The organism is Ruegeria sp. HKCCD7628 (genome assembly GCF_057221005.1).
The window spans coordinates 1,179,417-1,233,779 of the sequence record NZ_JBWVBA010000001.1 but is presented as its reverse complement, the minus strand read 5'-3'; the positions used below and the strand labels follow the sequence as shown (position 1 = coordinate 1,233,779).

At 58.8% G+C, this 54,363-nt stretch carries 61 protein-coding genes (2 of these 61 running past the window's edge); 42 read left to right on the top strand and 19 right to left on the bottom strand.

Translation table 11 applies throughout. The annotated features are described in order from the left end of the window. The 3 genes from AC2TAD_RS06150 to AC2TAD_RS06140 form a co-directional block, all read left to right on the top strand. Positions 1–493, top strand: the final stretch of a protein-coding gene (locus AC2TAD_RS06150; RefSeq protein ID WP_480866577.1) for a phosphoserine transaminase. 662 nt of this gene lie to the left of the window's left edge; only the last 493 of its 1,155 coding nucleotides appear in the window; its start codon lies off the left edge, out of view; the stop codon is at positions 491–493. A gap of 71 nt (positions 494–564) precedes the next feature. After that, positions 565–2,160, top strand: a complete 1,596-nt coding sequence (gene serA, locus AC2TAD_RS06145; protein ID WP_480866575.1) for a phosphoglycerate dehydrogenase — start codon at positions 565–567, stop codon at positions 2,158–2,160. Between the two features lie 121 nt (positions 2,161–2,281). Further along, positions 2,282–3,007 carry a metallophosphoesterase family protein gene (locus tag AC2TAD_RS06140; RefSeq protein ID WP_480866573.1) on the top strand — a complete coding sequence of 242 codons (726 nt, stop codon included), beginning with the start codon at positions 2,282–2,284 and terminating at the stop codon, positions 3,005–3,007. On the opposite strand, the gene AC2TAD_RS06135 is transcribed toward AC2TAD_RS06140, so the two are convergent. The 3 genes from AC2TAD_RS06135 to AC2TAD_RS06125 form a co-directional block, all read right to left on the bottom strand. After that, complete coding sequence (locus tag AC2TAD_RS06135; protein WP_480866572.1) at positions 3,000–4,511, bottom strand: malonate--CoA ligase; 1,512 nt, start codon at positions 4,509–4,511, stop codon at positions 3,000–3,002. The two genes, AC2TAD_RS06140 and AC2TAD_RS06135, sit on opposite strands and share 8 nt — an antisense overlap. An 81-nt stretch (positions 4,512–4,592) precedes the next feature. Continuing rightward, entirely contained in the window at positions 4,593–5,297 is a 705-nt protein-coding gene (locus tag AC2TAD_RS06130; RefSeq protein WP_480866570.1) for a histidine utilization transcriptional repressor HutC, read from the bottom strand. Between the two features lie 26 nt (positions 5,298–5,323). Further along, entirely contained in the window at positions 5,324–6,676 is a 1,353-nt protein-coding gene (locus tag AC2TAD_RS06125; protein WP_480866569.1) for a formimidoylglutamate deiminase, read from the bottom strand. A gap of 81 nt (positions 6,677–6,757) precedes the next feature. Here AC2TAD_RS06125 and hutI point away from each other — a divergent pair, with 81 nt between their 5' ends. The 8 genes from hutI to AC2TAD_RS06085 all read left to right on the top strand — a co-directional run bounded on the left by hutI (position 6,758) and on the right by AC2TAD_RS06085 (position 14,063). Further along, a complete protein-coding gene (gene hutI / locus AC2TAD_RS06120; protein ID WP_480866567.1) occupies positions 6,758–7,963 on the top strand; it encodes an imidazolonepropionase in 1,206 nt (401 codons plus the stop codon). After that, complete coding sequence (hutH, locus tag AC2TAD_RS06115) at positions 7,963–9,492, top strand: histidine ammonia-lyase (RefSeq protein WP_480866565.1); 1,530 nt, start codon at positions 7,963–7,965, stop codon at positions 9,490–9,492. The genes hutI and hutH overlap by 1 nt, the downstream gene beginning before the upstream one ends. Further along, positions 9,492–10,289 (top strand): N-formylglutamate deformylase, encoded by a 798-nt coding sequence (gene hutG, locus AC2TAD_RS06110; protein ID WP_480866563.1) that lies wholly within the window; start codon positions 9,492–9,494, stop codon positions 10,287–10,289. Before hutH ends, hutG begins: the two co-directional genes overlap by 1 nt. Continuing rightward, on the top strand, positions 10,286–11,968 hold the full coding sequence (gene hutU / locus AC2TAD_RS06105; RefSeq protein WP_480866562.1) for a urocanate hydratase: 1,683 nt from the start codon (positions 10,286–10,288) through the stop codon (positions 11,966–11,968). The genes hutG and hutU overlap by 4 nt, the downstream gene beginning before the upstream one ends. 70 nt (positions 11,969–12,038) lie before the next feature. Next, positions 12,039–12,917 (top strand): phosphoserine phosphatase SerB, encoded by an 879-nt coding sequence (gene serB / locus AC2TAD_RS06100; protein WP_480866561.1) that lies wholly within the window; start codon positions 12,039–12,041, stop codon positions 12,915–12,917. Positions 12,918–12,963: 46 nt separating this feature from the next. Beyond that, entirely contained in the window at positions 12,964–13,293 is a 330-nt protein-coding gene (locus tag AC2TAD_RS06095; protein ID WP_480866559.1) for an ArsR/SmtB family transcription factor, read from the top strand. Beyond that, a complete protein-coding gene (locus AC2TAD_RS06090) occupies positions 13,281–13,709 on the top strand; it encodes an SRPBCC family protein (RefSeq protein ID WP_170774929.1) in 429 nt (142 codons plus the stop codon). Before AC2TAD_RS06095 ends, AC2TAD_RS06090 begins: the two co-directional genes overlap by 13 nt. Positions 13,710–13,742: 33 nt before the next feature. After that, a complete protein-coding gene (locus AC2TAD_RS06085; protein WP_480505175.1) occupies positions 13,743–14,063 on the top strand; it encodes a YciI family protein in 321 nt (106 codons plus the stop codon). 3 nt (positions 14,064–14,066) lie between these two features. Here AC2TAD_RS06085 and AC2TAD_RS06080 read toward each other — a convergent pair whose 3' ends face one another. Next, the gene (locus AC2TAD_RS06080; protein ID WP_480866557.1) at positions 14,067–15,065 is read right to left on the bottom strand and encodes an asparaginase; all 999 of its coding nucleotides are present in this window, start codon (positions 15,063–15,065) and stop codon (positions 14,067–14,069) included. A gap of 177 nt (positions 15,066–15,242) precedes the next feature. On the opposite strand from AC2TAD_RS06080, the gene AC2TAD_RS06075 reads away from it, so the two are divergent. The 5 genes from AC2TAD_RS06075 (at position 15,243) to AC2TAD_RS06055 (ending at position 18,729) form a co-directional block, all read left to right on the top strand. Next, a complete protein-coding gene (locus AC2TAD_RS06075; RefSeq protein ID WP_170754671.1) occupies positions 15,243–15,776 on the top strand; it encodes an invasion associated locus B family protein in 534 nt (177 codons plus the stop codon). Between the two features lie 172 nt (positions 15,777–15,948). After that, a complete protein-coding gene (locus AC2TAD_RS06070) occupies positions 15,949–16,116 on the top strand; it encodes a hypothetical protein (RefSeq protein WP_480866555.1) in 168 nt (55 codons plus the stop codon). A gap of 110 nt (positions 16,117–16,226) precedes the next feature. Beyond that, a complete protein-coding gene (locus AC2TAD_RS06065; protein WP_170355449.1) occupies positions 16,227–16,604 on the top strand; it encodes a lysozyme inhibitor LprI family protein in 378 nt (125 codons plus the stop codon). Positions 16,605–16,683: 79 nt separating this feature from the next. Beyond that, on the top strand, positions 16,684–17,874 hold the full coding sequence (gene rlmN, locus AC2TAD_RS06060; RefSeq protein WP_480866553.1) for a dual-specificity RNA methyltransferase RlmN: 1,191 nt from the start codon (positions 16,684–16,686) through the stop codon (positions 17,872–17,874). Between the two features lie 228 nt (positions 17,875–18,102). Further along, positions 18,103–18,729, top strand: a complete 627-nt coding sequence (locus AC2TAD_RS06055) for a cytochrome P460 family protein (protein ID WP_480866551.1) — start codon at positions 18,103–18,105, stop codon at positions 18,727–18,729. Positions 18,730–18,732: 3 nt separating this feature from the next. Here AC2TAD_RS06055 and AC2TAD_RS06050 read toward each other — a convergent pair whose 3' ends face one another. Then, positions 18,733–19,077, bottom strand: coding sequence for a hypothetical protein (locus AC2TAD_RS06050; protein ID WP_170754661.1), 345 nt, complete (start codon positions 19,075–19,077; stop codon positions 18,733–18,735). Next, a complete protein-coding gene (locus tag AC2TAD_RS06045) occupies positions 19,074–19,991 on the bottom strand; it encodes a DnaJ C-terminal domain-containing protein (RefSeq protein WP_480866549.1) in 918 nt (305 codons plus the stop codon). Before AC2TAD_RS06045 ends, AC2TAD_RS06050 begins: the two co-directional genes overlap by 4 nt. Before the next feature lie 142 nt (positions 19,992–20,133). Between AC2TAD_RS06045 and AC2TAD_RS06040 the strand changes: the two genes are divergently transcribed. Then, on the top strand, positions 20,134–20,517 hold the full coding sequence (locus AC2TAD_RS06040) for a hypothetical protein (RefSeq protein ID WP_170355445.1): 384 nt from the start codon (positions 20,134–20,136) through the stop codon (positions 20,515–20,517). Here AC2TAD_RS06040 and AC2TAD_RS06035 read toward each other — a convergent pair whose 3' ends face one another. Beyond that, complete coding sequence (locus tag AC2TAD_RS06035) at positions 20,518–21,615, bottom strand: cystathionine gamma-lyase (RefSeq protein WP_480866547.1); 1,098 nt, start codon at positions 21,613–21,615, stop codon at positions 20,518–20,520. It abuts the gene before it with no gap. Between the two features lie 3 nt (positions 21,616–21,618). Then, on the bottom strand, positions 21,619–22,461 hold the full coding sequence (locus AC2TAD_RS06030; RefSeq protein ID WP_480866545.1) for an LOG family protein: 843 nt from the start codon (positions 22,459–22,461) through the stop codon (positions 21,619–21,621). A gap of 79 nt (positions 22,462–22,540) precedes the next feature. Between AC2TAD_RS06030 and AC2TAD_RS06025 the strand changes: the two genes are divergently transcribed. The 5 genes from AC2TAD_RS06025 (at position 22,541) to AC2TAD_RS06005 (ending at position 26,173) form a co-directional block, all read left to right on the top strand. Then, a complete protein-coding gene (locus AC2TAD_RS06025; protein WP_480866543.1) occupies positions 22,541–23,458 on the top strand; it encodes a threonine/serine dehydratase in 918 nt (305 codons plus the stop codon). A gap of 44 nt (positions 23,459–23,502) precedes the next feature. Further along, positions 23,503–24,102 (top strand): GntR family transcriptional regulator, encoded by a 600-nt coding sequence (locus tag AC2TAD_RS06020; protein WP_170754653.1) that lies wholly within the window; start codon positions 23,503–23,505, stop codon positions 24,100–24,102. 126 nt (positions 24,103–24,228) lie between these two features. Next, positions 24,229–25,056 (top strand): 2,3,4,5-tetrahydropyridine-2,6-dicarboxylate N-succinyltransferase, encoded by an 828-nt coding sequence (gene dapD / locus AC2TAD_RS06015; RefSeq protein ID WP_170355440.1) that lies wholly within the window; start codon positions 24,229–24,231, stop codon positions 25,054–25,056. A 99-nt stretch (positions 25,057–25,155) separates the two neighbouring features. Then, positions 25,156–25,782, top strand: coding sequence for a LysE family translocator (locus tag AC2TAD_RS06010; RefSeq protein ID WP_353394145.1), 627 nt, complete (start codon positions 25,156–25,158; stop codon positions 25,780–25,782). 46 nt (positions 25,783–25,828) lie between these two features. Continuing rightward, the gene (locus AC2TAD_RS06005) at positions 25,829–26,173 is read left to right on the top strand and encodes a hypothetical protein (protein WP_480866662.1); all 345 of its coding nucleotides are present in this window, start codon (positions 25,829–25,831) and stop codon (positions 26,171–26,173) included. Here the strand turns inward: AC2TAD_RS06005 and AC2TAD_RS06000 are convergent. Continuing rightward, complete coding sequence (locus AC2TAD_RS06000) at positions 26,170–27,228, bottom strand: transporter substrate-binding domain-containing protein (protein ID WP_170754647.1); 1,059 nt, start codon at positions 27,226–27,228, stop codon at positions 26,170–26,172. The genes AC2TAD_RS06005 and AC2TAD_RS06000 overlap by 4 nt on opposite strands. Positions 27,229–27,436: 208 nt before the next feature. Here AC2TAD_RS06000 and dapE point away from each other — a divergent pair, with 208 nt between their 5' ends. The 3 genes from dapE to rnr are packed head-to-tail and all read left to right on the top strand — an operon-like array spanning position 27,437 to position 31,460. Next, positions 27,437–28,576 carry a succinyl-diaminopimelate desuccinylase gene (gene dapE / locus AC2TAD_RS05995; RefSeq protein WP_480866541.1) on the top strand — a complete coding sequence of 380 codons (1,140 nt, stop codon included), beginning with the start codon at positions 27,437–27,439 and terminating at the stop codon, positions 28,574–28,576. A 1-nt stretch (position 28,577) separates the two neighbouring features. Continuing rightward, positions 28,578–29,153, top strand: coding sequence for a TIGR04282 family arsenosugar biosynthesis glycosyltransferase (locus tag AC2TAD_RS05990; RefSeq protein WP_480866539.1), 576 nt, complete (start codon positions 28,578–28,580; stop codon positions 29,151–29,153). Between the two features lie 48 nt (positions 29,154–29,201). Beyond that, positions 29,202–31,460, top strand: a complete 2,259-nt coding sequence (rnr, locus tag AC2TAD_RS05985) for a ribonuclease R (protein ID WP_480866537.1) — start codon at positions 29,202–29,204, stop codon at positions 31,458–31,460. On the opposite strand, the gene AC2TAD_RS05980 is transcribed toward rnr, so the two are convergent. Both AC2TAD_RS05980 and AC2TAD_RS05975 read right to left on the bottom strand, forming a co-directional pair. Further along, positions 31,451–31,837 (bottom strand): DUF1801 domain-containing protein, encoded by a 387-nt coding sequence (locus AC2TAD_RS05980; protein WP_480866535.1) that lies wholly within the window; start codon positions 31,835–31,837, stop codon positions 31,451–31,453. The genes rnr and AC2TAD_RS05980 overlap by 10 nt on opposite strands. Next, the gene (locus tag AC2TAD_RS05975) at positions 31,834–32,529 is read right to left on the bottom strand and encodes a glutathione S-transferase family protein (protein ID WP_480866533.1); all 696 of its coding nucleotides are present in this window, start codon (positions 32,527–32,529) and stop codon (positions 31,834–31,836) included. Before AC2TAD_RS05975 ends, AC2TAD_RS05980 begins: the two co-directional genes overlap by 4 nt. 85 nt (positions 32,530–32,614) lie before the next feature. Between AC2TAD_RS05975 and AC2TAD_RS05970 the strand changes: the two genes are divergently transcribed. After that, positions 32,615–33,340 (top strand): helix-turn-helix transcriptional regulator, encoded by a 726-nt coding sequence (locus tag AC2TAD_RS05970; protein WP_480866531.1) that lies wholly within the window; start codon positions 32,615–32,617, stop codon positions 33,338–33,340. A gap of 51 nt (positions 33,341–33,391) precedes the next feature. Next, positions 33,392–34,690, top strand: a complete 1,299-nt coding sequence (locus AC2TAD_RS05965; protein ID WP_480866529.1) for a lytic murein transglycosylase — start codon at positions 33,392–33,394, stop codon at positions 34,688–34,690. Positions 34,691–34,765: 75 nt separating this feature from the next. On the opposite strand, the gene AC2TAD_RS05960 is transcribed toward AC2TAD_RS05965, so the two are convergent. Both AC2TAD_RS05960 and AC2TAD_RS05955 read right to left on the bottom strand, forming a co-directional pair. After that, a complete protein-coding gene (locus AC2TAD_RS05960) occupies positions 34,766–36,163 on the bottom strand; it encodes an aspartate aminotransferase family protein (RefSeq protein ID WP_170754629.1) in 1,398 nt (465 codons plus the stop codon). Positions 36,164–36,238: 75 nt separating this feature from the next. Then, on the bottom strand, positions 36,239–36,922 hold the full coding sequence (locus tag AC2TAD_RS05955) for a GntR family transcriptional regulator (protein ID WP_170355430.1): 684 nt from the start codon (positions 36,920–36,922) through the stop codon (positions 36,239–36,241). Between the two features lie 140 nt (positions 36,923–37,062). Between AC2TAD_RS05955 and AC2TAD_RS05950 the strand changes: the two genes are divergently transcribed. The 5 genes from AC2TAD_RS05950 (at position 37,063) to AC2TAD_RS05930 (ending at position 42,349) form a co-directional block, all read left to right on the top strand. Next, positions 37,063–38,148, top strand: a complete 1,086-nt coding sequence (locus AC2TAD_RS05950) for a polyamine ABC transporter substrate-binding protein (protein WP_170355429.1) — start codon at positions 37,063–37,065, stop codon at positions 38,146–38,148. Positions 38,149–38,218: 70 nt separating this feature from the next. Continuing rightward, a complete protein-coding gene (locus tag AC2TAD_RS05945) occupies positions 38,219–39,346 on the top strand; it encodes an ABC transporter ATP-binding protein (protein WP_480866527.1) in 1,128 nt (375 codons plus the stop codon). Next, on the top strand, positions 39,346–40,236 hold the full coding sequence (locus AC2TAD_RS05940; protein WP_353394120.1) for an ABC transporter permease subunit: 891 nt from the start codon (positions 39,346–39,348) through the stop codon (positions 40,234–40,236). The genes AC2TAD_RS05945 and AC2TAD_RS05940 overlap by 1 nt, the downstream gene beginning before the upstream one ends. Then, complete coding sequence (locus AC2TAD_RS05935; protein WP_170724572.1) at positions 40,233–41,051, top strand: ABC transporter permease; 819 nt, start codon at positions 40,233–40,235, stop codon at positions 41,049–41,051. Before AC2TAD_RS05940 ends, AC2TAD_RS05935 begins: the two co-directional genes overlap by 4 nt. Then, positions 41,048–42,349, top strand: a complete 1,302-nt coding sequence (locus tag AC2TAD_RS05930; protein ID WP_480866524.1) for an NAD(P)/FAD-dependent oxidoreductase — start codon at positions 41,048–41,050, stop codon at positions 42,347–42,349. Before AC2TAD_RS05935 ends, AC2TAD_RS05930 begins: the two co-directional genes overlap by 4 nt. A gap of 5 nt (positions 42,350–42,354) precedes the next feature. Here AC2TAD_RS05930 and AC2TAD_RS05925 read toward each other — a convergent pair whose 3' ends face one another. From AC2TAD_RS05925 to AC2TAD_RS05915, 3 genes are read right to left on the bottom strand one after another with little or no spacing between them, the layout of a single operon-like run. Next, positions 42,355–43,221 carry a phosphotransferase family protein gene (locus AC2TAD_RS05925; RefSeq protein WP_480866523.1) on the bottom strand — a complete coding sequence of 289 codons (867 nt, stop codon included), beginning with the start codon at positions 43,219–43,221 and terminating at the stop codon, positions 42,355–42,357. 54 nt (positions 43,222–43,275) lie between these two features. Further along, positions 43,276–43,941: a flagellar hook capping FlgD N-terminal domain-containing protein gene (locus AC2TAD_RS05920; RefSeq protein WP_480866522.1), complete on the bottom strand. Its 666-nt coding sequence runs from the start codon at positions 43,939–43,941 to the stop codon at positions 43,276–43,278. Positions 43,942–43,943: 2 nt separating this feature from the next. After that, positions 43,944–45,128: a flagellar hook-length control protein FliK gene (locus tag AC2TAD_RS05915; RefSeq protein ID WP_480866520.1), complete on the bottom strand. Its 1,185-nt coding sequence runs from the start codon at positions 45,126–45,128 to the stop codon at positions 43,944–43,946. 111 nt (positions 45,129–45,239) lie between these two features. Here AC2TAD_RS05915 and AC2TAD_RS05910 point away from each other — a divergent pair, with 111 nt between their 5' ends. The 6 genes from AC2TAD_RS05910 to AC2TAD_RS05885 all read left to right on the top strand — a co-directional run bounded on the left by AC2TAD_RS05910 (position 45,240) and on the right by AC2TAD_RS05885 (position 48,926). Continuing rightward, complete coding sequence (locus AC2TAD_RS05910; RefSeq protein WP_480866518.1) at positions 45,240–45,521, top strand: rod-binding protein; 282 nt, start codon at positions 45,240–45,242, stop codon at positions 45,519–45,521. Next, positions 45,505–45,864 (top strand): flagellar export chaperone FlgN, encoded by a 360-nt coding sequence (locus tag AC2TAD_RS05905; protein WP_170355421.1) that lies wholly within the window; start codon positions 45,505–45,507, stop codon positions 45,862–45,864. Before AC2TAD_RS05910 ends, AC2TAD_RS05905 begins: the two co-directional genes overlap by 17 nt. A 209-nt stretch (positions 45,865–46,073) precedes the next feature. Next, positions 46,074–47,285 (top strand): flagellin N-terminal helical domain-containing protein, encoded by a 1,212-nt coding sequence (locus tag AC2TAD_RS05900; RefSeq protein WP_480866516.1) that lies wholly within the window; start codon positions 46,074–46,076, stop codon positions 47,283–47,285. 77 nt (positions 47,286–47,362) lie between these two features. Then, complete coding sequence (flaF, locus tag AC2TAD_RS05895) at positions 47,363–47,737, top strand: flagellar biosynthesis regulator FlaF (RefSeq protein ID WP_170754618.1); 375 nt, start codon at positions 47,363–47,365, stop codon at positions 47,735–47,737. Then, positions 47,737–48,138, top strand: a complete 402-nt coding sequence (flbT, locus tag AC2TAD_RS05890; RefSeq protein WP_170754617.1) for a flagellar biosynthesis repressor FlbT — start codon at positions 47,737–47,739, stop codon at positions 48,136–48,138. The genes flaF and flbT overlap by 1 nt, the downstream gene beginning before the upstream one ends. Beyond that, a complete protein-coding gene (locus AC2TAD_RS05885) occupies positions 48,135–48,926 on the top strand; it encodes a DUF1217 domain-containing protein (RefSeq protein ID WP_170355417.1) in 792 nt (263 codons plus the stop codon). The genes flbT and AC2TAD_RS05885 overlap by 4 nt, the downstream gene beginning before the upstream one ends. 57 nt (positions 48,927–48,983) lie before the next feature. Here the strand turns inward: AC2TAD_RS05885 and AC2TAD_RS05880 are convergent, their stop codons facing one another. The 3 genes from AC2TAD_RS05880 to AC2TAD_RS05870 all read right to left on the bottom strand — a co-directional run bounded on the left by AC2TAD_RS05880 (position 48,984) and on the right by AC2TAD_RS05870 (position 51,611). Then, entirely contained in the window at positions 48,984–50,555 is a 1,572-nt protein-coding gene (locus AC2TAD_RS05880; protein WP_480866513.1) for a DUF427 domain-containing protein, read from the bottom strand. A gap of 95 nt (positions 50,556–50,650) precedes the next feature. Continuing rightward, entirely contained in the window at positions 50,651–51,352 is a 702-nt protein-coding gene (locus tag AC2TAD_RS05875) for a winged helix-turn-helix domain-containing protein (RefSeq protein WP_170355415.1), read from the bottom strand. Beyond that, on the bottom strand, positions 51,324–51,611 hold the full coding sequence (locus tag AC2TAD_RS05870) for a hypothetical protein (RefSeq protein ID WP_170355414.1): 288 nt from the start codon (positions 51,609–51,611) through the stop codon (positions 51,324–51,326). The genes AC2TAD_RS05875 and AC2TAD_RS05870 overlap by 29 nt, the downstream gene beginning before the upstream one ends. A gap of 174 nt (positions 51,612–51,785) precedes the next feature. On the opposite strand from AC2TAD_RS05870, the gene AC2TAD_RS05865 reads away from it, so the two are divergent. The 4 genes from AC2TAD_RS05865 to AC2TAD_RS05850 all read left to right on the top strand — a co-directional run. Further along, on the top strand, positions 51,786–52,253 hold the full coding sequence (locus AC2TAD_RS05865; RefSeq protein ID WP_170355413.1) for a hypothetical protein: 468 nt from the start codon (positions 51,786–51,788) through the stop codon (positions 52,251–52,253). 110 nt (positions 52,254–52,363) lie between these two features. Continuing rightward, positions 52,364–52,981 (top strand): ribonuclease HII, encoded by a 618-nt coding sequence (locus AC2TAD_RS05860; protein WP_480866511.1) that lies wholly within the window; start codon positions 52,364–52,366, stop codon positions 52,979–52,981. Positions 52,982–53,088: 107 nt separating this feature from the next. Then, positions 53,089–54,192 (top strand): site-specific DNA-methyltransferase, encoded by a 1,104-nt coding sequence (locus AC2TAD_RS05855; protein WP_170355411.1) that lies wholly within the window; start codon positions 53,089–53,091, stop codon positions 54,190–54,192. Between the two features lie 137 nt (positions 54,193–54,329). Then, on the top strand, positions 54,330–54,363 hold the 5' portion of the coding sequence (locus tag AC2TAD_RS05850; RefSeq protein ID WP_480866509.1) for an adenylate/guanylate cyclase domain-containing protein. The gene runs 1,349 nt beyond the window's last position; 34 of the gene's 1,383 nt are visible here — the first part of the coding sequence; its start codon is at positions 54,330–54,332; the stop codon falls past the right edge of the window.

The window sequence follows — 54,363 nt, the reverse complement described above, 5'->3', positions numbered from 1 at the left end:
GCTGCCCAAGATTTTCCGCCTGACCAAAAGCGGCAAGCTGATTGATGGCATTTTCACCGGGGCCACGATCAACACGCCCTCGATGCTGGCGGTCGAGGATTACCTGTTCGCGCTGGACTGGGCGCGTTCGGTGGGTGGCTTGCAGGGCCTGATCGCCCGCGCCGATGCCAATGCCGGTGCGGTGCATGCGTTTTGTGACCAGAACGACTGGATCGCCAATCTGGCCGAGGATGTGGCGACGCAATCGAACACGTCCGTCTGCCTGAAATTCACCGATCCTCGCATTCAGGATGGCGCGACCTTTGCCAAGGCCGTGGCCAAACGGCTGGAAGCCGAGAATATTGCGCTGGACATAGGTGCCTATCGCGATGCCCCTGCGGGCCTGCGCATCTGGTGCGGCGGCACGGTTGAGACCGCGGATATTCAGGCCATGCTGCCCTGGCTGGCCTGGGCCTTTGAGGCCGAGATCGCTACGCAATCGGCAGCCGCCTGACAAGATTTTTCTACGAAAAATCTGGGCCCGCCTGTGGCCCGGACATCTCCCTATATTCAAGGACCAGAGAAATGGCCCCCAAAGTACTCGTATCTGACAAGCTCAGCGAAACCGCCGTGCAGATTTTCCGCGATCGCGGCATTGATGTGGATTTCATGCCCGATCTGGGCAAGGACAAAGACAAGCTGGCCGAGGTGATCGGTCAGTATGACGGCCTTGCCATCCGCTCGGCCACCAAGGTCACGCCGACCCTGTTGGAGAAAGCCGACAATCTTAAAGTGATCGGTCGCGCCGGGATTGGCACAGACAATGTCGACAAGGAAGCGGCCTCGAAAAAAGGCGTGATCGTGATGAACACGCCGTTCGGCAACATGATCACCACCGCCGAACACGCTATTGCGATGATGTTCGCCGTGGCGCGGCAAATCCCCGAAGCCAGCGCCTCGACCCACGCCGGCAAGTGGGAAAAGTCCAAATTCATGGGGATTGAGCTGACCAACAAGACCCTCGGTGTCGTTGGTGCAGGCAACATTGGCGGCATCGTTTGTGAGCGCGCGCTGGGCCTGAAGATGAAGGTCGTCGCGTATGACCCGTTCCTGGGCGAAGAGAAAGCCGCAAAGATGGGCGTCGAAAAGGTCGAGCTGGACGAATTGCTGGCACGTGCCGATTTCATCACCCTGCACGTGCCGCTGACCGATCAGACGCGCAACATCCTGAGCCGCGAGAATCTGGCGAAAACCAAGCCGGGCGTGCGCATCGTCAACTGTGCCCGTGGTGGTCTGGTCGATGAAGACGCGCTGGCCGAGATGCTGCAATCGGGCCATGTGGCCGGTGCGGCCTTTGACGTGTTCAGCGAGGAACCGGCCAAGGAAAACGCTCTGTTCAACCTGCCCAACGTCGTCTGCACACCACATCTGGGTGCTGCCACGACCGAGGCGCAGGAAAACGTGGCGCTGCAGGTGGCCGAGCAGATCTCGAACTACCTACTGACCGGGGCTGTTGAGAACGCGCTGAACATGCCCAGCGTGACTGCTGAGGAAGCCAAAGTCATGGGGCCGTGGATCAAGCTGGCCGGTCATCTGGGCAGCTTCATCGGCCAGATGACCGATGAACCGATAAAAGCGATCAACATTCTTTATGATGGGGTCGCAGCCGAGATGAACCTTGCAGCGCTTAATTGTGCCGCCGTTGCGGGGATCATGAAAAAGGTCAATCCTGATGTGAACATGGTGTCTGCCCCCGTGATCGCGAAAGAGCGTGGTATCAATATCTCGACCACCAATCAGGACAAATCCGGCGCGTTCGAAGGCTATATCAAGGTCACTGTTGTTACTGATAAGCGGGAGCGTTCGATCGGTGGCACGGTGTTCAGCGATGGCAAGCCGCGTTTCATCCAGATTAAGGGCATCAATATCGACGCCGAGGTCGGGGCGCATATGCTCTATACCACCAACGAAGACGTGCCGGGCATCATCGGTGCGCTGGGTCAGACGATGGGCGAGAACGATGTCAATATCGCGAACTTTACCCTTGGTCGGTCTGAGGCCGGGGGCGAGGCGATCGCGCTGCTATATGTGGATGAACCCGTTCCGGTAGAGGCTCGAGCCAAACTGGCTGAGACAGGGCTGTTCACGCAAATCAAACCGCTAGAATTCGACGTCTCCTGACCGTCTGTGTTGAAATTCTGAGACAATCCCAGCCCGCGCCGTCCAAGGCGCGGGAATTTTCTTTGCCATGGGCGGTTTTCCCGTCACAAGCAAAGTGAATTTTGGACCCGAGGTTTTTTTTATGACGTCCCCCATCTACGCCATTGGCGATATTCACGGTCAGCTTGAGATGCTGCAAACCGCCCTGCGCCGGATCGAACAGGATGGAGGTCCGGATGCGCGGGTCGTGTTTCTGGGCGATTACGTGGATCGCGGGCCGAGCAGTCGCGGCGTTCTTGACCTGTTGATCGAAGGTCAGCGTGCGGGGCGTAACTGGGTCATGGTCCGGGGCAATCACGACCGGATGATGGCGCGGTTCGTGCAGGATTGCGAGGTCGCGGACAGCCACTTGCCGGTCACGCTCAGTTGGTTGCATCCGCGTTTGGGCGGGCGCGAGACATTGGCCTCTTACGGTGTGGATGTCACCGACAATGACCGCATCATCCATGTCCATCAACGCGCGGTCGAGACTGTTCCACCGCAGCATCTGGATTTCCTCAATGCTCTGCCGAACTATCACCAAGAGGGCGAAATGCTGTTCGTTCACGCGGGTATCCGACCGAGCCTTCCGCTGGAGCAGCAATCCGAGAATGACCTGATCTGGATCCGCAACGAATTCCTGATCGAAGCCGCGCCGCATCCGTGGCTGATTGTCCATGGCCACACGCTTGTCGATCAGGCCGAGCATTGCGGCAACCGGGTCAATTTGGATGCGGGCGCAGGCTATGGCCGTCCCTTGGCCACGGCGGTGTTCGAGGGGCGTAAGTGCTGGCTTTTGACCCCAACCGGACGCGTGCCGCTTAGGTAAACAGCTCGGCGAAACGCTCGCGCAGGGCGTTTTTCTGCACCTTTCCCATCGTGTTACGCGGCAGCCCGTCCAGAACGATCAGCTTGCGAGGATGTTTGAAACGGGCCAGTTCGGCCTGCGCACGGGCCATGATCGCGTCCAGATCAAGAGTCGCGCCTGGTTCCGCCACCAGCAGGCCCACGGGGGTTTCGCCGAAATCCGGGTGCGGCACGCCGATCACGGCGCTTTCCAGAACACGGGGCTGGTCGTCCAGTAGCATCTCAAGTTCCTTGGGATAGATGTTGAACCCGCCCGAGATGATCAGATCTTTGCCGCGCCCGACGATATGGACATAGCCATCCTCGTCCACGCGCCCCAGATCGCCGGTGATGAAAAACCCATCCTCGCGCAGTTCGGCGGCGGTTTTCTCGGGCATTTGCCAATAGCCCTGAAACACGTTTGGGCCGCGCACTTCGATCATGCCGATCTCACCCAGCGGCAGGGTCTCGCCGCTGTCGGGGTCGGTCACTTTCAATTCGACATCGGGCAGGGGGAAACCGACAGTACCGGCGCGGCGCTCACCGTCATAGGGGTTTGAGGTGTTCATGTTGGTCTCGGTCATGCCGTATCGTTCAAGAATGCGGTGGCCGGTACGGGTTTCGAACCGCTCATGGGTTTCCGCCAGCAACGGGGCTGAGCCCGAGATGAACAGCCGCATATGCCGGGCCAGATCACCGGTGAACCGATCATCCCCCAACAGGCGGGTGTAGAAGGTCGGCACCCCCATCATTGACGTCGCCTGCGGCATCAGGCGCATCATGTCATCCAGATCGAACTTGGGCAGAAAGATCATCGACCCGCCCGAAGCCAGCACAACATTCGTCGCCACAAACAGCCCGTGCGTGTGGAAAGTCGGCAAGGCGTGCAGCAGCACATCATCTGCGCTGAACCGCCATTCCCGCACCAGCGTTTCCGCGTTCGACAGCAGGTTGGCCTGCGACAGCATCGCTCCCTTGGAGCGCCCGGTTGTCCCTGAGGTATACAGTAAGGCGGCCAGATCTTCCTCGGACCGGCGCACGGGTTCAAACGCGGGCAGCATCCCAAGCGCGCGTCGCATGAAACTGCCCGATCCATCGGCGTTCAGTGTTTCCAGCCGGGCGTTTTGGGCAGTGGCAATGGGGGCCAGACCCTTGGATTTCGCGTCATCGCAAACCACTAGCGCGGCTTCGCTGTTTTCGATGAAATATTGCAGCTCAGCCGTGGTGTAGCCGGTATTGAGAGGCAAAAAGATCAGTCCGGCCTGCGCGCAGGCGGCGTACAGCGCCAGCGCCTCGGGGGATTTTTCGACCTGAACAGCCACACGGTCGCCGGGCTCAAGCTCATACCCGATCAGCGCATTGGCCAGCCGGGCTGACATGTCCAGAAAATCGGCATGAGTCACAGTCTGACCGTTCGGAAGATGCAGGAACGGTGTGTCTTTGCCCGCGTGAATGCCGAACAAGCGATCGTAAAGCGGGTTGCTCATGACAGATGTTCCTTTCGCCAGATCAATTTCGTGGAAATCTGGCGCGGATCGGCAGGACGGTAAAGCCAATTCGTGACGAAATCAGAACTGCGTCGTCATGCGGTAGCCGGCCGCGAAATACATCTTGGCGAAAGTTACAGGCTGGCCTTCCAGCCAAGTGATGCGCTCACCGGTGAAAACGGGCTCGCTTTCAGGAACGTCCAGAAATCCGGCAACCATTGCGTCGGCACGGCTGGCCAGGAACGTCAGTTCGACATTTGTGAAAGGTACTGTCTGGATCAGCCATTCATTCGGTCCGATCTGCGAGAAATCCGCTTGCATCACTTGCGGAACGCTATCGACGACGATCCAACGGTCTTCGTATTGAAATGGCGTGTTGCCCGAAAAGTGCATGCACCTGACATGCATCACCGGTTGCCCCGTACGCAATGCCAGCCGGGCCGCCAGCCAGTCGGGCGCGTTTTCCCGAGCCGAAGAGACCAACGCATAGCGATAGGTCCCGCCAAGGGCCTCAACCTCGTCTCGGACCATCGGAATGGTAAATCTGGCTTGCCTCTGAGGGGCGCTCAGAACCCGTGTGCCTGCTTTGCGACGACGCTCAAGATATCCTTCGTCGGCCAGTTCGCGCAGGGCGCGGTTCACTGTGGTGCGGGTGCATGAAAACTCGGCGGCCAGATCCTGTTCGTTGGGCAGCAGAGAATCCGGCCCCCAATCCCCGGACCGAATACGAGACAGGACCGTTCTCTTGATGTCCTTGTAGCTGGTGGTCTCGGATGTCTGGGTCATGTGCGTCCTGCTTTCAGGGATTCGTTTTAGACGTCAGTCAGCAGCTCGGCAATCGCAGCGCGGTAGGTATCTACAATGCGGTCGCGTGCGACATGGCGGCCTTCGCGCACCATGTGCCGCCCGGCGGACCAAAGATCCGTGACCAACCCATCGGGGCCCGCAAAACACAGCCCGTCCAGTACCTGATCATCCGTCAGCGGCCATAAGGACGGATGGGAGCGATCGAAGGCCACAAGATCGGCCAACTTACCAATGGCTATCGAACCAGAATCCCGATCCAACGCCTGCGCTGCTCCGCTGGTGGCGCCTGTATAAAGCGCATGGCCCACGGACCCTTCTCCGCGAACCAGAACAGCGCGTTCGCGGTCGCGCAAGCGTTGCGAATACTCCAACGTTCGCAGTTCTGCGGGCAGTGAAATTCTGATGTTAGAGTCGGAACCAACACCAAACCGACCCCCTTCGTTGATAAAGGCGGAGCCGTTGAAAATACCGTCGCCAAGGTTCGCCTCGGTTATCGGACACAGCCCTGCTACAGCCCCGGATCGCGCCAGCATGCGGGTTTCGGCATCGGTCATATGGGTGGCGTGGATCAGACACCATCTTTGGTCGACATCCATATTGTCCAACAGCCAAGCCACAGGGCGTTGGCCTAATGCGGCCTCGACATCGGTAACCTCTTGTACCTGTTCAGCGATGTGGATGTGGACCGGGCCAGTTGGGTCCAGTTGCATCAGCTGTTTCAGGTCACCGGGCGAGGTCGCCCTCAGCGAATGAGGCGCAACACCGATCCTGCTGTCTGCATGCGGCAGGATCGTGCGGCACTCTTCGGTCAGGTCACAATAGCGGTCCAAGCTGTTCCCAAATCGCAACTGCCCGCCCTCTAAAGCCTGTTGCTGTACGCCCCCGTAGGAATAAAGGACCGGCAGGTGTGTCAAGCCGATCCCGGTTTGATCCGCTGCGGCAAAGATTCGTTGGCTCAGTTCGGACAGCGTGTCATAGGGCTGCCCGCCGGGCTGGTGATGGACATAGTGGAACTCACCAACTGCGGCAAAGCCGGCCTCTTGCATCTCCACATACGTCAGCGCAGCTATGGCCTGGATTTGATCGGGCGTCAGCCTGTCGAGAAATCGATACATCAAGGTGCGCCAGGTCCAAAAGCTTTCACGCCCTGCCGCTCGGGTTTCGGTCATGCCGGCCATGGCGCGTTGAAACGCATGGCTATGCAGGTTTCCCGGCGCCGGCAGCAAAAGGTCGACGCAGGTATCCCCAGAGACTGCCGCGCTGGTTTCAAGTCCGGATATCCGGCGATTCCGAACGTGGACTCGTATGTTCTTAGCCCATCCCGTTCCCAACAAGGCTGTCTTCGCGTGGATCGTCATGGCATATCCAATTTGTATAGACTTTAAATTTTTATAAGTATACTTAAAAATAAACAACCACGGAAACCGAAAAGAGCTTCGATGATGACAAATATGGTCATTTTTGCGGGAAATGTCGCAACCATGGAGTGCGACCGGGAGCCCTACGGTTTGTGCGTGGACGCAGCGATCGCGATCGAGGGTGGTCGAATTGTCTGGGTCGGATCGAAAAAAGAGTTGCCTGAGCGATTCTCGGGTTGGGAGGCCACGGATTATGGTGAAAGGCTGGTGACCCCGGCCTTGATCGACGCGCATACGCATCTGGTGTTCGGGGGCAACAGGGCGGCTGAATTCGAGATGCGGTTGAACGGTGCATCGTATGAACAGATCGCACGCGCCGGAGGGGGCATTCTGTCGACCGTCAGCGCCACCCGCGCGGCATCCGAAGAGGCGCTGTTGTCCGACGCTTTGACCCGTGCTGATGCTTTGGTGTCTGAAGGTGTCAGCTGTGTCGAGGTGAAATCGGGATACGGGTTGGACGTAGAAACCGAACTGAAAATGCTTCGGGTTGCACAAAAAATAGAAAAACTGCGCCCGATGCGCGTGAAGACCACCTTTCTTGGCGCGCATGCTGTTCCGCCCGAGTACAAGTCCCGCCCCAAAGACTATTTGACCGAGGTTTGTATCCCGACCCTGCACGCAGCCCACGCCGAAGGGCTCGTGGATGCGGTTGACGGTTTCTGTGAGGGCATTGCCTTCACCCCCGCCCAGATGGCGCTTGTCTTTGATGAGGCGCAATCTCTTGGTCTGCCGGTTAAGCTGCATGCTGAACAACTGTCCAATCTTGGCGGGGCCAGATTAGCTGCCAGTTACGGAGCACTGTCGGCTGATCATGTGGAATATCTGGATGAGGACGGTGTCGCGGCCATGGCGGAGGCGGGCACGGTAGCCGTGCTTTTGCCGGGCGCGTTTTACACGCTACGCGAAACTCAGGTTCCGCCCGTGAACAGACTGCGAGACAAATCCGTGCCGATGGCATTGGCGACAGATTGCAATCCGGGGTCGTCTCCGCTGACGTCTTTGTTGCTGACGATGAATATGGGGTGCACCATGTTCCGCCTGACGCCCGAAGAGGCGCTGGCTGGTGTGACCCGGAATGCGGCGCGTGCGCTTGGCTTGCAGGACACGGGCGAAATCACTGTGGGCAAACGGGCGGATCTGGCTGTCTGGGATGTGCGGCACCCGGCTGAACTGGCGTATCGGATCGGGTTCAATCCCCTCCACCAGCGAATCTTCGGAGGGATGTGATGGCGCACCTCACCGTAACACCCGGAGGCGTAACCCTTTCGGAATTGGCCAAGATCTACTGGAATCAGCCATCTGTGCGACTGGACCCTGCCTGCGAAACTGCCGTGCAGCGCGCATCACAGCGCGTTCAGCACGCCGCCAAGGGCGACGTGGCCGTCTATGGCGTCAACACCGGGTTCGGGAAGCTGGCCAGCCACAAGATCGCCCCCAAGGATACTGCGGTTTTGCAGCGCAACCTGATCCTCAGCCATTGTTGCGGTGTTGGGCCGTCTGTCCCGCGCCGTATCGTTCGGCTTATGATGTCGCTGAAACTGCTGTCCTTCGGCCGCGGCGCGTCGGGCGTTCGATGGCAACTGATTGCGCTGTTGCAAGACATGCTGGCACACGATGTTATCCCGGTCGTTCCGGCGCAGGGGTCGGTCGGCGCGTCTGGTGATCTGGCACCCTTGGCCCATATGGCGGCAGTCCTGATTGGCGAGGGTGAGGCCGACTGGAACGGCAAGATGATGCCGGGGCGTGACGCGTTGAAAGCGGCAGGGTTAGAACCTGTTGCGCTGGGCCCAAAAGAGGGGTTGGCCTTGATCAACGGCACTCAGTTTTCGACAGCCTACGCTTTGGCGGGCATGTTCGAAGCCTGGCAAGCGGCGCAAACTGCGCTCGTCATTTCGGCTTTGTCCACTGATGCGATCATGGGATCTACGGCCCCTTTGCGGCCCGAAATCCACTCCCTGCGCGGACATCGCGGCCAGACCGAAGCCGCCAGCGCCATGCGCGCTGTGCTGGCCGGGTCAGAGATTCGCGAAAGTCATCGCGACGGAGACAGTCGTGTGCAGGATCCCTATTGCATCAGATGCCAGCCACAGGTCACGGGGGCGGCGATGGACGTCATACGTCAGGCCGCCGCGACTTTGGAAATCGAGGCAAATGCCGCCACTGACAACCCGTTGGTTCTTGAAGATGCGATAGTCTCGGGCGGGAATTTCCACGCTGAACCCGTTGGATTTGCCGCTGACATGATCGCGTTGGCGCTGTCCGAGATCGGCGCGATCGCGCAGCGCAGGATCGCCCTCATGGTGGACCCTGCGCTGAGCTTTGATCTGCCACCCTTCCTGACACCCGATCCGGGCTTGAACTCGGGCCTTATGATCGCCGAAGTCACCACTGCCGCATTGATGAGCGAGAACAAGCATCTTGCCAACCCATGCGTCACCGACAGCACGCCGACCTCTGCAAATCAGGAAGATCACGTTTCGATGGCTGCGCATGGGGCGCGGCGGTTGGGACGGATGGTCGAAAACCTGACCAACATCCTTGGGGTAGAATTGTTGTGCGCCGCGCAGGGCGTCGAGTTTCGCGCGCCGTTGGCGACCAGCGCCCCGCTGCAGCAAGTCATCAACCGACTACGCCGCGAGGTGCCTACATTGGATCAGGATCGCTATATGGCGCCAGACCTTGAGACAGCGAAAGCACTGGTAGCGCGCGGTGACATTCTGAAGGCGGCTGGCAACCCGATGCCAGAGTTGCGCTGATGCAGGTCGTTGGTGTCCAACAAGGTGACAGCCCGGTTGTGCTAGGCCAACCGCACGGCGGGACGTTTGTTCCGAACGAAATAGCTGGGCGATTGAACGCAGCAGGCGCTGTGCTGACGGATACGGATTGGCACATCAACAGGCTCTATGATGGGCTATTGCCGGCCGCGACCGTGGTGCAATCTCATATTCACCGCTATGTCGTTGATGCAAATCGCGATCCCGAAGGTGCCTCGCTTTATCCTGGGCAGAATACGACAACGCTCGTGCCCGAGACGGGTTTTGACGGTCAGCCGATCTGGCAAGCCGGTCAGGTGCCCTCAGCCGATGAGGTCCAGAAAAGGTGCAGCGCATATCACGCGCCGTACCACGTGGCGCTTGCAGCAGAGCTGGATCGCGTCAGGGCTAAACATGGCGTGGCGGTCTTGTTTGATTGCCATTCGATCCGCAGTCGCATTCCGTTCCTGTTTGACGGTGTTCTGCCAGACTTGAACATTGGAACAGACGGCGGAACGACCTGCGCGCCGGAAATCGAGGCTGTTGCGTACGAATTTGCGGATTCGTCGCCGTATAGCACCGTTTTGAACGGACGTTTTCGCGGCGGGTGGACCACTCGGCACTACGGTCGACCGAGCGAATGTGTACACGCCATTCAAATGGAAATTGCGCAGTCCGCGTACCTAACCGCCGAGCGCGCGCCGTGGCGCTATGACACTGCGAAGGCCGACCGTCTGCGCCCGTGGTTGCGCGATATTCTGGATGCCATCCAAGACACAGTATTGGAGCTTACGCCATGAACGATCCCCGTAAGAACACGCGAGATATCTATCCGCCGACTGGGCCAGAGCTGAACGCCAAAAGCTGGATGACCGAAGCGCCTTTGCGGATGCTGATGAACAACCTGCACCCGGACGTAGCCGAGAACCCGCATGAGTTGGTGGTTTATGGCGGGATTGGTCGCGCCGCACGTACATGGCAGGATTTCGACACTATTGTAGAGGGTTTGAAGGATCTGGAAGAGGACGAGACTCTGATTGTCCAGTCTGGCAAGCCCGTGGCCATCATCCGCACCCACAAGGATGCACCGCGCGTTCTGATCGCCAATTCCAACATCGTGCCGCATTGGGCCAACTGGGATCACTTCAACGAACTCGATAAGAAGGGCCTGATGATGTACGGCCAGATGACGGCCGGTTCGTGGATCTATATCGGCACGCAGGGCATCGTTCAGGGCACCTATGAGACCTTTGCTGAGGCCGGGCGTCAGCACTATGGCGGCGACCTGACCGGCAAATGGATTCTAACCGGCGGCTTGGGTGGTATGGGCGGTGCGCAGCCTCTGGCGGCCGTCTTTGCCGGGGTCTGCTGTCTGGCGGTGGAATGCAACCCCGACAGCATCGACTTCCGCCTGCGCACCAAATACCTGGATGAAAAGGCCGAGACGCTGGACGAAGCGCTTGAGATGATCGACCGCTGGACCACAGCCGGCGAGGCGAAGTCCGTAGGACTGCTGGGCAATGCCGCCGAGGTTTTCCCCGAGATCTACCGTCGCATGGCCGAGGGGGGCATGCGCCCCGATATCGTTACCGATCAGACCAGCGCCCATGACCCGATCAATGGATACCTGCCTATCGGCTGGTCCATGGCACAGTGGCGGGAAAAGCGCGAAACAGAGCCTAAGTCGGTGGAAAAAGCCGCACGTGCGTCGATGAAACAGCATGTGGCGGCCATGGTTGATTTCTGGAATGCAGGCGTGCCGACACTGGATTACGGCAACAACATCCGCCAGGTGGCGCAGGATGAAGGGCTGGAAAACGCCTTTGCTTTCCCCGGTTTTGTCCCTGCCTACATACGCCCGCTGTTCTGCAAAGGGATCGGCCCGTTCCGCTGGTGCGCCCTGTCCGGCGACCCGGAAGATATCTACAAAACCGACGCCAAGATGAAAGAGCTGTTCCCCGAGAACGAGCACCTGCATCGCTGGCTCGACATGGCGCAGGACCGCATCGCGTTTCAGGGTTTGCCCGCGCGCATCTGCTGGATCGGGCTTGGGGATCGGCATCGTGCTGGGCTGGCCTTCAATGAGATGGTGGCCAATGGTGAACTAAGGGCCCCTATAGTGATCGGGCGGGATCACTTGGACAGCGGCTCGGTCGCCAGCCCGAACCGCGAGACCGAGGCGATGCTGGATGGCTCGGATGCGGTCAGTGACTGGCCTTTGCTGAATGCGTTGATCAATACGGCCAGCGGGGCGACATGGGTGTCGCTGCATCATGGCGGCGGCGTTGGCATGGGCTTCAGTCAGCACGCGGGTGTGGTGATCTGCGCTGACGGGACCGAGGACGCCGCGCGGCGGTTAGAGCGGGTGTTGTGGAACGATCCGGCCTCGGGCGTGTGGCGTCATGCGGATGCCGGGTATGAGGCGGCGAAGGATTGCGCCCGTGCGCATGGGCTGCGGTTGCCGGGTATTCTGGGCTAGGGCGCATCTGTCCTCTGGCGAAAATGCTGCACCTGCGATATCTCGCAGGTGAGCTTGCCGGAGATTGAAGATGTACGTTGCCACCCTTTTGACCTACCCTGAGAAGAACACGTTTGATCAGGCGTTGGTCGACTCCCTGCGCAATGCTTGGGGCGGCGGAGATGTGCAGTGGTTGAGCCCGGATGAAGCCGCAGAGTTTTCGCTGGCGGCCTTGCCGGATAATCAGTGGGACGTGTGGGCTGATTTGCAGAACATGGGTGTCGATCTGGTGGTCCAACCCGCCGACGGTCGCCGCAAGAAGATGCTGCTGGCCGATATGGACAGCACCATGATTCAGCAGGAATGCATCGACGAACTGGCCGATGAGGCGGGCGTTGGCGAGCGCGTCAAGGACATCACCGCGCGGGCCATGAACGGCGAGCTGGATTTCGAGGGCGCTCTGACCGAGCGTGTCGGGTTGCTGAAAGGTTTGGACGAGGCCGTGATCGACAAGGTGCTGGCCGAGCGAATTACCCTGATGCCCGGTGGCAAGGAACTTGTTGGGACCATGCGGGCGAATGGGGGTTATGCCGCATTAGTGTCGGGCGGGTTCACGGCCTTTACGTCCAAGGTTGGGGCCGAACTGGGCTTTGATGAGAACCGCGCCAACACGCTGCTTGCCGAGGGCGGCAAGCTGACCGGTGATGTCGGGCGTCCCATCCTGGGTCGTCAGGCCAAGGTGGATGCTTTGGAACAGATCACTGCGCGGTTGGGTCTGTCCGAATCGGATGTGATCGCCGTGGGCGATGGCGCGAATGATCTGGGTATGCTGGGCCGGGCTGGAACCGGGGTGGCGCTGCACGCCAAGCCCTCGGTCGCGGGACAGTGTCAGGTGCGGGTAAACCACGGAGATCTTTCGGCTTTGTTGTTCCTGCAGGGCTATGCACGATCTGAGTTTGCGGCCGGTTAACACAGCGCGGCTTTCTTTTATTTAACAAAAATGTTAAACAATGGTCATGAACACTCTTCTGACCACATTTTCCGCGTTGTCTGACGCAACGCGATTTTCCATCGTCGAGCAGCTTATGCAGGATGGAGAATTACCTGCCGGAGACCTGATCGAAGGACGCGGCATGTCCGGCGCCGCGATCTCGCGCCATTTGAAACTGCTGCGCGAGGCGGGGCTGATAAATCAGCGCGTGCAGGGCAGCCAGCGGATGTATTCGATCCGCCCCGAGGGGCTGCGCGCGATTGCGGAGTGGACCATCTCGAAACGTCAATTCTGGGAAGGCAGCCTGGACCGTCTGGGTGATGCAATCGAAAAGGAGACCTCATGGCCGATTTGAAACTGGAGCGCGCTTACCCGCTTGCACCGGACGATCTGTATGCGTGGATCAGCACCCCCGACAAGCTTCTGCAGTGGTGGGGACCCGAAGGGATGCATGTGCCCGAGCACAACCTGGATTTCTCTCGCACGGGTCCGTGGTATTCGGTGATGCAAAATGGCGAAGGGCAGCGGTTTAAGGTTTCGGGTCATGTGACGCATGTCGATCCGCCCAAATCGGTTGGGTTCACATGGGGCTGGCATGACGATCAGGACCAGCGCGGAGCCGAAAGCCATGTGATGTTGGTGGTCGAGGCAGCAGAAGAGGGTGCAAAGTTGATCATCGACCACCGCGAGTTGGGCGATGACGAAATCGCAGCGAACCACACCAAAGGCTGGACGTCGACGCTGAACAAGCTGGCCGCACAGCTGGCCTAGTTTTTCATCACGAAGGCATAAGGGAGGAAATAAATGCCACAGTTTCTATTTGTCTATCACGGTGGTCATACCCCGACCGACCCCGCTGAAATCGAAGCGACCATGGCCGCCTGGGGCGCTTGGTTTGGCGGAATGGGCGAGGCACTGGACATCCCCGGAAACCCGGTTGGCCAGTCTTACACCGTCAGCAGCAGCGGTGTTGTTGACAATGGCGGCGCCAATCCGGCCTCGGGCTTTACAGTTGTCAAAGCCGAAAGCATGGATGCTGCGACCGAGATGGCCAAGGGTTGCCCGATGGTTGTCAACGGGTCCGGCTCGGTCGAAGTGGCCGAGATTCACGAGATTGAGATGTAGCCTTTAGCTGGGGAACCCCGGCGCGGGTTTGATCACGCCGCATTCCAGCCCTCGACGGCTGTATTGCGTGGCGTTCAGAAATTTGCGGGTGGCCGGGTGGTCGGCCTCCAGCACGCCCAAGCTGACCAGAATCGCGGCAATGGCGCATTCGCTGGCGCGGGTGGTGCCGTCGGTGATCTTCAATGCCACGCCCATGCGTTTTTCGGGTAGGATTGCGATGAACACAGCCTCGGCACCGGTTTTGATGGCAACGCGACCACCCATGGCGCGCATCAGTTCGGTGCAGGCGCGGGTTTCACCGGCGACCAGCTCGGGGTGTTTCATCATTGCGGCCGTCAGCTGTTGCGCCGCGTCGCTGGCCCGATCTGACCGATCCGAGGCGCTGGCAAACCACGCCATCGAACGCGCCAACCCGACCAGCGAGGTCGCAAAGTTCGGGGCCGAGCAGCCGTCGATCCCATAGGCAGGGCTGGTCTCGCCCGTTGTTTCCTCAAGAGCGGATAGGCAGGCCTGTTGTACGGGGTGGTCGATTTCCAGATATTCCGGTCCGGCGCCCATATGCTGAGCAACGGTCAGAAACCCGCAATGCTTGCCTGAGCAGTTGTTGTGAATCTGACAGGGCGTGTCGTCGGCCAAAATTAACCCGTCGCGCGCAGCCATGTCCTGTGGCTCTTGCGGGCCGCAGCGAAGATCGGGTTCCGCCAGACCCAGATGGTCCAACCAGGCCGAGACGCGATCCGTGTGGATATGTGCACCGCTATGCGAGGCGCAGGCCAGCGCCAAGTGTTCCGAATTCAGCCCGTATTTTGCCGCAGCACCCGAGGTGATCAGCGGCAGCCCCTGAATCATCTTGGCCGAGGATCGCGGATAGATCACAGCGTTCGGGTCCCCCCAACTTTGAACGATCTGGCCGGTATCGTCGCAGATCACCGCATGCCCAAGATGTAGGCTTTCCAACAGGGGTCCACGCCACAGTTCTGTCATTGGTACGGCTTGTGTCATGCGAACCCTCCTAAACATGCGCAAAATTCTGCCAATCGCCCTTTCGCCTGTGGCGAAACCTGCGTTACAGTGTGTATGTCGGCAAACACCAGAAGACGCAACTTACAGACGAACCAGGCAGGGTTCGCACGCGACGATGGTGGGTATGAGGTAATAGTCGAGCTAGGAGGCTGGACGATGGGATCAAAGCTTGTCCGCGTGATCGCGGGCCTTTGCGTGGCGGGGCTGGCCACAACTGCAACCGCTCAACAGGCAACAAGCACCAACAGGGTGGCTGCCAAAACCGATTGGAGCGTTTTCGTCGAAGACGACCCAACCGAGTGCTGGAGCGTTTCTGCACCTAAAGAGACAGTGAATACCCGTGGCGGTCGCGTAGTCTCGGTGCGCCGCAGTGATATTTTGCTGTTCGTGTTCTACCGCCCCAACGCCGAGGTTAAAGGTCAGGTTACCTTTACGGGTGGCTATCCCTTCGCGGCAGGGTCAACCGTGAGTCTTGATGTCGATGGCACCAAGTTCGAGCTGATCACCGAAGGCGAATGGGCGTGGCCTGCGACCGAAGGCGAAGACCTGAAGGTTGTTGCCGCGATGAAACGCGGGACCGAGGCTGTACTGACTGCGCGCTCTGAGCGTGGCACGCAGACCAAGGACACGTTCTCATTGCTGGGGTTCACTGCGGCGATTGAAGACGCGGAAAAGCGCTGCACTAGCTAAACTGGGCATTTGCCTGACCGCTGCCCCGCCAGTTCGGCGGGGTTTTTGCTTTGTGACAAGGCATTGTGCAGCGTTCTGGAGGCGGCACCCGTATTCAGAACTTGATTCCGGTCAAAGAAATGAATGCAAATATCTGCATGTATAAGGCTCTGAACTAGTGAAGGAGCCCGAAATGCCAACGAAATCACTCACCACCGTCTTGATGATGGCCGCCCTTATCCTGAGTGCCTGCGAGAAAGAGGCCGATACATATCCGGTCACGGGCGAGCAATGCGGGCCGGATGATCCGGTTCAAACGCTGGACGCAACGGATTGCAATATCCTGCCACCGGGCATTTGACGCATGCGGGTCCCATCGTGGCACGGCCATGTCGTCGTGCCTGGGGCTTCGTAGCTTTGGGATGAACCCGGGCCTGTGCTAGTATTGGGCAACCAACAGGGAGCTGCCTGATGCGCTTTGCATTTTTGATTTTGTTTCTGTCCTCCGCTGCCAGTGCCGATCCAGCACTAGAATGTCTGGATGCTGGGTCTCAGGTAGAGATCGGCGCATGCGTGGGCGCGATGGAGGACCGCGTCAATCAGGCGATAGATGCAAGTTACGACATCGCCATGCAGTCGGCCAAAGAACTGGATGATGTTACCGGACGTGTTGTGGCAGTGCCCGCGTTGGACAGCGCTCAGACCGCGTGGCTGGCTTACCGCGATGCTCAATGCGAGGCTGTTGGCGCGTCGTTCGGCGGTGGGTCAGGTACCGGCATTGGCATTACCGCCTGTCGGGTAGAGTTGGGCCGGGCACGTGTGGACGAATTGCTGCGCTACGCGAATTAAACGCGACGATTTCTTTTGATCTTTGCGCTAGGTCCTATATAGAGGCGCATCCCAAGCCAGAATCTGCCGAGATAGCCCCATGTCGCCCAAAGCGCCGATCACTCAAGACGTCCTGACCCTCCCTCGCAAACTGCCCGAGGGAAAGGTGAACCTTGTCGGCTTGACCCGCGACCAGATGCGTGCGGCTTTGATCGAACATGGCACGCCGGAAAAGCAGGCCAAGATGCGCACCGGTCAGATCTGGCAGTGGATCTATCAATGGGGCAAGCGCGACTTTGCGGATATGACGAACCTTGCCAAAGCCTATCGTGCCCAACTGGCCGAGAATTTCGTCATCGAAATCCCCGAGGTCGTGACGCGGCAAGTGTCCGAGGACGGCACCCGAAAATACCTGTGCCGCATCGCCGGCGGGCATGAGGTCGAGGTGGTCTATATCCCCGAGGAGGATCGCGGCACGCTGTGTATTTCCTCGCAAGTGGGCTGCACGCTGACCTGTTCTTTCTGCCATACAGGCACACAGAAACTAGTGCGCAACCTGACCGCGGCCGAGATCGTGGGTCAGGTAATGATGGCCCGCGATGATCTGGACGAATGGCCCACCCCCGGTGCGCCCAAGGATGAAACCCGTTTGCTGTCGAACATCGTTCTGATGGGCATGGGCGAGCCGCTCTATAACTTTGAAAACGTCCGCGACGCGATGAAGACCGCCATGGACCCCGAAGGGATTTCTCTGTCGCGCCGCCGGATCACCCTGTCCACGTCCGGCGTTGTCCCTGAAATCGCCCGCACCGCCGAGGAAATCGGCTGCCTGCTGGCAATCTCCTTCCATGCGACAACGGATGAGACCCGCGATGTGCTGGTCCCCATCAACAAGCGTTGGAACATTGAGGAACTGCTTCAGGCGCTGGCCAGCTATCCTAAAGTCTCGAATTCCGAACGGATCACGTTTGAATACGTGATGCTGGATGGTGTGAATGACAGCGACGCTGACGCGCACCGGTTGATCGACCATATCAAGCGCCACAAGATCCCGGCCAAGATCAACCTGATCCCGTTCAACGAATGGCCCGGCGCGCCGTACAAGCGCAGCTCGAACAACCGAATCCGGGCTTTTGCGAATATCATCTATCAGGCGGGCTATGCTTCACCCATCCGCAAGACTCGGGGCGAGGACATTATGGCGGCCTGCGGCCAGCTGAAGTCAGCTACGGAACGCGCGCGCAAATCTCGCAAGCAAATCGCAGCCGAAGCGGGGTTGGACAGGCAGTAAGCGCAATATTTCAGCGATATGTGAACAGATTTAATGCGCCGTCCGCTGTCTATTGTATGCGGAATTTGGTATGTTTGTCTGGCCTGAGTGGTTGAAGCACTGACATTCCAGCGCCTGACCAAGCGCAAGCTTTACCCATTTTGGCAAGATTAAGCGTGGCCGCTATCCACTTGCCACTCACATGACGTGCTGCGTTCCTGTGAAACGAATTACCGGTTGGGCCATAGAATGCTATTGGAATTGATACGACGAATCCCCGGCATATTTCCGGGGCTATGTGTCGGCTGTTTGGTTGCAGTTTCTGCTGCAGCCCAGTCCGAGAGTGAAAGCGCACATCTTGCCATCGAAAATCCTGCTGAACTGTCCAAGGAAGAAGCGTCCGGCATCTATAGCTCGCTGCAAAAGCGCATGGCGCGGGGATATGCCGCCGCGCAAATGGAAATCATCAGAAACTACCAGAGCTGGCCGCTGTTCAATGATGCGCCCTACATCTCTGAGACACATGGCCGGCGGTTCGTGAACAGCTATGCGAACCGGATGGCACACAACTATGGCGCTCTGACTGAGGGCGAAAAACTGCCCATGGGGTCTGTGTTGGCGAAGGACAGCATGACTGTCACGGATACCGGCAATACGCATCCCGGCGCATTGTTCGTAATGGAAAAGCTGGCCGAAGGCGTAAGCCCCGATACGGCGGATTGGCGGTACATCATGGTGATGCCGGACGGGTCGGTGTTCGGTGACACGATGGGAGATCGCGCAAGCGCCGTAGCCTATTGCCACGATTGCCACGAGGCTGTGGCTGATCGGGATTATACTTTTTACGTACCCGAAGAATATTTGGTGCAGAACTGAACCTTACTTTGACCCGAACCGGGCGATTCCGATCACATCGATCAGGTTTTGCCTGACTGGTTCCGGCTGCGCTTCGACGGCGCTCAGCACCTCACGCAGTTCGGCGCGCAAACCGTGCATCTGGTCGATAAGTGAGATCATCATCGACAGCGCGTCGGTCTCCATGTCGTATTGTTCATGCAATTCACAGGCCAACTCCAGCCGGGCCACGTCGAGGCTGTGGTAGACCAGCCCTTGTTCAGTGTTCTCAGGGATCACGATTTCGGCGGCCAGATACTCGGTCAACCGGGCCGAGGTCAGGCGGGTCACGGATGCGATCACTTCGGATTCGGTCAAGGTGCGGTTCATGACGGCATTCCTTTGCGAGGATCATAGCTGTGCGTGTCGCGCCAATTTTCCATGAAAGCCCTTAGGTCATCGTCGATCTGGTCGGGCATGGCGACGGTCAATTCGATCAGTTGGTCGCCCCGGTCGGCCGAACCCCGTTTTTTGACCCCTTTGCCCCGCAACCGCAAGGTTTTGCCGCTGCTGGTGCCAGGCGGCACGCTGACGTTGACGCCGCCGTCAATAGTTGGCGCGGGGATTTTGCCGCCCAGAACAGCCTCGTCAATGGTGATGGGCAGGGTAATGTGGATGTCATCACCCTGACGTTCAAACACCGGATGAGGTGCGACTGTCACGGTGACCAGGGCATCACCTGCAGGCCCGTCGCCAAACCCGGGATCCCCCTTGCCGCGAAGTCGGATGGTTTGGCCGTCTGTAATGCCTGCCGGGATCTTAACCTCGATCCGGTCGCCGTCAGGCAATGTCAGTTTCTGGCTGGCGCCAAACACAGCATCTAGAAAGCTGAGCTGCAGGCTGTAGCTGCGGTTATGCCCCGGCGCGTGGAAGCCTTGGCTGCTCTGGCCATAGCCGCCACGCCCGCGCATGAATTCGGCGAAGATGTCTGACATATCGTCCGAGTCTGCGGCGCGCCCACGATAAGGGTTTCCGGCGGCTTCGGCATAGTCGCGATAGTATTGCTGCTGGGCGCGTTCCTGACCCGAAGCGTCAATCTCGCCCCGATCAAACTGCGCGCGCTTTTCGGGGTCTTTCAGCAGGTCATAAGCGGCAGCTGCGGCTTTAAACTTGGCCTCGGCCTCGGCATCGCCGGGCTTTAGGTCGGGGTGGCAGTCTTTGGCGATGCGCCGATAGGCTTTTTTGATCTCGGCATCGCTGGCGTCTTTGGTGACGCCAAGGGCGGAATAGGGATCGTCGCTCATCTCACCTCTCGCGGCTCGGAGGAACAGGGTGGTTTTATCATGCGTTTTCAACGACCCAAAAGGAAGAGGCTTTTGAAACCGCTCGCAAATCCCTATAGGTCTGCTAACATACGCATGTTTTTATAGATTGACCGGAGGCCCCATGACGCGCCGATTGAAATCCATTCTGGCCCTGCTGGCCGGGAACGCCATCGGGCTGCTGCTGGCAGCGATCCTATTGCCCGAGTTCGCGATCCGACCGATCTCGTTCATTGTGGTGGTGATCGTTTTCACGCTTATTCAATGGATCGCCGAGCCGCTGATCCTGAAACTGGGGGCAAAGCGCGCGCCTGCGATCAAAGGTGGCATCGCGCTGATCGTGACCTTTGTCGGCTTGTTGCTGACCGATCTGATCACAAACGGCCTGACTGTAGGCGGGATTTCCAACCTGCTGGCCTCAACCCTGCTGGTCTGGCTGGGGGCGTTGATCGCCAGCATCGTGCTGCCGATCTATGTGTTCACCGAGTTGCGCGAGCCCAAGAAGTAATCACAGCGCGTTAAGGCTGGCGTTTATCGCCTGCCACAACTCCTCGACCGGTTCACAGCCGACCGAAAGTCGGATGAAGGCTGGGTCCACATCGTCGCCCCAGCGCGCGCGGCGTTCAGCCGAACTGTGGACGCCCCCAAAGGACGTGGCAGGACGCAGCATCGGACAGGCGTTGATGAAGGTTTCGGCTTTGTCTTCACTGTCCAGCGTGATCGACAACAGAAACCCGAACCGCGTTGTCTGCGCTTTGGCCAGCGCGTGCGCGGGGTCAGAGGGCAGACCGGGATAGCGGATGGCTTTCACCGCAGGGTGATCCGCTAGCCGCTCGGCCAGTACCTGCGCCGAGGCGCACATTCGGTCGAACCGCACATCCAGCGTTTCCAATCCGCGATGCAGCAGCCATGCCTCATGCGGGCCGGGGATCGCGCCCGAGACTTTGCGCCATTCCTCGACCCTCTCCATGATCTGCGGATTGCGGCTGGAGACATGGCCCATCAGCAGGTCGGAATGCCCGCCCATCGCCTTAGTGTCTGAGGCCACAACCACATCCACGCCCAGATCCAGCGGGCGCTGGCCCAGCGGGGTCATGGTGGTGTTGTCGGCAATCGTGATCCCGCCAGCAGCGCGCACTGCCTGTGCAATCGCGGGCAGGTCCATCATATCCAGACCGGGGTTCGAGGGGCTTTCGACAAACACCACATCGAACCCGTCAAATCCGCCTTCGGTAAACGCGGTCGTGGGGCGTTCGGTGACCGACACGCCCAGACCCGACAGAAATCGATCCGCCAGCACGCGGGTGACGTAGTAGCCGTCGGATGGGATCAGGATACGCGACCCGGCCTTGATGGCGGCAAACAAAGCGGCCGAGATCGCCCCCATGCCCGAGGGGAACACGAGGCAAGGCGCGCCCTCCAGATGGGCCAGAACATGTTCCAGATGCACCCATGTGGGGTTGTCGACGCGGCCATAGGTCGGCAGGCCATCCGGCGCGCCTGGCAGGTGGTACATGCTGCTTTGGGTCAAAGGCAGCGCTACAGGGTCGCCTGCATTCAGGGCATTGCCGCGCAGGTGCAGCATCTCTCCGGGTTTGGGGGCCATCTCTCAGCGCCCCGGAATGTCGTCGCGGGGCGGGGCGGGTTCCCAATTCTCGATGATGTCGACAGCCTCTTGCGCGGTGTCGACAAAGCGGAACAGGTCCAGATCTTCGTCCGAGATGGTGCCCGCATCTGCCAGCGCTTCCCAGTTGATGACTTTCTCCCAGAATTCACGGCCAAACAGCAGGAAGGGCACGCGGTCCATCCGGCCGGTCTGGATCAGGGTTAGCGACTCGAACAGCTCATCCATCGTGCCGAAGCCGCCGGGGAAGATGGTGATGGCGCGGGCGCGCATCAGGAAGTGCATCTTTCGGATGGCGAAATAGTGGAAGTTGAAGCTTAGCTCGGGCGTCACGTACTCATTCGGCGCCTGCTCGTGCGGCAACACGATGTTCAATCCGATGGAACAACCGCCTGCATCTTGCGCGCCGCGATTGCCAGCCTCCATCACGCCAGGGCCGCCACCGGTGACGATCACGTTCTCGCGGCAGCCGGTCTGGTTCGACTTCTTGGTCATCAGCCGGGCGAATTCGCGCGCCTCGTCATAATACTCCGACAAATCAGCCAGCGTTTTCGTGCGGGCGGTGTGTTTCTGCGACGGTTCCGGGATGCGTGCACCGCCGAACATGACGATGGTCGAGGTGATCTGACGTTCGCTCATGATCATCTCAGGCTTCAGCAGTTCCAGCTGCAGGCGCACCGGACGCAGCTCATCGCGGCACAGGAACTCGTCATCGGCAAAGGCAAGGCGATAGGCGGGGGAGCGCGTCTGCGGCGTATCCGGCACCTCGCTCGCGGTCGAACGGTCGGTCTGCGCGTCGCGAAACGGGCTGTGGCGGTCTTCTCTCATAGGTGATCGATCCCTGCTTGCGTGTTTCCAAAACAGCTATAGGGTTCGCGGGCAGAGTGCCAGTCACGGAAGTACAAGAATGAATTGGAAGAACGAAATTTCAGCGGCCGCAGACCGGATCGCCGGATATGCACAGGTTACACCCGTAATGGAAAGCCATGCGCTGGGGCTGGACTATCCGGTCGAGTTGAAGCTGGAGCAGATGCAGCACACTGGCAGCTTCAAAGCGCGCGGGGCGTTTAACACGTTGCTCAGCATGGATGTCCCCGAGGCCGGTGTGGTGGCCGCATCGGGTGGCAATCACGGGGCAGCGGCGGCCTATGCGGCGCAGACGCTGGGCTATCCGGCCAAGATTTTCGTACCCGAACTGGCGGGTCCGTCCAAAATCGCATTGATCGAACAAACGGGAGCGGACCTGAGTGTGGTCTCTGGCGAATACGCGAACGCGCTTACGGCGGCGCAAGATCATGAAGCGCAGACCGGCGCGATGCAGATCCACGCCTATGACGCGCCGGGCACCGTCGCCGGGCAAGGCACGTGTTTCGCCGAATGGGAGGCGCAAGGCCTGCAAGCCGACACAGTTCTGGTCGCTGTCGGTGGCGGAGGGCTGATCGCCGGGGCGCTGGCGTGGTTGCAGGGTGCGCGCAAGGTCGTGGCGGTCGAGCCCGAGACCTCATGCGCATTGAACGCCGCGTTGCAGGCGGGGGAGCCGGTCGATGTCTCGGTCTCGGGTATTGCGGCCAATGCGCTGGGCGCGCGGCGGATCGGGTCGATCTGTTTTGGTCTGGCGCAGGGCATGACCTCGGTCCTGGTCAGCGACGCGGCCATTGCCGATGCGCAAAAGCGGCTTTGGCAAGCTCATCGGATTCTGGTCGAACCGGCAGGTGCTGCGGCTTTGGCGGCGTTGACCTCTGGCGCATATAAGCCCGCGCCGGGGGAAAAAGTGGCTGTGCTGGTGTGCGGGGGCAATATCTCACCCGACCCGCTGATGGGCTGAGAATGCGGCTTGTGATCTGTGGGGTCGGATTTTATCTATAATCCATGAGCGCGACCATTGCCGACACCATCTACGACAGCCTGAGCCAGCAAATCATAACCGGCGAACTGACCGCCGGGGAAAAGCTGCGTCAGGACCACATCGCGCGGGCTTTTGATACCAGCCATGTCCCGGTGCGCGAAGCTCTGCTGCGTTTGCAAGCCCATGGGCTGGCCAAAAGCGAACCCCGACGCGGGATGCGTGTGACGCCACTGGATCCGGTTGAAGTGCGCGAAGTGATCGAAATGCGTGTCGCCCTTGAACCGTTGGCCTTGCAATACGCGGTGCAGAACATGTCGATGAACGCGGTCACCCGGGCAGAACAGGCGCGGTTGGCCTGCGATGCGGCTGAAACGATGCCCGAGTGGGAGGCCAAAAACCGCGCTTTCCACCGCGCCATTCTTGCACCATGCGCGCTGCCCCGGCTGCTGCGGACGATTGATGACTTGCACATTGCCAGCGCGCGCCATCTGTTCGCGCATTGGCGGCCAAAATGGGTGCAGCGGGCGGATACGGATCATGCGGCGATCATGCAGGCGATCCAAAAGAAAGACACCGCAGGGGCGGTTGGGCTTCTGGTCCGGCACATCCGGCGCGCGCGTTGACCACTGCTGTAGCCTTTGATTGCGATCGGCCCGACGCAAACGCGCCCACCTGCGTCGCATTGCGCCAAGGTTGGCGCTTGCGTATAGGCAACACCAACATGAACAGATTCGTCAGGGAGCCCCGAAATGTCCAACGCGCAACTGGAAGCCGCCATCGAAGCCGCCTGGGAGGCACGCGATACAATAACCCCCGCCACCACCGGTGAACAGCGTGAAGCCATCGAAGATACGCTGAATGCACTGGACAGCGGTTCCCTGCGGGTTGCAGAAAAGCTGGACAGCGGCGATTGGCACGTAAACCAGTGGGCCAAAAAGGCGGTTCTGCTGGGTTTTCGCATCAAGGACATGGAAATCCAAACGGGTGGCCCGCAGGATGGCGGTTGGTGGGACAAGGTGGACAGCAAGTTCGCCGGTTGGGGTGAGAACCAGTGGAAAGCCGCCGGTTTCCGCGCCGTGCCAAACTGCGTGGTGCGTAAGTCGGCTTATGTCGCGCCCGGCGTGGTCTTGATGCCGTCCTTTGTGAACCTTGGCGCCTATGTGGACGAAGGCACCATGGTCGACACATGGGCCACTGTCGGGTCCTGCGCACAGATTGGCAAGAACGTCCACCTGTCGGGCGGCGTTGGTATCGGCGGCGTGCTCGAGCCGATGCAGGCTGGCCCCACGATCATCGAGGACAATTGCTTTATCGGTGCGCGGTCGGAAGTGGTCGAGGGTTGTATCGTCCGCGAAGGGTCGGTTCTGGGGATGGGCGTGTTCATCGGCCAGTCGACCAAGATCGTCGACCGCGAAACCGGTGAGGTCATGTATGGCGAGGTGCCGCCCTATTCGGTGGTTGTGGCCGGTTCGATGCCGTCGAAAAACAATGTCAGCCTTTACTGCGCCGTCATTGTGAAGCGGGTAGACGAAAAGACCCGTTCCAAAACCGGGATCAACGAGCTTCTGCGCGACTGATCCCGAACGTTCGCGGGAAAAGGCCATGTTTTTTGGACGTGGCCTTCTCCTGCAGTCTGAAGAATTGACCGGCTCTTTCCCGCACCTTTTGAGGTCTTCATGATTCCCGTTGACGTGGTCATTTTGTTCATGAGCGTTGCCATCGCTTTGGCTGCAGTGCCGGGGCCGGATAATATCTTTGTGCTGACCCAATCGGCGCTTTATGGCCGGATGTCAGGGCTGATTGTGACGCTTGGCTTGGCATCGGGGCTGATTGTACACACCACTGCTGCAGCGTTCGGGGTTGCGGTGCTGTTTCAGACCTCGCAGGCGGCCTTTGCCATGTTGAAATATGCCGGGGCGGGGTATCTGGTCTATCTGGCGTGGAAAGCCTTCACGGCCACCGAAACCCGGCTGGACAGTGCAGATGCACCCCGTATCGCGACGCGCAAGTTGTTTCTGCGCGGTTTGATTATGAATATTGCCAATCCCAAGGTGACAATCTTCATGCTGGCGTTTCTGCCGCAGTTCGTCGACCCGAATAACGGGCCGATCATTGGGCAGTTCTATCAGTTGGGCGCTCTGATGTTTCTGGCTACGGTCGTGGTATTCGGTGCTGTGGCGCTGGCCGCGGGTACTCTGGGCGGGCTGTTGCGCGGGTCGCCGGGCGTTCAACTGTGGCTGAACCGAATCTCGGGCGTGATCTTCGTGGCGCTGGCGCTCAAACTGGCGACGGCCGAGCGTTAGTGCCCCGCGCTTGACCAACACGCGGCGCGGCGATATGGCCGGGCGCATGGAAAAGCAAAAGAAACCCTCTCGTCAGCAAGTTTACACCCTGCTTGTGCAGATCGGTCGCAAGGAAGGCGATGGTTTGCCCGAAGGTGCAACCGGTGCAGCGCTGATGTGCTTTGCCAGTGGCGTGGACGAAGCCGAGGCCGTGCGTGAAACCGTTGCCATCCTGAAACAGGCTGACACAGCGCCTTTGGATGTAACCGGCTATGGCACGCTTGCTGAACGCGAGGCGCGGGGGCATGACATCGACCCGGATGAGCGCGCCCTGATGCAGCGTGCGCTGGATGAAAACGCAGTTATTGTCGCCCAGATGACACCGTTTTTCGGGGATGAGGAACCAGCTTAGTTCCGCGCCCCGAACCATTTGCGGTAGATCTCGTCATAGGTTCCATCTTCGCGTAGTGCCAGCAGCGCCTGATTGACATCCTCGACCAGAGGCGACCCGGTGGGAAAGGCTATGCCGTAGTTTTCGCGCAGGAACACCCCGCCCGTCATGGACGCGAATCTGCGTCCTTCGTGCGATGCATAGTAGGATAGGATGGGCGCATCAAATACGATCGCGTCCAGTTCTTCGGCCCGGAATGCGTCCAGCATGGGTTCAAGACTGTCGTATCCGGTAAATTCGATCTCGCGCCGGTTCAGGAAGCTGGCGGCAGTCGAGTTCGAGATCGTTCCGACCTGTTTGCCGTACAGATCATTCACCGAATTCACGTTGCCGCTGATCGCATCCACCGTCATCACCGAGGTGATCCGCGCGGTAAAGACAGACACGATGAACAGGGATGATACGACCAAAACAACACCTAGCAAGCGCCCAAAGGGTGTGCGCGGCATCCGTTCCTCGAACCCGCCATTCACGACCAGATTGAGCGCCCACCAGAAGGACGGAAACCACGCTTCGTCCAGCTTGCGATCGAAATAGGGTTGCGAGCGGCGCTCGAACACCCACATCAGCATACCTCCGCCCAGCAGGATGGCAAAGGCCAGCCCGATGGCGATGAACAGCTCGACCGACAACAACGCCTGCAACAGTGACGGGCGGCGCATCGCGTCCGACGGCACCATGATCTGAAGCCCGGCCTCGAAAATCGGTTGACTGAAATCCATCTGGGTTTCGCGCGCAGCCGTGATCGAGATATTGGCGATGGCCAAATCTGCTGATCCGTCCTGCACTGCGACCAGCATATCTCCGAACCCCTCGACCCGGTTGATTTGGTAGTCCCAGTCCAACGATTGTGCCAATGCAGCCAGAAGATCCATCGAGAATCCGGTCTCTGCCCCGTCCTCGACATACGAGAACGGTTGGCGGGTCACAGTGGTGACCGTCAAAGTCTGAGCCTGGCTTTGCTGTGCAAGAACGGCGAAAGTCAGGCAGATCCAAGCGATAAAAGCGCGTGTCATCGAAATTTACCTGTTTCGCGGCCCTCTAACGCGATTTCGAATTGGGCGGCAAGGCAATCGCAACGGAAACGCCAATGTTTTGTTGACATGTCATCGCGAGATAGACTGCAAAAAAGCGTGTGAAGCGTGCCGTGCGGGGGTTGGCAATCCCGCCAATTCGTTGAATCTGTGCGCGAAGATGCAGTTCAGTGCAGAGAAAGGGCAAGAAATGACAGATGCGGTAGAATTGACAGCGGACCTGATCCGTTGCCCATCGGTCACACCTGATGAAGGGGGCGCCCTTGTTCTGTTGGAAAAGCTGCTGGCGGAGGCGGGGTTTGCCTGCACGCGTGTCGATCGCGGCGGGATTTGCAATCTGTTTGCACGCTGGGGTGACAAAGGGCATCCACGCAGCTTTGGTTTTAATGGCCATACAGACGTCGTGCCAGTTGGGGATGAGGCTGCATGGACCATGCCACCTTTCGGGGCCGAGGTGAAAGATGGCGTGATGTTTGGTCGAGGCACGACGGACATGAAATCCGGCGTGGCGGCCTTTGCCGCAGCGGCCGTTGATTTTGTGCGCGACACGCCGCCCGACGGGGCCGTCATCCTGACCATCACCGGGGATGAGGAAGGCGACGCGCTGGACGGCACCACCGCCCTGCTGGACTATATGGACAGTGCCGGGGAAAAGATGTCGGTCTGTCTGGTGGGCGAGCCGACCTGCCCCAACACAATGGGCGAGATGATGAAGATCGGGCGGCGTGGGTCGATGAACATCTGGTTCACCGTGACCGGGGTACAGGGTCACGCGGCCTATCCGCACCGCGCCAAGAACCCGATGCCCGCAATGGCGCGGCTGATGGATCGGTTGGCCAGTCACGAGCTGGATCAGGGTACGGACCATTTCGACGCCTCAACACTGGCCGTGGTGACGATCGACACGGGCAACCCGGCAACCAACGTGATCCCCGCGCAATCTACAGGAGCGGTGAATATCCGGTTCAACGATCTGCATTCTGGGGCCAGCCTCAGCGATTGGTTGCGGGCCGAGGCCGCTGCAGTGGCCGATGAGTTCGGGGTTGAGATCGACCTGCGCATCAAGATCTCTGGCGAGAGCTTTCTGACCCCGCCGGGGCCTCTGTCCGCCCTGGTCGCCAAGGCGGTTGAGGCGGAAACCGGTGTGGTGCCCGAGATGTCGACCACGGGCGGTACCTCGGACGCGCGATTTGTGAAGAACCACTGCCCGGTGGTGGAATTTGGCCTTGTGGGCCGCACCATGCATCAGGTGGATGAATGCGTCGAGGTGGCACAGATCGAACAGCTCAAGGCCATCTACACGCGCATCCTGCGGGACTATTTCGCCTAACATGCAGCGCACTCTCGTGATCATGGTGAAAGAGCCGCGCCCCGGTCGGGTGAAAACCCGGCTGGGCCGCGATATCGGTATGGTTGGGGCGGCTTGGTGGTTTCGCCACCAGACACGCTCGTTGATCCGGCGGCTGCGTGATCCGCGTTGGCAGATTGCGCTGGCGGTCGCGCCTGACCGCGAAGGTCTGACCAGCCGAATCTGGCCTGCTGATCTGCCGCGGGCGGCGCAGGGGCGCGGAGATCTGGGTGACCGGATGGGTCGGATGCTGCGCGGGATGCCGCCGGGGCCGGTCTGCCTGATCGGCGCGGATATTCCGGGCATTACCCGCAGCCACATTGCCCGCGCGTTCACGGCGTTGGGGTCCGCGCAGATGGCATTCGGCCCCGCCCCGGATGGCGGCTATTGGCTGGTGGGTGCGCAAAGATATGGCGCGCTTCCCAACAACCTGTTCCGCGATGTGCGCTGGTCCACCGAACATGCACTGGCCGACACGCTGGCCTCGATCTCCGGCGCACGGGTGGCGCTGCTGGACCCGTTGCGCGATGTGGACACGGTGGCGGATCTGAAACCCTGATCCGTTTTTGGTCATGACGCCGTCGCACGCCCGTGTTACGCCAAATATATGAGTCGTATCCCCACCAAGCAGGAGGTCCTTGACTGGATCTCGGCGAACCCCACCCTGACCTCGAAACGCGATATCGCCAAAGCCTTTGGGATCAAGGGCGCGGCGCGGATCGACCTGAAACGCATCCTGCGCGAGCTTGAGGCCGACGGCCATCTGGAAAAGCGCAAGCGCAGCTATGGCGACCCGGATCGTCTGCCGCCGGTTAGTGTGCTGCAAGTGAAGGCTCCGAACGCGGACGGAGACTTGTTCGCCCGCCCGCTGGAATGGCATGGTGAAGGGGTTGAGCCCATCGTCTTGTTGATCACTCGCGCCAGTGACCCGGCTCTGGGCGAGGGCGACCGGATTCTGGCCCGCCTGACCGTGGTGCATGAGGAAGACCACAATTATGAGGCACGCCTGATCCGCCGGATCGGCACCAACCCGCGCAAGATCGTCGGCATTTTCCGCAAAGGGGCCGAGGGCGGACGGATCGTGCCCATCGACAAGGCGGGCCAAAACGAATGGCTGGTGACCGATGGCGCGGTGCATGGGGCCAAGGATGGTGAGCTGGTCGAGGCCGAACAGGCTGGCCCCAAGAAACGCATGGGCCTGCCCCGCGCGCGGATTGTCGAACGGTTGGGTGATCCCACCGCGCCCAAGGCGGTGTCGCTGATTGCGATCCACCAGCACGGCATCCCGGACGATTTCCCCGACAAGGTGATCGATGAGGCCGACAAGGCCAAGCCCGTCGGCCTGAAGGGCCGCGAAGACCTGCGGGATATGCCGCTGCTGACCATCGACCCTTCGGACGCGCGCGATCACGACGATGCCTGTTACGCGCACGCTGATGACGACCCCAAGAACCCCGGCGGTCATGTAATCTGGGTCGCTATCGCAGATGTCGCCGCTTACGTGCAGCCCGGCACCGCGCTGGACCGTGAGGCACGCAAGCGCGGCAATTCCAGCTATTTCCCAGACCGCGTTGTGCCGATGCTGCCGGATCGTCTGTCGGGCGATCTTTGTTCGCTGCACGAAGGCGTACCGCGCGCCTGTATCGCCGTCCGGATGCAGATCGACGCCGAGGGTAACAAGATCGGCCACCGGTTTGTGCGGGGGCTGATGCGCTCGGCTGCATCTTTGCATTATGCCGAGGTGCAGGAGGCTATCGATGGCACCCCCAACGACCGCACCGGGCCCCTGTTGGAGACAGTGCTGAAACCTCTCTACGCTGCCTATGCCGCGTTGAAGTCCGCGCGTGCGGTGCGACAGCCATTGGAGCTGGACCTGCCCGAACGCAAGATCGTCCTCAGCGACACCGGTGAAGTGACTAGCGTGGCGTTTCGCGACCGGCTGGATGCTCATAAGCTGATTGAGGAGTTCATGATCCTCGCCAACGTGGCCGCCGCTGAAACGCTGATTGCCAAACGCCGCCCGCTGCTGTTCCGTGTCCACGAAGAACCCGCGCCCGAGAAGTTGGAAAGCCTGCGGGAAACTGCTCAGGCTGCAGGTTTGAACCTTGCGAAAGGGCAGGTGCTGCAAACACGTCACCTCAACGCGCTGCTGAACGCTGCTGCGGGCACTGAAGATGCCGAGTTGATCAACCTGACCACCCTGCGGTCGATGGCGCAGGCCTACTACAACCCAGAGAATTTCGGCCATTTCGGTCTGGCGCTGCGGAATTATGCACATTTCACCTCGCCCATTCGCCGCTATGCGGACCTGATCGTGCATCGGGCGCTGATCTCGGCCCATGGTTGGGGCAAGGATGGGCTGACCGAGGATGAAATCGCGCGACTGGACGAAACCGCCACCCATATCTCGGACACCGAGCGGCGTTCGATGATGGCTGAGCGCGACACAACCGATCGCTATCTGGCGGCTTATTTGAGCGAGCGGGTGGGCAATGAGTTCACCGGCCGCATCAGCGGCATCGCGCGGTTCGGGGCCTTTGTGAAGATGGACGAAACCGGCGCTGATGGGTTGGTGCCCGTGCGATCCTTGGGGCGTGAGTTCTTCCACTTCGACCGCGAAGCCGGGACGCTGATGGGATCAGACACCGGGTTGATCATCGCCATCGGTCAACGCGTCACCGTGCGTCTGACTGCGGCGACGCCGGTTACGGGCGGGCTGGAGCTGGAGCTGCTGTCCATCGACGATCAAACCCTGCCGCGCGGCCGCGGCTCAGTGAAACGCGGCGCACGGCGAAAGGCGGTCAGCAACAAGCGCAAGAAAGACAAGATCAAACGCAAAGTCGAACGCAAACGTCGTCAGAGGTGATAGGTGAGCGCCCGCGCAATCAGCCATCCGTGGCGGTTCGCGTCAATCTGGCGGGGGTCGTCGAAAAGAACTGCCCGGTTGCCTTCCAGCCGATCCTCGTCTGGGAAGGACGAAGTGAAATCACTGATCAGACGGCTTTGGCAATGGACGAACAGTGCGAAACTGGCGGTCTTGTGGCCCCCTAACCTGATCGTGGACCCTTTGGGTGCCAAGTAGGCGGGTTGCCCCCAGCGCAAGGCTTCTTGCAGCGGTTGGGCGCTGGGAAGAGTTAGGGCCGTTTCAAAGATCAATTCACGCAGGGCCAGCACACCCTTATGGGTGTCTGGCTTGTACCCGTCGAAAACGGACTGAACAGCGGGGTCTTGAAAGGGCGTCATAGGGGGATCGCCTGCTCTAACCGGTCCAAATAGCTGTTAAGCAAGCTATCGGTTTTGATGCGTCGCGTCAGCTGAGTTTCTTTTGGTGTCGCGCGCATCGCCGCCAGTACAGGCCCGACGCTCATATCTGCGGCGGTTGGGCTTTCACCGAACAGGAAGGGCGACTGCCACAGAAAAGCTGATATCGCTACGAGGTCACGTTCCAGGCGATCTGTGCGTTCAGTATCCGAGAACCGCGAGAGACCGGCCCCGTCCATTCGCTTCATCACCGATTTGCGGATTGCGTGGGTCACGGGGCGACGGATCAGTGCAGGAACCTCGGTGAAGAACATATCGCGCAGGATCGGCCAGACCTCGTCATTGCCCCAGCGATCCAGAACGACGTGGTTATAGATATGTTCTTCGGCCATGCGGATCAGGGCGCGGGACTGGGCCTTTTGAATGTCGCTAAGGTCTGCATCGAAATATGCCCCTTGTGTTTCCAGCCAGTCCCGGATCAGGTCGCTGTCGGCCACCAGCCTTTGACACGTGCGCAAAACAGGCAATTTCTGGTGGGGCATCTTCGATGGGTTCAGCATATCGGACCGCTGCCAGCTTTGGCCGGACAGTTGCAACATATAAGCCGTTTTGACGCAAAAAGGGCTGGCGCTGAATTGGCCGAAGGCGGCAGGGAAGGTCAGAAGGGTCAGCATCGTTGGCTCCGGAGTCGTTAAGATACCGTTTGGATAAGATGCCGTAATGACAGTTTCTGTCATTAGCCTTAGTCTAGATTACGATATGTCTCGCACCGCCCGCCTGTTCCAATTGATGCAAGCCTTGCGCTCTGGCCCGTCGCCCAAGACCTCGGTCCAACTGGCGTGGGATCTGGGCGTCTCAGCTCGCACCGTTCATCGTGACATCGACGCTTTGCGCGAACTGGGGGCTGTCATCGACGGAGAGGCAGGGTTTGGGTTCACCCTGATCGAGGATGCGACTCTGCCGCCTTTGGGCTTCACCGATGACGAGCTAGAGGCACTGGTTCTGGGTCTGCGCGAGGTGCAATCCATTGGCGATCCAGGTCTTGCAGATGCGGCAGGGGCGGTTCTGCGCAAGCTGCAGGGACGCTTGCCACACCGCCAGTCGCATCGCCTATCACACGCCGTCCTGACGGCCACCCGGTTTGATCGCCCGGCCCGGCCAACCATCGATGTGCGCGATCTGAGACAAGCCACATGGGATGAACGCACAGTCGAGTTCGCCTATACCGATGCCAAGGGGGATGCCACCCGTCGTCGGGTGAATCCGCTGAGTATCGTATATATGGACCGGGCAAGCGTTTTGATCAGTTGGTGCCATTTACGGCAGGATTTCAGAATATTCCGGCTGGACCGTATGCGCGACATGGCCCTGACCGAAGACTTTTTCCGGCCCAACAGGGTGCCTCTGCTTCGGCAAGCGCTGGATCGGTTAGCGGGCCGAGCGGGCAGCAAAACTCCGCGAGGACGAAACCTGAGCTCTTTGTGATTTCGCCATTATGCGCTACCTTGGTGTTGAGCAGTAATCAGGAAAATCGGAATGCATAAATGCGTAAGCGGCGTCATGACCGCTGCATTATGGGCATCCATAGTGCAGGCGGATCCTATCAACTCGGCCAATGGCCCACAGATTCACGAGCTCGCATCGGCCGATGTCACCGTGTCGATACGGCCGGTTGTTCGGCCAGAGTTTAAGGAGATCCGCGTGTCAACTGAAGGGAATGCGCGCTTTCAGGCGTGGCTGGGAGCGTTCCGCGAACGCGCGTTGCAGCAAGGTATATCTGCGACGACGTTGGACCGGTCATTGGCGGGGCTGACTTACGATTGGGACGTTATCAAGCGCGATCGCAACCAAGCCGAGTTCTCGAAGCCAATCTGGGAGTATCTGGACTCTGCCGTATCAGACCGGCGAATTGCGAATGGACGCGCCGGGTTGGAGCGCCATGACGCGGTCTTGACCCAGATCGAAGCGCAATATGGCGTCGAGAAAGAAGTTGTAACGGCCATCTGGGGGCTTGAGACGTCGTATGGTTCGTTTCGGGGCGGAGATCTGACGATCCGGTCGCTGGCAACGCTGGCGTTCGACGCACGACGGGCGTCTTTCTTCGAGGCGCAACTGGTGGCGGCCTTGCAGATCATTCAGGCTGGCGATGTCGTGCCCGGTGCTATGACAGGCAGTTGGGCGGGCGCAATGGGTCATACGCAGTTTATGCCGACCTCGTATTTGGAACATGCGGTGGATTTTGATGGCGACGGACGGCGAGATATCTGGTCCGACGACCCGACAGACGCTTTGGCTTCGGCGGCGTCCTACCTGGCGCGACATGGGTGGAAAAAGGGTCAACCCTGGGGGATCGAAGTGCAGTTGCCAGACGGTTTCGATTTTGCCTCGGCCAAGCGGGATCACAGGTTGATGCCATCCGAATGGGCCGCGCTTGGTGTTGTTGGACGTGATGGACAGGCCATTCCGGATCATGGGAAGGCGGCCATTCTATTGCCGGCAGGCGGGCAAGGCGTGGCCTTGATGATATTCGAGAATTTCAAGGTGATCGAGAAATACAACGGTGCCGACGCCTATGTGATCGGGATTGGCCATTTGTCGGATCGGCTGGTTGGCGGCGCGCCATTTCAGGCATCTTGGCCCCGCGATGATCGGATACTGAGCTTTACCGAAAAGAAAGAGCTGCAGAGCCTTTTGACCGAGGCTGGGTTCGATACCCAAGGAATCGACGGGCGCACGGGCCCGAATACTGTCAACGCGGTGCGGGCCTATCAGTTGGCGCAAGGTCTGGTGCCGGATGGTTATCCAACCCTGCGGTTGCTAGAGCGGTTGAGGTAGGGGAGGGGGCTCTGCCCCCATCGCGGCAAGCCGCGATTCCCCCGAGATATATTTGGCCAGATGAAGCTTCGCGGATCAGCTGGCGGCTTTCATCAGCCCTTGTTCGATGATGTCGGCCTGAGCTTCGTCCAGCGATTTGTGGATGCGCACGAACATCTCGTCGATATCCGATGGGGTCAGGATCAGCGGAGGTGAGATGATCATCCGGTCCCCCACATGGCGCATGATCAGGTTGTTGCTAAAGCAACGGTCGCGGCAGACATAGCCGACTGTGCCGGGGGCTGAGGCGAACTTAGCGCGGCTTGCTTTGTCGGGCGTCAGCGCAATCGAGGCCATCATACCGACGATTTTCGCTTCGCCCACCAGTGGGTGATCGACCAGCGCCTCCCATTTTTCTTTCAGGTAGGGGGCGGCGACGTCGCGGACGTGGTCCACGATCTTTTCCTCTTCGAGGATGCGTAGGTTTTCCAGTGCCACGGCGGCGGCGACCGGGTGGCCGGAATAGGTGTAGCCGTGGTTGAATTCGGTGCCGCCAATCACCTCGGCGATCTCATCATTGACGATAGAACCTCCGATGGGCGCGTAGCCCGAGCTGAGGCCTTTGGCGATAGTCATGATATGCGGGCGGATGCCCACGGTTTGCGACCCGAACCAGTTGCCAGTGCGGCCAAAGCCGCAGATGACCTCATCCGCGATCAGCAGGATATCGTATTTGTCGCAGATTCGCTGGATTTCGGGCCAATAGGTGTCGGGTGCGACGATCACGCCACCTGCGCCCTGAACCGGCTCGGCGATGAAGGCCGCGACGCGGTTTTCGCCCAGTTCAAGAATTGCCTCTTCCAGTTCCTGCGCGCGGGCCAAACCGAACTCTTCGGGCGTCATGTCGCCGCCTTCGGCCCACCAGTTCGGCTGGTTGATGTGGTGAATGTTCGGGATCGGAATACCACCCTGCGCGTGCATCCCTGCCATACCCCCCAGCGAGGCCGAGCCAACGGACGAACCGTGATAGGCATTGTGGCGGCTGATGATGATATTCTTGTCTGGTTGGCCTTTTTCGGCCCAATAAGTGCGAACCAGACGGATATTGGTGTCATTTGCTTCAGACCCGCCAGCAGCGAAGAACACATGGTTCAGATCGCCAGGCGCCAGTTCGGCCAGCTTTTTAGCCAGCGCGATGGCGGGGACATGCGTGGTTTTGAAGAAGGTATTGTAGTAGGGTAGTTCGCGCATTTGTCGCGCAGCTGCCTCGGCCAGTTCGTCGCGGCCATAGCCGACATTGACACACCAAAGACCGGCCATGGCATCCAGGATTTCCTCGCCTTCGCTATCGGTCAGATAGACGCCCTTGGCGCGGGTGATGACGCGAGCACCCTCTTTCCCGAGCGCGCCATTGGCCGAGAATGGGTGCATGTGGTGGGCGGCATCCAGTGCCTGCAATTCGGCAGTAGGCATGTGATTTGTGATGGTCGACATCGGGGAATCTCCTGCAAGAGCGATTAGCGGTCACAATATGATCAAATTTTTTTCTGTCAATCGAATCGCATTTATCTAGGTAGATGACAAGGCACCTGCCATCAGCTCCATTCCCTGTTCGATGTCCTGCGCGGTGGCTTTCGCGACCCTGTCGGGGTCCTTACGGCGGAGCGCCGTTATGATATCTTTGTGGCGGTCGGGCAGGCTTTGGGTTCCGAAACGACCGCAAACGACACGCAGTGAAGGGCCGAACCGCAGCCATAACCGTTCCGCCAAATCGTTGAGAATCGGAGCGTCTGCGTAGGAATAGAGCGTTTCATGAAACAGGTGGTTGAGGCGCAGATATCCGCCGACGTCGCCGTCGGCGATGGTACGGTCCAACTGTTTATCGATCTGAGCCAGGTGATCTATTTCTACAGCGCTCATGTTGGTTGTCGCGCGTCTGGAAAGCTCTGATTCTATTGAAATTCTAGCGAAAATCATCTGCTGAACATCGCTATGTTTCAGCAAAGGTACGCTGACCCGGCGATTGCCCTGAAACATAAGCGCTCCGTCAGAGATCAGCCTGCGAATCGCTTCGCGAACAGGGGTCATGCCAACGTCCAGCGAATCAGTCAGCCCTTGAATGGTGACAGGCTGACCGGGGACCAGATCGCCATACATGATCTGGGCGCGCAGCGTCTGATAGACCTGCTCGTGGGCAGGTTGTTTCTGATCATCGGCCACTGGCCTCGGTGCCTTATTTTTGATCAAATCCAATTGGTTTGCCCTGTTTGCGATTGTGTTGACTTGCCAGGTGCCTGACCTCGTGAAACCATACGACGGATCGGGGAAAAACGCAAAACTTGATCAAATCCAAAAAAACGGGAAAATACCCGCACACTTGCAGGGAGAATAAAATGTCAATCAAAACGCTGACACTGACAGCGGTCATCGCACTGGGGACTTCGGCGGCCTTCGCTGAAGAAGTGCGTGTCTACAACTGGTCGGATTATATCGACGAAGACCTTTTACAGAAGTTCGAGGAAGAAACCGGTCTGACGCTGATCTACGACGTGTTCGACAGCAACGAGGTTCTGGAAACCAAGATGCTGGCCGGTGGGTCTGGCTATGATGTGGTGGTTCCGTCCGGCACGTTCCTTCAGCGCCAGATTCAAGCGGGGGCTTTCCAGCAACTGGATACTTCCAAGCTGGATAACTCGGGGAATCTTTGGGACGTCATTCAGGAACGGACCGCAGGATACGACCCCGACAACGCCTTCTCGATCAACTACATGTGGGGAACCACGGGGATCGGCGTCAATGTTGGTAAGGTCAAAGAGGCGCTGGGCGATGACGTCGCGCTGAATAGCATGGAGTTGGTGCTGAACCCGGAAAACATGGAGAAGCTCGCCGGGTGCGGTGTGCATTTCCTGGATGCGCCTGCCGAGATGATCCCCATGACGTTGCAATATCTGGGCGAAGATCCGGACAGCCACGATCCGGACGTCATCCAGAAGGTCGAAGAAGTTCTGACCAGCGTGCGTCCGCATATCCAGAAGTTCCATAGCTCGGAATACATCAACGCTCTGGCCAATGGTGATATCTGCGTGGCCGTGGGTTGGTCAGGTGACATTCTACAGGCCCGCGACCGTGCGGCCGAGGCCGATAACGGGGTCGAGATAGAATACCATCCGTTCGCTGAAGGTTCGCTGATGTGGTTTGACCAGATGGCCATCCCGGCAGATGCTCCGAACCCAGAAGGCGCGCACAAGTTCCTGAACTTCATTCTGGATGCCAACAACATGGCTGCGGCGTCGAACTATGTTTATTACGCCAACGGCAACAAAGCCTCGCAAGAGTTCCTTGAGGAAGACGTGATCGGCGATCCGGCGATCTACCCGGACGACGCGACGATGCAGAATCTCTACATCACCACGCCCTACCCGGCAAAAACGCAGCGGGTTGTGACCCGTCTGTGGACCAAGATCAAATCGGGTACCTGATCCGATTTCCTAAGGCAGGGCGGGTTTCCCGCCCTGCCGTTTTTCTCAAGATTGCCGAACGGGGGCTGTAGTGAACTCTGACGTCTTTGCGCCGTGGGAAGACCCACAGGCGAAACCCTTGATCCAATTCCAGAATGTCACCAAGCGGTTTGGAGACTTTACGGCAATCGACAACCTGTCTTTGGATATTTTCGAGAAAGAATTTTTCGCTCTGCTGGGGCCATCGGGCTGCGGCAAAACCACGATGATGCGGATGTTGGCGGGGTTCGAAACACCCACCGAGGGCCACATCATGTTGGGCGGTCAGGATATCGACCCGATCCCGCCGAATAAGCGGGCGGTAAACATGATGTTCCAGTCCTACGCCCTGTTTCCGCACTTAAGTATCTGGGAAAACATCGCCTTTGGCCTGCGCCGGGACAACATGCCCAAACGCGACCTTGAGGACAGAGTCGAAGAAATGCTGCGCCTGACCCGGCTGACGCAATTCGCTCGTCGTAAACCGCACCAGATCTCGGGCGGGCAGCGGCAGCGGGTCGCTTTAGCGCGGTCTTTGGCGAAAGCGCCAAAACTATTGCTGCTGGACGAACCGTTGGGCGCGCTGGACAAGAAGCTGCGGCAGGACACGCAGTTCGAACTTATGGATATTCAGGAAAAGACCGGCACCACCTTTGTCATCGTGACCCACGATCAGGAGGAAGCTATGACCGTGGCCAGCCGCGTGGCCGTGATGGATCAGGGACAGCTGATGCAGGTCGCCACGCCGGACCGGATTTATGAGAACCCCAACTCGGTCTATGTCGCCGACTTTATTGGCGACGTAAATATCATCGAAGGCCGCGCCACCGCCAATGGCGAAGGCACATATCAGATCGATTGGGCCGAAGGGCAGGCCCCGTTGACCGCGACCTCGGCCAATGGGTTCGCGCAGGGGCAGGCCTGTCATCTGGCGATCCGCCCCGAGAAGGTAACTATCTCGGCCGACCGCCCGGCGGACGCGATCAATGCGGTGCAGGGCAAGGTCCATGACATCGCCTATCTCGGTAACCTGTCCACCTATCACGTCGAATTGCCCAACGGCACGATCATCAAGGCGCAGACGGCCAATACCCGCCGTATCTCGCGTCGGTCCTTTACCTGGGAAGACCCGGTCTGGCTGTCCTGGACAGCAACGGCTGCGGTTCTGCTGGCCGACTGATGCGCCGCGCCTTTCTGATCGCCGTCCCCTATGTCTGGCTGCTGGCGCTGTTTCTGGTGCCGTTTTTTATCGTCCTGAAAATCTCGCTGTCGGATATCGAACTGGCGATCCCGCCTTACACGCCAACGCTGGACTTCTCGCAGGGCTGGTCAGGAATCAAAGAGTTCTTCAGCCAATTGGATTTCGAAAACTTCGTCTGGCTGACCGAGGATGACCTGTATTGGAAAGCCTACCTCTCTAGCGTCAAAATCGCGGTGATTTCCACGTTTTTCACGCTGCTGGTTGGCTATCCCATCGCTTATGGCATGGCCCGCGCGCCGGTTGAATGGCGGCCGACGCTGATGATGCTCGTGATCCTGCCCTTCTGGACCTCGTTCCTGATCCGCGTCTATGCGTGGATGGGCATCCTGTCGAACGAAGGCTATCTGAACCAGTTGCTGCTGTGGACAGGGCTGATCTCGACCCCGCTGACCATTCTGAACACCAACACTGCCGTCTATATCGGCATCGTCTACACCTATCTGCCGTTCATGATCTTGCCGATCTATTCGGCGCTGGAACGGATGGACGAATCCCTGATCGAGGCCGCCGAAGACCTTGGTTGTTCGCGGGTTCAGGCCTTTTGGCTTGTGACAATCCCGCTGTCGCGCCCCGGTATCATAGCAGGCTGTTTCCTTGTGATGATCCCGGTGATTGGCGAATTCGTCATTCCCTCGCTTCTGGGCGGGTCAGGCACGTTGATGATTGGCAAGGTTTTGTGGGAGGAGTTCTTCTCGAATCGCGACTGGCCGGTGGCGAGCGCCGTGGCGGTAGTGCTTCTGCTGATCCTTGTGATCCCAATCGTGCTGTTCCAGCGAAACCAGCAGAAACAGACGGAGGCCGAGCAATGAACAGGCTAAGCTGGTTCAACGCGGTCTCGCTGACGCTGGGATTTGCGTTCCTCTATATCCCGATGATCATCCTGATCATCTTTTCCTTTAACGAAAGCAAGCTGGTCACCGTTTGGGCTGGCTTCTCGACCAAATGGTATGGTGAGCTGGTCCAGAACGAGGCGTTTCTTGATGCGGCATGGGTGACAGTCCGGGTGGCTGTGTTCTCGTCTACGCTGGCGACCATTCTGGGCACCGCCGCCGCCTATGTGCTGGTGCGCGGGGGGCGTTTCTTCGGTCGAACGCTGTTCTCCGGTATGATCTACGCCCCGCTGGTGATGCCCGAAGTGATCACCGGCCTGTCATTGCTGCTATTGTTCATAGGCATCGGGCTGGATCGCGGTATCCTGACCATCGTTCTGGCGCATACGACCTTTTCGATGTGTTTCGTATCGGTCGTTGTCTCGTCGCGCTTGGTCACGTTCGATCAGTCGCTGGAAGAGGCTGCTCTGGACCTGGGTTGTTCGCCCGCGCAAGCGTTTCGCCTAGTGACACTGCCGATCATTGCGCCTGCCGTGATTTCCGGCTGGTTGCTGGCCTTTACCCTGTCGCTGGATGATCTGGTGATTGCGTCCTTTACCTCGGGGCCGTCGGCCACAACCCTGCCGATCAAGATCTTCTCGGCAGTCAGGCTGGGTGTCAGCCCCGAGATCAACGCGCTGTCAACGTTGATGATCGCCGTCGTGACAGTGGGCGTCATTACCGCGTCGCTGGTGACAAAACGCGCCATGATGCGACAAAAGCAGGATGAAATGGCCGCGGCGCGTACCGAATGAAACGGCTGTTCCCGGACTACACTTATGGCCCCGGACCCCGGGAAGGATGCTGGTGGGATGAAACCATTCCCAGCCTGAATTGGCCGGAAATGAAAGGAGACCTGACGGTTGATGTCGCGGTTGTGGGTGGTGGGTTCACGGGCCTTTCCGCGGCGCTACATTTGGCGCAAGCGGGTACGTCTGTTGCTGTGCTTGAGGCCGAGACGCCCGGCTGGGGCGCGTCCGGGCGAAACGGTGGGTTCTGCTGTCTGGGTGGTTCAAAACTCAGCCCGAAGGCAATGTCCCGCAGGTTCGGAGCTTCTGCTGCGCGTGAATACGGACAAGCCGAAGCGGACGCCGTTCATCTCGTGGCTGGTCTCCTAAGGGACCATCGGATTGAGGCGGATGTCCATTCGAAAGGAGAAACCCAGCTGGCGCACAATGCGCGGGCCATGTCAGCCCTTAGGAAAGGTGCGGATTCGACCGGAGTTTTGCACGAAGCCAAGGACTTGCCCGGTCTCGGTTTTGGTGGCGCGTTTCATGGCGGGTATACGAACCCTGTGGGATTTGGCCTGAATCCCCGGAAATACTTGTTCGGACTGGCCGAAGCGGCGCAGCGAAATGGTGCAAAACTGTTTCAGAAAAGCGCCGTTCAGACACTGCAAAAGATCGCTCAGGGTTTTGAGGTCACAACACCTGTAGGGAAAGTGCGTGCATCAAATGTCCTGATTTGCACCAATGGGTATTCCAGCGAGGATGTGCCGAACTGGATGTCCGGGCGCTACATGCCCGCCCAGTCCACGGTACTGGTGACTCGTCCCTTGACCAATCACGAGTTGGCGGCGCAAGGCTGGACCACGGATCAGATGTCTTATGACACGCGGCACCTGCTGCATTATTTCCGGCTGATGCCCGACCGGCGGTTCCTGTTTGGAATGCGCGGCGGGCTGCGATCCTCACCCCGAGCTGAGGCCGCGATTCGCCATAAGGTTCAACGTGACTTCACACAGACGTTCCCGGAATGGAGCGCAGTGGATATCACCCATATCTGGTCGGGAATGGTGTGTTTGACACGGGGGTTAACGCCCTATGTGGGGCCAGTTTCGGGCCAGCCTGGCATGTTTGCAGGGTTTGCGTTCCACGGCAACGGCGTCGCGATGGGGACTTATTGCGGGCGCGCACTTGCCCAGTTGGCCCTTGGTCAAGGCCCGCAGCTTCCCACTCCGATGACGCGCACTCCTCCCCGGTTTCCGCTGGGGCCCTGGCGGAGGGCACTGATGCCGCCCGCCTATTGGATGATGGGGCTTGCGGACATGTGACCCGGTCACTGTGACTCGAGTTCCAGTTCCAGACCCTTTGTATAGTCTTCGGCCCCGCGCTCGATACGCCACAGGCAATAGGCCGCCATGCGCCAGGCATACCAGGGACGCAACGCAAGATAGCGTGACGTTGTGGCCGGGTGATTATAGGCCGCCAAAAAGGCGTTTTCCTCATCGGGGGTCAGGGGCGCGCCGCGATAGACTTGTTGCATGGCAGGCGACAGGAACATGGCAAGGTCTTCGCAGGGGTCGCCCTGTGCGGGGCATTGCCAGTCGATCAAAGTCAATGCCGAACCGTCGACCAGAATATTGCCGGCCACCGGATCTCCATGGATCAAGCAGGTTTGGTGAGACGGCGGAACCGATGTCGTCGGGCGCATTCGGTTGAGGCGGGCCTTCATCGCGGACTCGCACCCGCTCAGAATGTTTAGCGTGTGAGCCTCCAAGTCGGTGCTTCCGTTGCACCCGGCTGGGGCCTGAACCGGGATCTTAAGGTCGTGTAAATCGCGCAGTAATGCACCGACAGCCTCTGGCCCGGTCGACCAGGGCGATCCCGGCGCATGGTCGTAGAATACCCAATGACCCTGCCCATGCGTCCCGGTGGTTCTCAAACGCGGCACAAAACCGGTCTGTTCCAATGCGCGCAGACACCGCGCCTCAAGTTCGGGATCATTGCGAAACAGGGGATTGCACGGATTGGCACGGTAGAGCTTTAGGACCTTGTCACCATCTCCGCCGAGCACTTTCCACACCTGATTGGTGCGCCCGCCATACAAGGTGCGAAACTGCGCACCCGCTCCGATAAGCCCGGCGTCGCGCAGCCGGTTGACAAGGTCTTGTGGAGGAGGCGTCTGGTCAGGCAGCGGGATCACCGTTTGAAAAACGAGTCGAGGGTTGCAAACCTTTGGCCTGTCTCGCCTCTTAGATCAAGCGCCCGCTCTGGCTGCAGTCACGTCTCCAACCGGCACAACCTGCCCGCTTTCCAAGGTCAGAAGGACAGCACCCTCTCCAATTTGTGCTTCCACCACCCGGTTGTAGACCGCGGCCAGCTGCTGTGACACAAGCTCTTCGCCGTCATAGCTTTCCAAAGTGGCCGAATAAGTGCCGGTTGGCAGGGGCGTGCCGGTACCGTCTGTGCCTGCCCATTCGAACTCTGCCTGATCGGTCGGAACGGGGATGCGGTCGATCACTGCCCCGTCCTTGTCGCGGATGACCGTGACGGCGCTGTCCGCCGCCGCGCTGGCCTGCGCAAGCAAAGTAACGGGCTGGCCATCAAAGCGGAACGCGGCCGGTGACCGGACTTCCATCCCGACCCAGCTGGCAAGCTCGCCCATATCCACGTTGCCCATCGACAAGGCCAGACCAGTCAGAAGGTCGTTGGTCTGGACCTGTTGCTCGACCATCGAAAACTGCGCCAGTTGCGAGGCGTATTCCGTCGAGTCCAACGGCTCAAGAGGGTCCTGATTCTTTGCTTGAGCCGTAAGCATCAGCAAGAAGGTTTCAAAATCCGAGGCCAGCCCGGATGAAACCGAAGGTGCGGTGGTCTGTGCCGTGTTACCGGGTTGAGTTGCAGATTGAATAGGAGTGATCATTGTTAAAGCCTTATGTCGATGCGCCCTAGGGTGCCAATTATTGGTCGGGCCGAAGGGTCTGGTTGCGCTTGGGTCGCGTGTTCGGGTTCTGATGCCGCAGTGTGCGCGTCGTTCTGTTCGTCCGATCCCGTGTCAGACGAAGTCCCGAGATCGAAAGACAAATCCCCCAGTCCAAGGGACTTGAACTCGGCCTCCAGCAACGAGATGTGCCGCCGCATCATGTCCAGTGTTTCGGGGCGTTCGGTGGCGATCGTCAGATGCAGCCCATCGTCGCGGCCATTCATGACGATCGAAACACGCCCCAGTTCTTCGGGGTTAAGAGCGATTTCGATCATACCTGATTGCGGGCGCGCGTGGATTGCCGCAGCCATTTGACCCGCGACGGCGCGGGCCGTCTCGGCGCGGGCAGATGCGGTTAAAGCTTGCGCGGCTGCCAACGTATCTCGGGCTGAGGATGTGGGTGATACATCTTTGAAAGCCGAGATTTCGTCTAATTCGGGTGTGGCAGAAACGTCGGGGACAACAGGGTTTTTTTCTGTCGCCATGATCTGCATTTGAACAAGGCTGGTTGCTGTATTGATTGACGTGCGTGGCTGCGCGGCCGGAGCGTCCTGAACTGGCTCGACCAGATTCGGATCGGCTGCATTTTCTGACAGAACCGGTGCCGGCGGTTTGGACGTTTGAGTTGCTTGGGCCAGTGATGTCGAATTCACCGCCCGATGAACGTCAGGCGCTACGGGCACGGGAGTCTTGGTCGGTGAAACATGCGGTAGATCAGACGCGACACGGCCGGAATGTTGGATTGGTTTATCCGACTTGACGATGATGGCAGCCGCCGCCTCGCCCCTGACCGCCGGTTTATCCGGCGCTAGTGCATTCCCAAAAACTAGAATGGCGCGATCTGGTCGGACCTCAGGATTGCCATTGGCCAACGAGGTTGATTGGTCAGTTGGCAAAGGCTCAGCATCTGTAGGTTCGTCGCTGATGGGCAGCTCATGTTGTACCGCCTCAGCCTCTGGCGCCGGAACATCCGGCGTTTCGTCATCATCGGTGGTTGTTTCTGTTTGCTCGTCCAGAACGGATTGAAACGAACCCGCCTCTTTCTGTTCAGGCTGTTCCTGCGCGTTCTGGTTGCCTTTTGCATGGGTGGTCGGCGCTGACATCGCCGCTGTAAGAGGGTTGGGCATTTTGCTCCGACTCCGGTTGTGTGACCCGAAATCTGCCTGCAGGAAGTTACGTTTATTTTAACCGCTTTCGCCTTTGATCAAGAAAGTTCGACGTAAATTTCGGAGAAAACAATGCAGATCTCTGCGATCTTACCTACGCATCAAACACCCACCACATCCGACAGGCTGCGCTCTGCCGCGGTCGAGATTGAGGCAGCGTTTCTTTCGGAAATGCTCAAGTCGGCAGGGTTGGGTGAAGCGCGCAAAGCCTTTGGTGGCGGTGCGGGCGAAGACCAGTTCTCATCTTTTCTTGTTCAGCACCAAGCACGCCAGTTGGCCGAATCCGGTGGCGTTGGTCTTTCAGAAATTCTTTTGCGGTCCATGATGGAGAAAACCAATGCCGACAAAATCTGAACCTGATCTGGTGCAGTCTCTTGAAGAGGTTTTGGATCTGGAGCGCTCTGCTCTGATCGAAGGTGATCTGGATCGCCTTAATCATATGGTCCCTGCAAAGGAAAAACTGATTGGGGCGATCAACGAACTGGATGTGTTCGACAGCGAGGATTTGATTCGCGTGCAAAAAAAGGTCGAGCGGAACCAGGCACTACTGAACAGCGCGGCGGATGGGATTCGCGCTGTGGCCGCGCGCATGGCCGAACTGCGCCGGGTGCGTCAGGAATTCAGCACTTACGGGGCTGATGGGCAACGCAATGGCTTCGCGGTGCGTAGTCACCCGAAACTGGAAAAACGGGCCTAGATGTCGGTTTGATTCAAATCCGAATTTTTCCGCGTTTGGGTTTTAGCACTCCGTTAGGGGATCGGCGGCAAAGGTGGTCGGGCATCTGAAACAGCAGGTGGCGCGAACAGCCCGACGGCGGATCGCAATGATCAGAAAGACGTTAAAGCCCGCATGTGGTGCGGGGTTAGCACGGGCGCAAAGGGCCCATACGAAAAAAGGAAGAAGCTATGTCCAGCATTCTGACCAACAATGGCGCAATGGTTGCGCTGCAGACCCTGAAATCGGTCAACAAGAACCTGGCGATGACCCAGAACGCGATCTCGACCGGTAAAGATGTTGCTACGGCCAAAGACAACTCGGCTGTGTGGGCAATCTCGAAAGTCATGGAATCCGACGTCAAAGGGTTCAACGCGATCAAAGACAGCCTCGCCTTGGGTGAGTCCACTGTCGCGGTGGCGCGGAACGCATCGGAAACCGTGACTGACCTGCTGAACCAGATGAAAGGCAAGATCGTCGCGGCGCAGGAAGACAACGTGGATCGCGGCAAGATCAACGACGACGTGACCGCGCTGCGCGATCAGATCACCGCTGTTGTCGGAGCGGCCCAGTTCAACGGGCTTAACCTGGTTAACGGGTCGGCTGGTTCAGCTTCTATTCTGGCTTCGCTGGATCGTGACGCGACGGGCGCTGTTACGGCTTCTTCCATTACCGTCACGGGGCAGGATCTGTCGGTTGGGGGTTATACGGCCAATGACATTTTCTCGGGCAGCTCAGCGGGTGCCTCGGCCAACGGTGACACTGTCGCGATCGCGCTGGACAATGGTGGCGGTAACGAACAGATTGAAATCGCCGAAAACGCCGCCGCCTTTGCGGCCGGAGACAGCGTTAGCCTTACTGTTGGCGACAAGACCGTGTCCTATACCGTGACCGCTGATGATGCTGCAGCGACAACAACGGCTGACATCGTTGCCATTGCTTTGAAAGGCAAAGTAGACGAGTTGGGTGTCGCCGGTTTGACCGTGGATTATGACAGCGGCACGCCAGGTACACTCGATTTCACCAATGCCGGTGGCAATGACCTGACTGTCAGTGGTCAGTTCGCCAATGCTGGTTCTGGTGGTCTGGGTGCTTTGTCTTCGATTGATGTGTCCACCGGTGCCGGTGCCACCGCCGCTCTGGGCACGATTGAGACATTGATCGACACGGCTATTGATGCCTCGGCGGCCTTCGGTTCGTCGCAGGGCCGGATCGAAACCCAGAAAGAGTTCATTTCGAACCTGGCGGACTCGTTCAAATCCGGTATCGGTTCGCTGGTTGACGCCGACATGGAAGAGACCTCGGCCCGTCTGCAGGCCCTGCAGGTGCAACAGCAGCTGGCCACCCAGTCGCTGTCGATCGCCAATCAGGCACCACAGTCAATCCTGCCGCTGTTCCGTTAAGTTCAGGAACCTGGACGGGGCGTGGTTTCGCGCCCCGTCCCTGATCGCCCGCAGACGGCCTATTGGAAGGATTTCAAGTGACTCCGCAAACTCTTGCACAGCGTGCGTATGCACAAACCGCCGCCCCGACCCGCACACCGCGAGACACCGAGTATGAGGCGATTTCAAAGATCACACATCGCCTTAAGGCAGCGGCTGCGCGCCAGAAATCGGATTTTGGGGCATTCGTTCACGCGTTGCACGAAAACCGCCGCCTGTGGACGGTACTGGCCAGTGGTGTCACAGATTCCGACAACGCGCTACCAAACGAGCTGCGCGCCCGGATTTTCTATCTGGCCGAGTTTACCGAACAACACAGCAGCCAGGTTCTGGGCAACAAGGCAAGTGTTGAGCCATTGCTCGAGATCAATATGGCCGTACTGCGTGGTCTCCGTCAGAGGGGGACTGCCTGATGGGAGGACTTGTTCTAAAACTCGCCCCGAAAGAGAGAGTGTTAATCAATGGGGTAGTCGTTGAAAATGGCGATCGTCGAAGCCGATTTTCGATCATGACCCCACAGGCGAATGTGTTGCGTTTGCGCGATGCAATTCACCCGAATGAGGTCAATACACCTGTCCGCCGTGTTTGCTATGCCGCCCAGCTTGTCCTGTCGGGCGATATGGAGCCGGGAGACGCCCGCCAACAGCTGTTGCGCCGGGTTGAGGAACTGAGCCAGGTGTTTACCGACGCAGATAGTCGCAAGGTTCTGGCTGAAGCAACCGAAGCGCTACTGACCGAGCAGTATTACAAATGTCTCAAATCCTTGCGTGCGCTGTTGCCGCGTGAGGAACGGTTGATGGCCTATCAGCAATGACATTCCAGCCGGTCATTCCCACTGGCGGCATTGTTGGCTGGCGTTTTCTGCAGCGCACTTATGACGCGCAGATCGAGAGCTTTGCATCGTCTGCCGTCAATGAGCGTGAGTCGCAATACTTCTTGGACAACATTGGCAAAGTGCAAACCGCCGAGGATCTGGTTTCAGACCGACGGTTGCTTCAGGTTGCATTGGGTGCGTTTGGACTGGAGGGTGATATCAATAATCGCTACTTCATCCAGAAGATATTGTCGGACGGCACCAGCGCGGATGACGCCTTGTCCAATCGGCTGGCAGATGGCCGGTACCGAGAGTTTTCCGAAGCTTTTGGTTTGGGCCCAGGTGAAATTCGACGCACTGGCCTGGTCACGTTCATGGAAGACATTGCGCGCGACAATGTTGTCTCGCGGTTCGAAGTTGCCGTTGGAGAACGCGACGATACGATGCGTATTTCGCTCTATGCGCGCCATGCTTTGGCTGATCTCGCGGCGGAAGACACAAGCGCGGATACGAAATGGTTTGATCTGATGGGTTTGCCTCCGTTGCGCAGCATGATGGAAACAGCGCTTGGTTTGCCGTCCAGTTTCGCGCAACTCGACCTGGACCGGCAGTTAGAGGTGTTCAAAGACCGGCTGTCTCGTGCAACAGGATCAGAAGATCTGAGCCAGTTCACTGACGAATCTGCAATCGACCAATTGACGGACAGGTACTTGGCTCGAAGTCAGATTTCCCAGCTGCAAAGCACGATCTCGCCAGCGCAAACAGCCCTGATCCTGCTGGGTGGTTAGCCGTTGGCGTCACGCCAGCAGGATTAATCGAAACCCGTTCAAACAGGAACTGTGGTTTCAGCCGTTCAGGACGGCGTCAGCAGCCGTTCGCAGCGCATAGGACTCGACCGGTTTCGACACATTGTGAAGCTTAACATCACCCAGTGGGATAGCGTCGGCACATGCGGGAACAATATCGGCCGAAACCACGATCCGGTGATTGACTGTTTTGCCATACTCCCCAAGGCGTGCAGCAATATTGGCGGCTTGGCCGACCACTGTAAAATCCAGCCGTTCACGCGACCCGACATTGCCGTAAGTCACGCGCCCAAAGGCCACGCCGATCGAACAATCACAATGAATGTCTGATCCCGATTGACGCAACTCGCCCAGCTTTTCGACTATTTGCACAGCCGTTTTCTGCGCATTGTCACGTGCCGACTGGGCATCTTCCCCGGCGGGGAAGACAGCCAGAACCGCGTCTCCGATGAATTTCAGGACTTCACCTGCGTTCTCATGGACGATGTTTGAGACGGTTTCGAAGAAATCATTCAGAAGACTGATGTAGGTTTCCCGCCCCAACCGTTCTTCAAGGCTGGTCGAGTTGCGCAGATCACAGAACATGATCGCCGCATCAATCTCGTCCCCGTCACCCCGCCGGATTTCACCGCCCAGCACTCGCGCGCCCGAGCGTTTGCCCACATAGGTTTCCAGAAGGACCTGCGCGTTTTCCCGCTGCATGAACACCTCGTAGAACCGCGCGATGACCGAGGAGCATTCGAATACCAGCCCCAGATTCTCGGTGGTGAAGCCATCCGGATGGTCGCAGGTCAGCGTTATGACATTGGTGCGCCCGTCAGAAAACGGCAGCGGCATGGCGACGTAATCGGTCGCACCTTTGGCGCGCAGATCCTCAATAATGGGAAAGCTATTGTGCGGGTTCTCATCATTCAGGCGTTGTCGTACACCGCCCAACCCATTGGAAACATGGCGCAGTGGGCTGTTGATGTAAGCGGGATGATCATGGATTTCGTAGGTCGGCACATTGGTCGAAATCTCGTCTTTGTCCTTTTCCCAGATGTAGTGTTTGCCTGCGATCAAAGGGTGCAGTGACCAGACAAGAATACTCAGCCGCTGAATTGCGATCCCGTGTTCCAGCATCTTTTCTGCCAGCGCCTTGGTAAACTCCTCGGACGTCTTGATGTCCGAGGCCCCCCGCATCAACCAGTCGATCAGCGGGCCGCTGATATTGCCGTCATCTGGCGTCTTGAGCCGGTTATCGCCCAAATCCATCCGATCATAAGCGGTTGATGCAAACCCTATATGGCCCTGAATGATCTTGCTTTCAGGCAGGGCATCTTCGTAAGCCCAGACTGAGCTTGCCAAGGTTTCACCCGGCAGCAACACGTCCTGATAGGTGGCGGTGCCTTTGAACGGGCAGAAGGTTTGCAGATCGGTTTCAGCGCTCAGGTCGATCAGAACATCCTGGCGCGGGATATAGATCATCGGCGGCAACCGTGTTTCGTACATCACCTTGGCGTCTGCGCTTTGCGCCAGCAGGATGTCACCCCGGTATACCGAGACCAAGCCATTCAATCGTTCGACAGTGATTCCATAGCCACTGGACTGTGGTGCTGCGTGGACGTTCATAGGTAACCTCCTTGGCACAGGTTCCTAAAGGATGGGGCTTTTGCGCAGTTATTCCAAGGGGCGCGGTGCATTTTTCGAGAGCGTGAACCGCGCAATCAAACCATCTGAATGACGTCTTTCTCGATGGACAGCATGTACCCTTTTTTGGCGATGTTCTTGACCAGCAACTCGCTGACCATCTGATTGCCCAACGCATCCCGCAACCGTTTGATCCGTGTCGCGCCCGCGGCCTCGTCGCAATCGGCAGCATCCTTGCCTGAAATCACAGCCTCAATCTGAGCGCCTGACAGCATCTCGTCATCCAGCCGGGATTCAGCCAGAACAGACAAGGTCTCCATCGCGGCAGGGGTCAGTTTGAAATCCATGTTGTTGAGGTAAACAGTGTTTTCTTCGCGGCTGATCAAAAGGGACGTAACTTGTATACCCGTACGTTCGATCTGGGCCATGCGCCGGTTCAGCAAAACCAACATGACCAGAAACACAAGCGCGGTGACCAGCATCGCGCTGGCGAACACCAACAACACGAAAATCACCATCCGATAGCTTGAGAGCGTATCCGCAAACGCCGTGCCCGATTGGGCCAGAATCTCGAGCAGCCGGATTTCGGTCTGCGCGGTCAGATCGCTTTCGACAAACAATCGTTCGACGCGGGCGTTAAAGGCGTTTGCGTCGGGCAGAGTCCAGAATAGGAAGATGGCGGCCGTCACCAGAATCAATACGATTGCTGCAATTCCTGCGCCGACCAGACGTACTCCGGATCGTCGGGCCTCAGTAACGGAGATAGAATTGTCCGGCATTTGCCTTCCTTTTACCCAGCCCTTCCGGCCCAAACACCGACATCACGTTCAGCAAGGTCCAGCCCGACCCGCGCAGCCGTTGCGACACTTCTTGGGTCGCCTTGCCCTTGTCGCAGGCCGACAGTTGCATCACCCCGTAGTGCAGGCGCAGGGGGTTGTCCTGTTTTGCCTTGTAATCGGCATAACAATCCGCCGCTGCCACAGAGCTTGCGACCGATATCAGGGCCAGAACAGCCAAGAAAGATAGGATCTGTTTCATAGGCCGCATCCTGCGCATGGCTTGGCCTGATATTCAATAACCCAAGGGGTTTTGGTGTCCTGATATTCGATAACATTTGCCCGTTATTGCTTGTCTGAGGGGGGCGTCCTCATTGTCGGTGCAACGAATTCGCGATCGTTCACGGATCGCCCCAGCACTAAAAGGACAAGCACCATGCATCGGAAATTCATCGCCCTGATCGTAGCAACTGCCATCACCATAACAGGTGTTTCAGTGTCGCAGGCGCGGGCCGCAGATGCCAAGGACATTCTGGGTGGCCTAGCCGCCATCGCGATCATTGGCGCCGGCGTGCACTACTACAACAAAGAAAAAGACAAAGACCGTGACCGTCGTCATCGTTCGCACGTTCAGACACCCAAGCCGGTTCACCCACATCACCCGGTTCGCCCGCTGCCCCACCGCGTGGCCAAGTATGATCTGCCGAAACACTGCCTGCGGACGTACGAACGTTACTCGCCTCAACATGCGCTTTTGGGGCCGCGTTGTCTGAAAAAGTATTACAAATACACCAATAGCCTGCCGCAAGAGTGCAAAGTCGGTTTCTGGAATGGCAAAAAGGTCAAGCGCGCCTACGAGCCCGCCTGCCTGCGCCATCATGGGTACCGCGTGGTTTACCAGTAACCGTTTTCGAGCAGGAGCGGCGCCACAGAAGCGCCGTGCAGGAGAGGGTGGCGCAAGCTGCCCTCTCTTTTTTGTTGCGGACGGTGGCGAAACACGGTTTGCCAGAAAGGATGACGACTCCGAATTATGACATCGAACAATCAGCCAAAGCCCATGGGTATGTGCGGATCGCGGGCGTGGATGAGGTGGGTAGGGGCCCCTTGGCCGGACCCGTGGTTGCTGCTGCAGTGATTCTGAACCCTGGGGACATTCCGCAGGGGCTGAACGATTCCAAGAAGCTGACCGACAAGCGTCGCGCTGCGTTGGATACTTCAATACGTGAACGGGCCGAGTTTGCGGTGGCCCAGGCCACAGTTGCCGAGATTGATACACACAACATCTTGCGCGCCTCGCATATCGCGATGGAGCGCGCAGTGGCCGCCTTGGACCCGCCCCCGGATTATGTGCTGATCGACGGCAACATGATTCCGCGCGGTTTGTCGATCCCGGCGCAGGCGGTGGTCAAGGGGGATGGGCGGTCGGTCTCAATTGCAGCGGCATCGATCCTTGCGAAAAACTGGCGCGATCAGGCGATGGTGGATTTGGCGCAACAGCATCCCGGCTACGGGTGGGAGTCGAATGCAGGCTATCCGACAAAAATGCATCGCGAAGCGTTGCGAAATCTTGGTGTTACCCCACACCATAGACGTTCGTTCAAACCGGTCCACAATATCTTGTATCAAGAGTAAATCGTAAGCTGCTGATTCAAAAAAGAAATTGACGGCGATTCGTCTTTGAATCATCCTTGTCTCAACCAAATGAGCGCAAAAGCGCCGTGGATACTTGAGGCAGTATAATGACCATAACCACCAAAAAGGGCGCAAAAGCGCTCCCTTTAAACACGATTCTATCCGGAGACTGCATCGATGTGATGAACAGTCTGCCCGAGGCGTCGGTTGACCTGATCTTTGCAGACCCGCCGTATAATTTGCAGCTGAAAGGTCAGTTGCACCGCCCGGATAACTCTCAGGTGGATGCGGTTGATGATCACTGGGATCAGTTTTCCAGCTTCGGGGCCTATGACCAGTTCACGCGCGAATGGCTGAAAGCAGCGCATCGCCTGTTGAAGCCCAATGGTGCGATTTGGGTAATTGGTTCATATCACAACATCTTCCGCGTTGGCTCGGCCCTTCAGGATGCTGGGTACTGGATTCTGAACGACGTCGTCTGGCGCAAATCGAACCCGATGCCGAATTTCCGCGGCAAACGCTTTACCAACGCGCATGAGACGATGATTTGGGCGTCCAAGCGTGAAGGCGCGAAATACACGTTCAATTACGAGGCCCTGAAGGCGTTGAACGAGGGCGTACAGATGCGCAGCGACTGGGTGCTGCCGATCTGCACCGGTCATGAACGTCTGAAAGATGAAAACGGCGACAAAGCGCATCCGACGCAAAAGCCTGAATCGCTGCTGCACCGCGTGTTGGTCGGTTCGACCAATCCGGGCGATGTGGTGTTGGATCCGTTCTTTGGTACGGGCACGACCGGCGCGGTTGCCAAGATGCTGGGGCGGGAGTTCATCGGCATCGAACGCGAGGAAAGCTATCGCAGGGTCGCCGAAAAGCGCATCGCCAAGGTTCGCAAATTCGACCGCGAGGCGCTGGAGGTCAGCGCCAGCAAACGCGCCGAGCCGCGCGTGCCGTTCGGCCAGTTGGTTGAACGCGGCATGCTGCGTCCGGGGGAAGAGCTGTATTCCATGAACCAGCGTCACAAGGCCAAGGTGCGCGCCGATGGCACGCTGGTGGGCGACAACGTCAAAGGCTCGATCCATCAGGTGGGGGCGCATCTGGAAAACGCGCCGTCCTGCAATGGCTGGACCTATTGGTGTTTCAAACGCGACGGCAAGACCGTGCCGATCGACGTGCTGCGCCAGCAGATCCGGGCTGAAATGCACAACTGAATACCGCCGGTGCCTGTGGCCTGACACAAGGCACTAAGCCTTGCCCCGCCGTTCTCGGCGGGGTCTTTTGTTTTCATCACATTCCCATTTCGGTATGAATTCGATATAGCCCGCCGCGCACCGAGGGAGCCTCAGCCATGTCGGATACCACAGCCAGCGAATCCCGGTTTG

Excerpts from the sequence above, each read along its gene's own strand:
- serA (WP_480866575.1), top strand. The coding sequence starts at position 565 with ATGGCCCCCAAAGTACTCGTATCTGACAAGCTCAGCGAAACCGCCGTG.
- AC2TAD_RS05860 (WP_480866511.1), top strand. The coding sequence starts at position 52,364 with ATGACGACTCCGAATTATGACATCGAACAATCAGCCAAAGCCCATGGG.
- hutU (WP_480866562.1), top strand. The coding sequence starts at position 10,286 with ATGAACGATCCCCGTAAGAACACGCGAGATATCTATCCGCCGACTGGG.
- AC2TAD_RS06045 (WP_480866549.1), bottom strand. The coding sequence starts at position 19,991 with ATGAGCGACGATCCCTATTCCGCCCTTGGCGTCACCAAAGACGCCAGC.
- AC2TAD_RS06040 (WP_170355445.1), top strand. The coding sequence starts at position 20,134 with ATGACGCGCCGATTGAAATCCATTCTGGCCCTGCTGGCCGGGAACGCC.
- AC2TAD_RS05865 (WP_170355413.1), top strand. The coding sequence starts at position 51,786 with ATGCATCGGAAATTCATCGCCCTGATCGTAGCAACTGCCATCACCATA.
- AC2TAD_RS06135 (WP_480866572.1), bottom strand. The coding sequence starts at position 4,511 with ATGAGCAACCCGCTTTACGATCGCTTGTTCGGCATTCACGCGGGCAAA.
- AC2TAD_RS06005 (WP_480866662.1), top strand. The coding sequence starts at position 25,829 with ATGGAAAAGCAAAAGAAACCCTCTCGTCAGCAAGTTTACACCCTGCTT.
- AC2TAD_RS06140 (WP_480866573.1), top strand. The coding sequence starts at position 2,282 with ATGACGTCCCCCATCTACGCCATTGGCGATATTCACGGTCAGCTTGAG.
- AC2TAD_RS05965 (WP_480866529.1), top strand. The coding sequence starts at position 33,392 with ATGCATAAATGCGTAAGCGGCGTCATGACCGCTGCATTATGGGCATCC.
- dapE (WP_480866541.1), top strand. The coding sequence starts at position 27,437 with ATGACAGATGCGGTAGAATTGACAGCGGACCTGATCCGTTGCCCATCG.
- AC2TAD_RS05975 (WP_480866533.1), bottom strand. The coding sequence starts at position 32,529 with ATGCTGACCCTTCTGACCTTCCCTGCCGCCTTCGGCCAATTCAGCGCC.
- AC2TAD_RS06025 (WP_480866543.1), top strand. The coding sequence starts at position 22,541 with ATGAATTGGAAGAACGAAATTTCAGCGGCCGCAGACCGGATCGCCGGA.
- AC2TAD_RS05960 (WP_170754629.1), bottom strand. The coding sequence starts at position 36,163 with ATGTCGACCATCACAAATCACATGCCTACTGCCGAATTGCAGGCACTG.
- AC2TAD_RS06080 (WP_480866557.1), bottom strand. The coding sequence starts at position 15,065 with ATGACACAAGCCGTACCAATGACAGAACTGTGGCGTGGACCCCTGTTG.
- AC2TAD_RS05910 (WP_480866518.1), top strand. The coding sequence starts at position 45,240 with ATGCAGATCTCTGCGATCTTACCTACGCATCAAACACCCACCACATCC.
- AC2TAD_RS05940 (WP_353394120.1), top strand. The coding sequence starts at position 39,346 with ATGCGCCGCGCCTTTCTGATCGCCGTCCCCTATGTCTGGCTGCTGGCG.
- AC2TAD_RS06030 (WP_480866545.1), bottom strand. The coding sequence starts at position 22,461 with ATGAGAGAAGACCGCCACAGCCCGTTTCGCGACGCGCAGACCGACCGT.
- AC2TAD_RS05950 (WP_170355429.1), top strand. The coding sequence starts at position 37,063 with ATGTCAATCAAAACGCTGACACTGACAGCGGTCATCGCACTGGGGACT.
- AC2TAD_RS05880 (WP_480866513.1), bottom strand. The coding sequence starts at position 50,555 with ATGAACGTCCACGCAGCACCACAGTCCAGTGGCTATGGAATCACTGTC.
- AC2TAD_RS06125 (WP_480866569.1), bottom strand. The coding sequence starts at position 6,676 with ATGACGATCCACGCGAAGACAGCCTTGTTGGGAACGGGATGGGCTAAG.
- hutG (WP_480866563.1), top strand. The coding sequence starts at position 9,492 with ATGCAGGTCGTTGGTGTCCAACAAGGTGACAGCCCGGTTGTGCTAGGC.
- AC2TAD_RS05920 (WP_480866522.1), bottom strand. The coding sequence starts at position 43,941 with ATGATCACTCCTATTCAATCTGCAACTCAACCCGGTAACACGGCACAG.
- AC2TAD_RS06035 (WP_480866547.1), bottom strand. The coding sequence starts at position 21,615 with ATGGCCCCCAAACCCGGAGAGATGCTGCACCTGCGCGGCAATGCCCTG.
- AC2TAD_RS05990 (WP_480866539.1), top strand. The coding sequence starts at position 28,578 with ATGCAGCGCACTCTCGTGATCATGGTGAAAGAGCCGCGCCCCGGTCGG.
- hutI (WP_480866567.1), top strand. The coding sequence starts at position 6,758 with ATGATGACAAATATGGTCATTTTTGCGGGAAATGTCGCAACCATGGAG.
- AC2TAD_RS05875 (WP_170355415.1), bottom strand. The coding sequence starts at position 51,352 with ATGCCGGACAATTCTATCTCCGTTACTGAGGCCCGACGATCCGGAGTA.
- AC2TAD_RS05970 (WP_480866531.1), top strand. The coding sequence starts at position 32,615 with ATGTCTCGCACCGCCCGCCTGTTCCAATTGATGCAAGCCTTGCGCTCT.
- hutH (WP_480866565.1), top strand. The coding sequence starts at position 7,963 with ATGGCGCACCTCACCGTAACACCCGGAGGCGTAACCCTTTCGGAATTG.
- AC2TAD_RS06065 (WP_170355449.1), top strand. The coding sequence starts at position 16,227 with ATGCGCTTTGCATTTTTGATTTTGTTTCTGTCCTCCGCTGCCAGTGCC.
- AC2TAD_RS05900 (WP_480866516.1), top strand. The coding sequence starts at position 46,074 with ATGTCCAGCATTCTGACCAACAATGGCGCAATGGTTGCGCTGCAGACC.
- dapD (WP_170355440.1), top strand. The coding sequence starts at position 24,229 with ATGTCCAACGCGCAACTGGAAGCCGCCATCGAAGCCGCCTGGGAGGCA.
- AC2TAD_RS06055 (WP_480866551.1), top strand. The coding sequence starts at position 18,103 with ATGCTATTGGAATTGATACGACGAATCCCCGGCATATTTCCGGGGCTA.
- serB (WP_480866561.1), top strand. The coding sequence starts at position 12,039 with ATGTACGTTGCCACCCTTTTGACCTACCCTGAGAAGAACACGTTTGAT.
- AC2TAD_RS06075 (WP_170754671.1), top strand. The coding sequence starts at position 15,243 with ATGGGATCAAAGCTTGTCCGCGTGATCGCGGGCCTTTGCGTGGCGGGG.
- AC2TAD_RS06130 (WP_480866570.1), bottom strand. The coding sequence starts at position 5,297 with ATGACCCAGACATCCGAGACCACCAGCTACAAGGACATCAAGAGAACG.
- AC2TAD_RS06070 (WP_480866555.1), top strand. The coding sequence starts at position 15,949 with ATGCCAACGAAATCACTCACCACCGTCTTGATGATGGCCGCCCTTATC.
- AC2TAD_RS06000 (WP_170754647.1), bottom strand. The coding sequence starts at position 27,228 with ATGACACGCGCTTTTATCGCTTGGATCTGCCTGACTTTCGCCGTTCTT.
- rlmN (WP_480866553.1), top strand. The coding sequence starts at position 16,684 with ATGTCGCCCAAAGCGCCGATCACTCAAGACGTCCTGACCCTCCCTCGC.
- AC2TAD_RS05980 (WP_480866535.1), bottom strand. The coding sequence starts at position 31,837 with ATGACGCCCTTTCAAGACCCCGCTGTTCAGTCCGTTTTCGACGGGTAC.
- flbT (WP_170754617.1), top strand. The coding sequence starts at position 47,737 with ATGGGAGGACTTGTTCTAAAACTCGCCCCGAAAGAGAGAGTGTTAATC.
- AC2TAD_RS05885 (WP_170355417.1), top strand. The coding sequence starts at position 48,135 with ATGACATTCCAGCCGGTCATTCCCACTGGCGGCATTGTTGGCTGGCGT.
- rnr (WP_480866537.1), top strand. The coding sequence starts at position 29,202 with ATGAGTCGTATCCCCACCAAGCAGGAGGTCCTTGACTGGATCTCGGCG.
- AC2TAD_RS05855 (WP_170355411.1), top strand. The coding sequence starts at position 53,089 with ATGACCATAACCACCAAAAAGGGCGCAAAAGCGCTCCCTTTAAACACG.
- AC2TAD_RS06085 (WP_480505175.1), top strand. The coding sequence starts at position 13,743 with ATGCCACAGTTTCTATTTGTCTATCACGGTGGTCATACCCCGACCGAC.
- AC2TAD_RS05905 (WP_170355421.1), top strand. The coding sequence starts at position 45,505 with ATGCCGACAAAATCTGAACCTGATCTGGTGCAGTCTCTTGAAGAGGTT.
- AC2TAD_RS06095 (WP_480866559.1), top strand. The coding sequence starts at position 12,964 with ATGAACACTCTTCTGACCACATTTTCCGCGTTGTCTGACGCAACGCGA.
- AC2TAD_RS06050 (WP_170754661.1), bottom strand. The coding sequence starts at position 19,077 with ATGAACCGCACCTTGACCGAATCCGAAGTGATCGCATCCGTGACCCGC.
- AC2TAD_RS05915 (WP_480866520.1), bottom strand. The coding sequence starts at position 45,128 with ATGCCCAACCCTCTTACAGCGGCGATGTCAGCGCCGACCACCCATGCA.
- AC2TAD_RS06020 (WP_170754653.1), top strand. The coding sequence starts at position 23,503 with ATGAGCGCGACCATTGCCGACACCATCTACGACAGCCTGAGCCAGCAA.
- AC2TAD_RS06090 (WP_170774929.1), top strand. The coding sequence starts at position 13,281 with ATGGCCGATTTGAAACTGGAGCGCGCTTACCCGCTTGCACCGGACGAT.
- AC2TAD_RS06010 (WP_353394145.1), top strand. The coding sequence starts at position 25,156 with ATGATTCCCGTTGACGTGGTCATTTTGTTCATGAGCGTTGCCATCGCT.
- AC2TAD_RS05930 (WP_480866524.1), top strand. The coding sequence starts at position 41,048 with ATGAAACGGCTGTTCCCGGACTACACTTATGGCCCCGGACCCCGGGAA.
- AC2TAD_RS05935 (WP_170724572.1), top strand. The coding sequence starts at position 40,233 with ATGAACAGGCTAAGCTGGTTCAACGCGGTCTCGCTGACGCTGGGATTT.
- AC2TAD_RS05870 (WP_170355414.1), bottom strand. The coding sequence starts at position 51,611 with ATGAAACAGATCCTATCTTTCTTGGCTGTTCTGGCCCTGATATCGGTC.